Source organism: Parabacteroides sp. PF5-9, assembly GCF_029893105.1.
In the GTDB taxonomy this organism is placed as follows: Bacteria; Bacteroidota; Bacteroidia; order Bacteroidales; family Tannerellaceae; genus JARXWG01.
Map to the genome: position 1 here is coordinate 115,343 of NZ_JARXWG010000004.1, position 57,671 is coordinate 173,013.

At 41.4% G+C, this 57,671-nt stretch carries 40 protein-coding genes and 1 tRNA gene (2 of these 41 running past the window's edge); 17 read left to right on the top strand and 24 right to left on the bottom strand.

The features are described 5' to 3' along the window. Positions 1-116 carry the 5' end (the start) of a hypothetical protein gene (locus M2135_RS03715; protein WP_280747256.1) on the bottom strand. The gene continues 520 nt to the left of window position 1, outside the view, so 116 of the gene's 636 nt are visible here — the first part of the coding sequence; it begins with the start codon at positions 114-116; the stop codon falls past the left edge of the window. A 93-nt stretch (positions 117-209) separates the two neighbouring features. Between M2135_RS03715 and M2135_RS03720 the strand changes: the two genes are divergently transcribed. Both M2135_RS03720 and M2135_RS03725 read left to right on the top strand, forming a co-directional pair. Next, positions 210-1,628 (top strand): AAA family ATPase, encoded by a 1,419-nt coding sequence (locus M2135_RS03720; RefSeq protein ID WP_280747257.1) that lies wholly within the window; start codon positions 210-212, stop codon positions 1,626-1,628. Positions 1,629-1,672: 44 nt separating this feature from the next. Continuing rightward, positions 1,673-2,353 carry a hypothetical protein gene (locus M2135_RS03725; RefSeq protein ID WP_280747258.1) on the top strand — a complete coding sequence of 227 codons (681 nt, stop codon included), beginning with the start codon at positions 1,673-1,675 and terminating at the stop codon, positions 2,351-2,353. A gap of 770 nt (positions 2,354-3,123) precedes the next feature. On the opposite strand, the gene M2135_RS03730 is transcribed toward M2135_RS03725, so the two are convergent. From M2135_RS03730 to M2135_RS03770, 9 genes are all read right to left on the bottom strand, one after another. Next, positions 3,124-4,275: a cytochrome d ubiquinol oxidase subunit II gene (locus M2135_RS03730; protein WP_280747259.1), complete on the bottom strand. Its 1,152-nt coding sequence runs from the start codon at positions 4,273-4,275 to the stop codon at positions 3,124-3,126. 11 nt (positions 4,276-4,286) lie between these two features. Continuing rightward, complete coding sequence (locus M2135_RS03735; RefSeq protein ID WP_280747260.1) at positions 4,287-5,861, bottom strand: cytochrome ubiquinol oxidase subunit I; 1,575 nt, start codon at positions 5,859-5,861, stop codon at positions 4,287-4,289. Between the two features lie 13 nt (positions 5,862-5,874). Continuing rightward, on the bottom strand, positions 5,875-6,102 hold the full coding sequence (locus M2135_RS03740) for a DUF4492 domain-containing protein (RefSeq protein ID WP_280747261.1): 228 nt from the start codon (positions 6,100-6,102) through the stop codon (positions 5,875-5,877). A 195-nt stretch (positions 6,103-6,297) separates the two neighbouring features. Beyond that, on the bottom strand, positions 6,298-6,726 hold the full coding sequence (locus M2135_RS03745) for an RNA-binding S4 domain-containing protein (RefSeq protein WP_280747262.1): 429 nt from the start codon (positions 6,724-6,726) through the stop codon (positions 6,298-6,300). Positions 6,727-6,733: 7 nt separating this feature from the next. Continuing rightward, positions 6,734-7,300: an aminoacyl-tRNA hydrolase gene (pth, locus tag M2135_RS03750; protein WP_280747263.1), complete on the bottom strand. Its 567-nt coding sequence runs from the start codon at positions 7,298-7,300 to the stop codon at positions 6,734-6,736. Between the two features lie 90 nt (positions 7,301-7,390). After that, positions 7,391-7,987 (bottom strand): 50S ribosomal protein L25/general stress protein Ctc, encoded by a 597-nt coding sequence (locus M2135_RS03755; protein WP_280747264.1) that lies wholly within the window; start codon positions 7,985-7,987, stop codon positions 7,391-7,393. Positions 7,988-8,117: 130 nt separating this feature from the next. Next, complete coding sequence (yidC, locus tag M2135_RS03760; RefSeq protein WP_280747265.1) at positions 8,118-10,019, bottom strand: membrane protein insertase YidC; 1,902 nt, start codon at positions 10,017-10,019, stop codon at positions 8,118-8,120. Next, the gene (locus M2135_RS03765; protein WP_280747266.1) at positions 10,020-11,639 is read right to left on the bottom strand and encodes a CTP synthase; all 1,620 of its coding nucleotides are present in this window, start codon (positions 11,637-11,639) and stop codon (positions 10,020-10,022) included. Between the two features lie 126 nt (positions 11,640-11,765). Further along, on the bottom strand, positions 11,766-13,988 hold the full coding sequence (locus M2135_RS03770) for a TGS domain-containing protein (RefSeq protein WP_280747267.1): 2,223 nt from the start codon (positions 13,986-13,988) through the stop codon (positions 11,766-11,768). A gap of 168 nt (positions 13,989-14,156) precedes the next feature. Between M2135_RS03770 and M2135_RS03775 the strand changes: the two genes are divergently transcribed. Further along, positions 14,157-15,677, top strand: a complete 1,521-nt coding sequence (locus M2135_RS03775; protein ID WP_280747268.1) for a DUF4301 family protein — start codon at positions 14,157-14,159, stop codon at positions 15,675-15,677. Positions 15,678-15,981: 304 nt separating this feature from the next. Here M2135_RS03775 and M2135_RS03780 read toward each other — a convergent pair whose 3' ends face one another. Together M2135_RS03780 and M2135_RS03785 are read right to left on the bottom strand one after the other, a co-directional pair. Next, positions 15,982-16,449 (bottom strand): DUF456 domain-containing protein, encoded by a 468-nt coding sequence (locus M2135_RS03780; RefSeq protein ID WP_280747269.1) that lies wholly within the window; start codon positions 16,447-16,449, stop codon positions 15,982-15,984. Further along, a complete protein-coding gene (locus tag M2135_RS03785) occupies positions 16,449-17,351 on the bottom strand; it encodes a nucleotidyltransferase (RefSeq protein WP_280747270.1) in 903 nt (300 codons plus the stop codon). The genes M2135_RS03780 and M2135_RS03785 overlap by 1 nt, the downstream gene beginning before the upstream one ends. A 523-nt stretch (positions 17,352-17,874) precedes the next feature. Between M2135_RS03785 and M2135_RS03790 the strand changes: the two genes are divergently transcribed. Next, positions 17,875-19,332, top strand: coding sequence for an ATP-binding cassette domain-containing protein (locus M2135_RS03790; protein WP_280747271.1), 1,458 nt, complete (start codon positions 17,875-17,877; stop codon positions 19,330-19,332). Positions 19,333-19,376: 44 nt separating this feature from the next. On the opposite strand, the gene M2135_RS03795 is transcribed toward M2135_RS03790, so the two are convergent. Then, entirely contained in the window at positions 19,377-20,201 is an 825-nt protein-coding gene (locus M2135_RS03795; protein ID WP_280747272.1) for a DUF6261 family protein, read from the bottom strand. Positions 20,202-20,708: 507 nt separating this feature from the next. On the opposite strand from M2135_RS03795, the gene M2135_RS03800 reads away from it, so the two are divergent. The 3 genes from M2135_RS03800 to zupT are packed head-to-tail and all read left to right on the top strand — an operon-like array spanning position 20,709 to position 23,047. Further along, positions 20,709-21,608, top strand: coding sequence for a cation diffusion facilitator family transporter (locus tag M2135_RS03800; protein ID WP_280747273.1), 900 nt, complete (start codon positions 20,709-20,711; stop codon positions 21,606-21,608). Positions 21,609-21,622: 14 nt separating this feature from the next. Beyond that, on the top strand, positions 21,623-22,204 hold the full coding sequence (locus M2135_RS03805; RefSeq protein WP_280747274.1) for an epoxyqueuosine reductase QueH: 582 nt from the start codon (positions 21,623-21,625) through the stop codon (positions 22,202-22,204). 39 nt (positions 22,205-22,243) lie between these two features. After that, positions 22,244-23,047, top strand: a complete 804-nt coding sequence (gene zupT, locus M2135_RS03810) for a zinc transporter ZupT (RefSeq protein ID WP_280747275.1) — start codon at positions 22,244-22,246, stop codon at positions 23,045-23,047. Positions 23,048-23,062: 15 nt separating this feature from the next. On the opposite strand, the gene M2135_RS03815 is transcribed toward zupT, so the two are convergent. From M2135_RS03815 to M2135_RS03835, 5 genes are all read right to left on the bottom strand, one after another. Then, complete coding sequence (locus M2135_RS03815; RefSeq protein ID WP_280747276.1) at positions 23,063-25,864, bottom strand: TonB-dependent receptor; 2,802 nt, start codon at positions 25,862-25,864, stop codon at positions 23,063-23,065. 131 nt (positions 25,865-25,995) lie between these two features. After that, positions 25,996-33,426, bottom strand: a complete 7,431-nt coding sequence (gene sprA, locus M2135_RS03820; protein WP_280747277.1) for a cell surface protein SprA — start codon at positions 33,424-33,426, stop codon at positions 25,996-25,998. Positions 33,427-33,468: 42 nt separating this feature from the next. After that, a complete protein-coding gene (gene ruvA / locus M2135_RS03825) occupies positions 33,469-34,056 on the bottom strand; it encodes a Holliday junction branch migration protein RuvA (RefSeq protein WP_280747278.1) in 588 nt (195 codons plus the stop codon). 242 nt (positions 34,057-34,298) lie between these two features. Beyond that, complete coding sequence (locus tag M2135_RS03830) at positions 34,299-34,514, bottom strand: hypothetical protein (RefSeq protein WP_280747279.1); 216 nt, start codon at positions 34,512-34,514, stop codon at positions 34,299-34,301. Positions 34,515-34,561: 47 nt separating this feature from the next. Beyond that, positions 34,562-36,364: a T9SS type A sorting domain-containing protein gene (locus M2135_RS03835; RefSeq protein WP_280747280.1), complete on the bottom strand. Its 1,803-nt coding sequence runs from the start codon at positions 36,362-36,364 to the stop codon at positions 34,562-34,564. Positions 36,365-37,150: 786 nt separating this feature from the next. Here M2135_RS03835 and hflX point away from each other — a divergent pair. The 4 genes from hflX (at position 37,151) to M2135_RS03855 (ending at position 43,979) form a co-directional block, all read left to right on the top strand. Continuing rightward, positions 37,151-38,362, top strand: a complete 1,212-nt coding sequence (gene hflX, locus M2135_RS03840; protein ID WP_280747281.1) for a GTPase HflX — start codon at positions 37,151-37,153, stop codon at positions 38,360-38,362. A gap of 15 nt (positions 38,363-38,377) precedes the next feature. After that, positions 38,378-40,369, top strand: a complete 1,992-nt coding sequence (locus M2135_RS03845; RefSeq protein ID WP_280747282.1) for a DUF4954 family protein — start codon at positions 38,378-38,380, stop codon at positions 40,367-40,369. Positions 40,370-40,379: 10 nt separating this feature from the next. Then, entirely contained in the window at positions 40,380-40,922 is a 543-nt protein-coding gene (locus tag M2135_RS03850; protein ID WP_280747283.1) for an HDIG domain-containing metalloprotein, read from the top strand. 126 nt (positions 40,923-41,048) lie between these two features. Beyond that, complete coding sequence (locus M2135_RS03855; protein ID WP_280747284.1) at positions 41,049-43,979, top strand: putative LPS assembly protein LptD; 2,931 nt, start codon at positions 41,049-41,051, stop codon at positions 43,977-43,979. A gap of 2 nt (positions 43,980-43,981) precedes the next feature. Here the strand turns inward: M2135_RS03855 and ung are convergent, their stop codons facing one another. Further along, positions 43,982-44,644: a uracil-DNA glycosylase gene (gene ung, locus M2135_RS03860; protein ID WP_280747285.1), complete on the bottom strand. Its 663-nt coding sequence runs from the start codon at positions 44,642-44,644 to the stop codon at positions 43,982-43,984. Positions 44,645-44,718: 74 nt separating this feature from the next. Beyond that, the gene (asnA, locus tag M2135_RS03865; RefSeq protein WP_280747286.1) at positions 44,719-45,756 is read right to left on the bottom strand and encodes an aspartate--ammonia ligase; all 1,038 of its coding nucleotides are present in this window, start codon (positions 45,754-45,756) and stop codon (positions 44,719-44,721) included. 194 nt (positions 45,757-45,950) lie between these two features. On the opposite strand from asnA, the gene M2135_RS03870 reads away from it, so the two are divergent. Further along, positions 45,951-46,023, top strand: a tRNA-Arg gene (locus M2135_RS03870). A 388-nt stretch (positions 46,024-46,411) separates the two neighbouring features. Then, the gene (locus tag M2135_RS03875) at positions 46,412-46,846 is read left to right on the top strand and encodes a DoxX family protein (protein ID WP_280747287.1); all 435 of its coding nucleotides are present in this window, start codon (positions 46,412-46,414) and stop codon (positions 46,844-46,846) included. A 91-nt stretch (positions 46,847-46,937) separates the two neighbouring features. On the opposite strand, the gene M2135_RS03880 is transcribed toward M2135_RS03875, so the two are convergent. Then, positions 46,938-48,509, bottom strand: a complete 1,572-nt coding sequence (locus M2135_RS03880) for a hypothetical protein (RefSeq protein WP_280747288.1) — start codon at positions 48,507-48,509, stop codon at positions 46,938-46,940. Between the two features lie 352 nt (positions 48,510-48,861). Here M2135_RS03880 and M2135_RS03885 point away from each other — a divergent pair, with 352 nt between their 5' ends. Beyond that, a complete protein-coding gene (locus M2135_RS03885; RefSeq protein WP_280747289.1) occupies positions 48,862-49,152 on the top strand; it encodes a hypothetical protein in 291 nt (96 codons plus the stop codon). 101 nt (positions 49,153-49,253) lie between these two features. Here M2135_RS03885 and M2135_RS03890 read toward each other — a convergent pair whose 3' ends face one another. After that, positions 49,254-49,949: an NAD-dependent deacylase gene (locus M2135_RS03890; RefSeq protein WP_280747290.1), complete on the bottom strand. Its 696-nt coding sequence runs from the start codon at positions 49,947-49,949 to the stop codon at positions 49,254-49,256. 336 nt (positions 49,950-50,285) lie between these two features. Then, positions 50,286-50,999 carry a helix-hairpin-helix domain-containing protein gene (locus M2135_RS03895; protein ID WP_280747291.1) on the bottom strand — a complete coding sequence of 238 codons (714 nt, stop codon included), beginning with the start codon at positions 50,997-50,999 and terminating at the stop codon, positions 50,286-50,288. A gap of 69 nt (positions 51,000-51,068) precedes the next feature. On the opposite strand from M2135_RS03895, the gene M2135_RS03900 reads away from it, so the two are divergent. The 3 genes from M2135_RS03900 to M2135_RS03910 all read left to right on the top strand — a co-directional run bounded on the left by M2135_RS03900 (position 51,069) and on the right by M2135_RS03910 (position 56,974). Further along, positions 51,069-51,770 carry a DUF5020 family protein gene (locus M2135_RS03900; RefSeq protein ID WP_280747292.1) on the top strand — a complete coding sequence of 234 codons (702 nt, stop codon included), beginning with the start codon at positions 51,069-51,071 and terminating at the stop codon, positions 51,768-51,770. A gap of 742 nt (positions 51,771-52,512) precedes the next feature. Beyond that, a complete protein-coding gene (locus M2135_RS03905) occupies positions 52,513-55,536 on the top strand; it encodes a TonB-dependent receptor (protein WP_280747293.1) in 3,024 nt (1,007 codons plus the stop codon). Between the two features lie 34 nt (positions 55,537-55,570). Next, on the top strand, positions 55,571-56,974 hold the full coding sequence (locus M2135_RS03910) for a RagB/SusD family nutrient uptake outer membrane protein (RefSeq protein ID WP_280747294.1): 1,404 nt from the start codon (positions 55,571-55,573) through the stop codon (positions 56,972-56,974). Between the two features lie 231 nt (positions 56,975-57,205). Here M2135_RS03910 and M2135_RS03915 read toward each other — a convergent pair whose 3' ends face one another. Then, positions 57,206-57,671 carry the final stretch of a sugar phosphate isomerase/epimerase gene (locus M2135_RS03915; RefSeq protein WP_280747295.1) on the bottom strand. The gene runs 500 nt beyond the window's last position, so the window shows 466 of its 966 coding nt (coding positions 501-966); its start codon lies off the right edge, out of view; the stop codon is at positions 57,206-57,208.

Here is a 57,671-nt window from a genome sequence, read left to right on the forward strand (position 1 = left end):
TTATCCCGGGCGGTTTTTTCCTCATTGAACTCGATTGGACCCATAATGCTCCTGTAGCACATGTAAACAAGCAGAAAGACTGCAGCAACTAATAAGACTTTTAATGTAAGTTTCATGGTTTATATTGATTTTTAAATTTATTTCGTTCGGCAAATTTAAAAAAGAATCTTTAATACACTACTTTTATATCCAAAATTATTGCAAACAAAATGGGAAATAGTGATTTAATACGTCAAATATCTAAAAATTTTTCATATAAACCAACGCCTGACCAATCTGTCGCTCTCCATACGATCGCTGATTTCTTACTTACTCAGAGGAGCGAATCCTTACTTTTGTTGAAAGGATATGCCGGCACGGGCAAAACATCCCTTGTCGGTTCATTGGTCAAAACGCTGACTGAAATGAGGCAAAAAACCGTGTTGATGGCTCCGACAGGCAGGGCCGCTAAAGTTTTTGCCGGTTATGCCGGACATCAGGCGTTTACCATTCATAAGAAAATTTACAGGCAAAAGGCTTTCTCGAATGAATCAACCGGTTTTCAGCCGGCAGAAAATTTACATAAAGATACGCTTTTTATTGTCGATGAGGCCTCTATGATATCCAATGATGGGTTGGACTCTTTTCTTTTTGGGAGCGGACGTTTGTTGGATGATCTGATTCACTATGTCTATTCGGGTGAGAATTGCCGGTTGATACTGATGGGCGATGTCGCTCAATTGCCGCCGGTGCACCAAACGGAGAGTCCGGCGTTGAATATCGAGGTTTTGCGTGGTTATAATCTTCATGTAATAGAAATTACATTAACTCAGATTGTTCGTCAGGCAGAAAATTCGGGGATCTTATACCATGCCACATGTTTGCGCGAAGCACTACGTAATCAACAGGTAGAGAGTTATCCCGCGTTGTTTACAAGCCGATTTGAGGATATGCGTAAAGTCTCCGGTGAAGAACTGATCGAAGAGATCTCTACGATGTATAGCCGGGATGGGGTAGAAGAGACGATGGTTATAACCCGTTCGAATAAACGGGCAACAATATACAATAACGGTATACGTAACCGCATCTTATGGCGGGAGGAGGAACTCTCTTCCGGAGATCGTCTGATGATTGCTAAAAACAATTATTTCTGGACCGAAAAATCGAAAGAGATCGATTTTATGGCCAATGGTGAAATTGTAGAAGTGTTACGTGTCAAGCGAACCCAGGAATTGTATGGCTTTAAGTTTGCGGATGTGATCGTTCGTTTCCCGGATTATGAACTGGAGATGGATATTCAGATTCTTTTAGATGCCCTGCAGACAGATACACCCGCTTTACCGAAAGCGTTGAATGATCAACTATTTTATGCCATTTTTGAAGATTATGAAGATGTCCCGACCAAACGGGAGAAGATGCAAAAAATGAAAACAGACCCTTATTATAATGCCGTGCAGGTGAAGTATGCGTATGCCGTCACCTGCCACAAAGCACAAGGCGGACAATGGATGAATGTATTCTTGGATATTGGCTATATGACGGAAGAAATGCTGGGCGAAGATTTCTATCGGTGGTTGTACACCGCTTTTACCCGTGCAACTCATCGCTTATATTTAGTGAATCTTCCGGAGGCATTTGAAGCGAATTAACGCGCACACTTTGCTCTTACTCTTTCTTCACCACCAAAGAGAAGATGGAAGGCTATCCTGGAAAAAACCAGAATGATATGCAGCCATCGTTGATGTTTATGCATCTTTTATGGTATAAAGCATTAGAAGAACCAATGATTACCCACTTAGATAAATTCCCAATGAAAGTATTTCGTCTAGCCGTACTCTCCTTTGTATTGATTGGATTCACAAGTTGTGATAAAGAACGCATGCATATCTCTTCTGGTAGAGGAGAAATCGATGGAGAAAAATATAAATATCAATCAACTATTTTGAGCCAAATTATGGCGCCAGACCCTTATGAAGCCTATCTTTATAAAGCGGGTGATCTATTTGTATTCCAAACCGGAGATATCATTTTTACACCGGCAAATAAAAGGTCTGATAGCCCGAATTTTCTGATTTCATTAGCTTTATCCGGCACTCAGGAGTTTGTTGTCGGGGGAAAATATACTATTACAGGCAACGGAAAGACGGGAAAGGATTATAGGTCGGGTTGTTACGTTAATCGCTATTGGTGGGTCGATGGGATCTCTTGTAACGAATGGCATAGGTATGGGGTTGGATACATAGAATTTACCCGTGTAGACAAAGAAAATGGGTGGGTGGAATGTCTTTTTGAGTTTGAGATCCCGGCGACTGATCTATATGATAGATGGATCGCAAAAGGAAATTTTAAATTATATACGGAGATATTACTCTGAATGGTTTCGATTGTAGATAATAATCGTAAATAGAATCAATCAATAGAAAAACCAACACGATCCATCGGTTTTTCTGTCTCTTTTCGAACTCTTTTTTGTAACACCTACCATTGTTTTCTGTTACACCTACGTCTGTTTTCTGTTAGAGGTACGTCTAAATCGATTTAGAGGTAGGTGTAAATCCGTTTAGAGGTACGTCTAAAATAATTTAGAGGTACCTCTAACAGAAAAGTGCTGCAAACCGTATTAATAAACCAATGGGCGACTTGAACTATTGATGGGAATGAATCGTGCAAATCTAATCGTTTTTATGCGATGTTTTTGCTGTAATGAGATACTCTCCTGTTGCCTGTTTAGATATGTATATCGATTGAATTTCATAGGATGAGCTTGGATGTAAAATGGCGTTTTCTATTTGATATTTAAAGCTACAATCCGCTCTCAGCTTACGGTTTGACACGATTTGATCCAGGAGGGTTAAAAAGTGAAATGTGAAATTAGAAATGACTTTTTTATGCACAATATCACGTTTTTTACGTGATAGAATGAAAAATACTTTGAAAAATGCTTTGTAACTAAGACAAATTGCCTATCTTTGCTCGTCCATACAAGGACTAAATTTGATTTTAAAAATTTAATTCTATAGTATATTTATTTATAGAGACCACCTTAACTAACTTTTTCTTTTTGTTTAAAACGGTTAAATGTAGAAACGGCCAGGTGTGAACCTCGCCGTTTTCTTTTTATATGGATATGTTGTAAAAAAAGTCTTAATAGGTATGCTCGCTCTCTTTCATCTCTTTGCTGTTGATTTTTCTTAGATCCAACGCTCTCCAGACATAAAAAATATAGGCAAGAACGAATGGGATCAACAGAGATACCCATCCCATTGTTTGTAATGTAAACAGGCTGGAGGAACTGTTTTGTATCGTTAGTGAACTCTGCAGATCAACCACCGAAGGATAATAGGCTGTATTGTTCCATCCGGCACATAATAGGAGTGCCAATACCGTAAGAACCGTACCTGTTCCAGCAAACCAGATCCCTTTTTTCCAGGTTTTTATATAAATAGTACGTCCAATGCCAAAAAGCACACCGACGACACCGATCAATAACGTTGCCAATACAACAGGCATTTCAATGAGGTTGATCAGGTATTTATATTTCTGCATGAAGATCTCTCCTGTTTCCGGATGTACGGCAAAACCTTGAGCGAATAATAAATGAATCAGGAAGGTCAGGAAAAAGAGAAGAAACAAACCTGTTTCAATCAACAGCTGTTTTCTACTTCTGGCTTGAATCTCTTCGTCATCGATATTATTCATAAAATAGAGTAGAGCCAATACGCGTGCCAGGAAAAAGACGGCCAAGCCCAGGCATACGTTCCAAAAGACTAACACGGCTTCCAGTCCGTGCCAAGGGCTGGCCCAGGTCGAAATAACCGGCATGGCCAGCTCTGTTAACTGTGCTTTGTTGACGTAGAATTCTGCTCCGCTGAAAAAAGTCCCGACTGCAGTTCCCAGTAAAATAGGGCCAGCGATTCCATTTATTAAAAGGAATATCTGATAGGTTTTTTTGCCTAGGAGGTTTCCTTTTTTTGCTTGATATTCATAAGATACGGCCTGTATCACAAAACATAAAAGGATCAGAATCCAGACCCAGTATGCGCCTCCGAAACTGGTGGAGTAAAATAAAGGGAAGGAGGCAAAAAAGGCGCCTCCGAATGTCACCAGGGTGGTGAATGTAAATTCCCATTTGCGTCCGGTTGAATTTAGAAGCATCTTTTGTTGTAACTCTGTTTTGCCAATTGTAAACAATAATGATTGTCCTCCCTGCACAAAAAGCAGGAACACGAGAAGTGCTCCAAGTAACGAGACCAGAAACCACCAGTAATGTTGTAAAAATATATATGTAGTATCCATAACAAATGTATTTAATAAGGTTGATTTTCGACAGGCTCGTCTTCACTTGGCCCACTTTTGATTGCTTTGATCATAATGCCTACTTCTGCGATTAAGAGGATCGTAAATAAAATCAGAAACAGGAAAAATGTTAATTGGACAGCAGATGTCTCCAGTTTAGAGATGGAAGCGCTTGTCGGTAATATGTCCTGGATAGCCCACGGCTGGCGGCCTACTTCAGCGACAACCCATCCGGCTTGTCCGGCGATATAGGCGAACGGGATTGACCATAAGCAAATGTATTGCAGCCAACGCGCTTCTTTGAATTTCTGTTTATGGGTCCAGAGATAAGTGAGAAGAAACAATAGGATGAAGAATCCACCTAACAGAACCATAATGCGGAAGGCGTAAAATGTTAATGGGACGTTGGGTATCAACTCTACCGGATTTTTAATATATCCATAACCGAAATATGGAAAGTTTTCTTCCAATACAATACGGTGTTGTTGCGCAAGCGTTTCGTTTTTTTCATTTTTGGCTTTACGATAGTCTGCTAATGCTTTTATCGCCAGTTTTCCTCGCATTATTTTTTCATTGGCGGATAACGCTGTTTGCCCGTCATTGGTGGTATATCCTCCTGCGATAAGATTATTGATCCCTGGAACATAGGCCTGTAGATCGCGTTCTGCCAGATAGGACAATAGTTTAGGGATCTGGATATTGAATATGAAAGGATCGACTTTGTCATTCGCATTCGTTTTTGCAGGGTTTAACAAGCCGATGGCCACCAGTCCGGCCTCTTTTTCCCCTTCATATAATCCTTCCATGGCTGCCAGTTTCATCGGTTGTTTTTGAGCCACCTGATAAGCCGAGCCGTCACCGGTCCAAAGAAGAAGCAGCGAGGCCACTAAACCGAATATTGAGCTGATTTTGATACTGGCTAATGAGAACTCAATGTTTCTTTTCTTCAATAGATACCAACTGCTAACTCCGATCACAAACACTGCTCCTACAACCCATCCTGAAAGGACGCTATGAAAAAATTTGTTGATCGCTACCGGAGATAAAGCAACTGCCCAGAAATCGAACATTTCATTTCTTACGGTATCGGGATTGAATGCCATACCGACCGGATATTGCATCCAGGCATTTGCAACCAGTATCCAATATGCCGAGAGCGTAGCTCCGACTATTGTCAGCCAGGTTGCGGTCAGGTGGAAACCTTTGCTCACTTTATTCCATCCAAAGAACATAACGGCAATAAATGTAGCTTCCATAAAAAAAGCCAGAATACCTTCTATGGCTAACGGAGCGCCAAAGATGTCTCCTACAAACCAGCTGTAGTTCGACCAGTTTGTGCCGAATTCAAATTCGAGAATCAAGCCTGTCGCTACTCCGATGGCAAAATTAATCCCGAATAGTTTCATCCAGAATTGAGCGCTGGTTTTCCAGAACTCTTTTCCGGTTTTGTAATAAATCGTTTCCATAATGGCTTGGATTACACCAAGTCCTAAGGTGAGTGGAACAAATAACCAATGGTACATTGCTGTCAGCGCAAATTGCGCCCTCGACCAGTCAATTAATGAGGTTTCGATACTTTCAATCATAATATAGTGTGTTTTAAGGTGTAATAGCACGTTGAACCAGTTCGCTGGAGACATACTCTTCTTTTTCCGACCGGTTGTCGAACTGACCTAAGAAGTTAGGGAAGAAAAATAAGCGGAGGATAAAAAACATAATAAACAACTTGATCAAAATAATGATCCATAGTGTTTTACCTAAAGTCATCTCTTTAAAACCGTCGAGATAAAAATGATAAACACGTATTAAAAAAGAGCCCTTTTTCATGTGTTGTCTTTTTATAATAATAACAGTAGCTTATGGCGAATAGTTTGTTCTTAAAAAGACAAACTTAGCCAATTATACACAAGCATAATTATCTTGCCTATAAATATTCTTTATAGAGATATAGAAAAAATCTATGAAAGGGGATAATACTTTTGCTCTAAGGTTTTGATCTCTTTTTAAAGTGTAGGGGAGGGGTTAATCTTCTTCGGAGTCGAAGTCGAAGTCAAAATCAAAGCCATCGTCAAAAAAATCGGGACCGGTAAACTGTTCCAGATCTCTGCGGTCTTTTTTTGTGGGTCGACCCATCCCTTTGTTGCGGTTGACAAAACCGGAGATCCGATTCATCTCCAGAATTTCATATTGATCTGCTGTAGTGACGTTTTCCAGATATTCGGCAACCAACTTTGCTCCCATGCGACGTTCGGTCAACGCCAATACTTTAAATGAAAAAGTGATCGGTGGTTTGCGTACCTGAATGATTTCACCCACTTTAATCATGCGTGAAGCTTTCGCTGTCACGCCTCCGATCATGATGCGTCCTTTTTTGCAGGCTTCAACTGCAATCGTGCGGCTTTTAAATACACGGGTGGCCCACAACCATTTATCGATACGAACTTCGTTCATTTCAAATTCAGTCTTTATTGTTATATTGATTCATGGTAAACTGAATACCTGAAAGGCAAAAACTTTTGATGATCTCCACAGCACGGTCTACTTTTTCAGGCATAACTGCCAACTCTTCCGGGTCAAATTGCCCCAATACATATTCTACTTGTCCGCCTCTTGGAAAGTAATCACCGACTCCGAATCTTAAACGGGTGTATTCCTGTGTGCCGAGAATCTGTTGAATGTTTTTCAGCCCGTTATGCCCGGCATCACTCCCTTTGGGTTTTAACCGTAAAACACCAAACGGTAAGGCGATATCATCTACAATAACCAGTAAATTTTCGACAGGGATATTTTCTTTCTGCAACCAGTACCGAACAGCATTTCCGCTTAAATTCATAAAGGTGTTCGGTTTCAATACCACCAATTCTTTATTTTTAACACGCATACGTGCAACAGCACCGTATCGTTCTTCGGAAAAAAAGTGCCCACTATCTTCCACCAGTTTGTTGACGACACGAAAACCGATATTATGACGTGTCCCCCAGTATTGTGAGCCTATGTTGCCTAGCCCTGTTATCAGATATTTCATCCTGTTATCAGATAAAGAAAGGGGACTATTCGTAATGAATAGAGCCCCTTTATAGATACATTATAATGTATATTTTTAATCCAATGAAACTTATTTACCAGCAGCAGCAGCGGCAGCAGCTCCACGAGCAGCACGTGTCAACTGAACGGTACAAACGACTGCATTCTTTGCGTTCATCAGTTCAAGTCCTTCAAAAGTCAATTCGCCAACCTGCATAGACTTTCCTAATCCGAGGTTATCTACATTGATAATCAATTTCTCTGGCAGATTGTTATACAGAGCTTTCACTCTTAGTTTACGCATACGCAGTGTCAATTTACCCCCGGCTTTTACCCCTTCGGCATATCCTTGTAGAGCAACAGGCACTTCAATAACTACCGGTTTGTCTGCAGAGATTTCCTGGAAGTCCATATGCAACAACTCGTCTGTTACCGGTTGGAATTGCATATCTTTGACGATCGCCATTCTTTTTTTGCCATCGATTTCAAGATCTACCAGATGGACTTCCGGAGTGTAAATAAGACCACGAACAGCATCGCTGGTGATACTGAAATGAACGACCTCATTTCCTCCGTAAAGTACGGCAGGTAATTCTTTGTTTTTACGCAGAGATTTGAGCGATCTTTTCTGAGCAGAAGAACGTGCTTCGATGGCTCTTGATTTTCCTTTTAATTCAAATACTTTCATTTTTCTTTCTTTTGTGTTACTAAAAATTAGATGCTTCCTAATTTCCCATCACACGGTACGGGGCTAAAAAGCGGTGCAAAGATATTGCATTTATTTCTAACAGCAAAAAGTTGATTGCGGATTTCCCGTTTTATCTTTTGCCTTTTCGCTGATTTTGTTGTTTTTGTAATTGCTCTTGCTGCATCTTCTGCGCATCTTCCAACCGTTTCATGAAACCTGATTTCTTCATCGGTTTCTTCTTGTTGGCTTCTAACTTAGCCAGTAATTTATCCTCATTGATAAAGAAACGGAAAGAGAGCGTTTGAATAATCGTTATTAATGTCGAGATGAAATAATAAAACGTCAATCCCGAAGCATACTGATTAAAGAAGATCAGGAACATCAAGGGCATCATATACATCATCATCTTCATACCCGGCATCTGTTGTTGTCCGGTATTTGTCATCTCCATATTATACTTCGTGTAGAAGATGTTGGTGATGGTCATAAGCAGACAGAACAGACTGATGTGATTCCCGAAATAGGGCGTGATGATCGGTATATACGCATCCCAGCTAAAGATGGCATCGTATGTTGAAAGGTCTTTCGCCCAAAGGAAACTCTCATGACGAAGTTCTATCGCAGAGGGGAAAAACATGAAAAGAGCGATCAAAATTGGCATCTGTAATAACATCGGCAAACATCCGCTCATCGGACTGGCTCCGGCTCTGCTATAAAGTTCCATGGTCGCTTTTTGGCGTTCCATCGCCTTCTCCTGACCCGGATATTTCTCATTGATCTCTTCTACCTGTGGACGAAGTACGCGCATTTTGGCCGAAGAGATATACGATTTATAAGTCATAGGGAAAATGACGATCTTAACGATTATAGTCAATAAGAAGATAATCAGTCCGTAATTATTGAGATAACGGCCGAGGAAATCAAATATCGGGAGAACGAAATATTGGTTGATCCAACGGAAAAGACTTGCTCCCAATGAAATCATTCGTTCAAGGTCGAGTTGCTGATCAGAAGAGACCCCTTTATCATAGGATCTTAATAACGCATAATGGTTAGGGCCGAAATAGAAACGAAGATCGCTCGTGTTACGTCCCTGGATATCGAATGGAATGGAAGTCGTAGCCTTATACCTTTTCAGATAACCGTCAGCTGTCAGTAGTTTGGAATCCAATGTCGTTGCTTCAAATTCACTCTCAGCAATCAGTACCGTAGAGAAAAACATATCTTTAAAACCGATCCATTTAAGACGGTTTGAAATCTGTTTGCTATCATTTTTTCCTTCACTCAGGTTATCGACATCGTCTGCTACATATTTATAATATAATGCGGCATAACGATCTTCGAATTTACGTCCTTTTTCCTGTTGGCGGATATCTTGTTCCCAGACAAGGTCAAGGGCATTGGTACTGGGCGCAAGCACACCGTTCATGCCGACACTTTTAATGGAGAATGCCATCATATAATCTTCCGGCTGCAGGTGGTATGTAAAATCGATGTAAGTTTTGTCGTCTGTATTCAACCGCATGGTCACCGAATGAGGGTCATCCCCTTTAATCGGAATAAAATAAAGATCTTTGGTGTTTAGTACACGGTTGTTGGCAGTCACTAATGTGAAATCAAAAACCATCTCTTTTTCATCAAAAAGAACCAACGGACTGCCGTCGTATGTATCATATTCTTTCAGACGGGCATAAGAAACGTGCCCTCCTTTATTACTGATACGCACCTCTACCAACTCATTCTCCAGCACGGTATAGCCGTCTGTTCCCGACATCGCATGGGCAAATACGCCGAAATTTGTTTGCAGCTGTGCCAACTGAGTGGAGTCGGATAATGCGGGATCATGCTCTGCAAAAGAATCTCTCTTTTCTTTATTTTGAACCTCTGTCTGTTGCAGATATTCGATTCGTGCGATAGAGTCTTGATAACGATGTTGAGCCTCTAATTGCTCAGGTGTGGGTTGATTGAACCAGCTAAACGCAAATAAAACGATTCCAATAAGCAAAAAGCCTAAAATTGTATTTTTATCCATTTACTGCACTTTGTTTTTTTTGTTTTCGATGGCCGCTTTGATGAAACTAAGAAATAGTGGATTGGGGTTGACGACCGTACTGTTGTATTCCGGATGGTATTGTACGCCTACAAACCATTTTAAAGTCGGGATTTCAACCACTTCAACCAAGTCGGTATCCGGATTCACACCCGTACATTTCATGCCGGCTTCTTCGTATTTGTTTTTGTATTCATTATTAAACTCAAACCGGTGACGGTGACGCTCCTGTATCAACTCTTTGTCATACGCTTCGTATGTTTTAGAGCCTTTTTTTAAGAGGCAGTCATAAGCGCCCAGTCGCATGGAACCGCCCATATATGTGACATTCTTTTGTTCTTCCATCAGATCGATCACTTTATAGGGTGTTTGAAGTTCCATCTCCGTGGAGTTGGCCTCAGCTAATCCAAGCACATTACGGGCAAATTCGATCACCATGCATTGCATACCCAGACAGATCCCTAAACAAGGAACATCATTCTCGCGGGCATATTTAATCGCTGCAAATTTTCCATCGATCCCCCGTTGTCCAAACCCCGGAGCAATCAGTATTGCGTCCATGCCTTTAAGCATTTCAGCAGCATTTTCATTGTTCAATTTCTCAGAATGAATGGAGTGTAAATCCAATTTATGATGATTGTAAATGGCCGCTTGCAATAGCGATTCATCGATCGATTTATAAGCATCCTGCAACTCGACATATTTTCCGACTAACCCGATCTTGACACTATCTTTAGCGGATAATTTCAGATCAAGAAACTCTCGCCATTGTTTCATGTCAGAGTTGGTGTTTGTATCCAAACCGACTTTGCGTAGAATAATCTCATCCATCTTTTGACGTTGAAGAACAAGCGGAACTTCGTAAATCGTCGGCATATCAATCGATTGCATTACCGAATCTTCCGCAACATTACAGAACAGAGCTACTTTGCGAAGCAGGTCTGAACGCAGTTCCCGTTCGGTGCGCAATACTAATACATCCGGTTGAATACCCAACTCCTGTAATTGTTTAACAGAATGTTGTGTCGGTTTGGTCTTATATTCTTTAGCGGCAGAGATGTAAGGCACATAAGTCAGGTGTACACACAGGCAATTTTTCCCCAGTTCCCATTTCAGCTGACGAACACTCTCTATATAAGGGAGCGATTCAATATCGCCTACTGTTCCTCCGATTTCGGTAATGACAAAATCAAACTTATACTTACTTCCTAATAATTTGACATTCCGTTTTATCTCGTCGGTGATATGCGGAATAACCTGTACGGTTTTTCCTAAATAATCTCCTTTGCGTTCTTTGTTGATAACGTTTTGGTAAATGCGTCCTGTTGTAATGTTGTTGTCGCGTGTTGTCTGGACGTTTAGGAAACGTTCGTAGTGTCCTAAATCCAGATCGGCTTCATGACCATCGACAGTGACATAACATTCCCCATGTTCATAGGGGTTTAATGTACCCGGGTCGACGTTGATGTATGGATCGAATTTTTGAATGGTCACCTTGTATCCCCTTGCCTGAAGGAGTTTTCCCAGTGAGGCTGAAACGATTCCTTTTCCTAATGAAGAGACAACTCCGCCTGTTACGAAAATATATTTAGTATCTGCCACGTTAATAATATTTTAACATTCTTTCAATAAGCTTATTTGAATCAAAACTGCAAAGTTAATTATTTTCGTTCAGACCACATAATGCCATAACGTTATTTAAGGGAGTAAAAATGTTGAATGTGAAGATTAAGCATTTAACCGGTCAACCGTTTTGACTCCTTTTACCGCCTGAATTTTTTTTATTAGAGTTGACAGCGCCTTTGTATCATCAATGATCACCGTGAGTGTTCCCTGAAACACTCCATCCATGGAATCGACCGACATGGAGCGAAGTTTAGTTTTTGCCTCTTTGCCGATAACCGATGTGATATTTGTCACAATACCAATATCATCCCGTCCGGTGACCCGCAATGTTACCACATATCCGCTATCCCCTTTTCCGCTCCATTTAGCTTCGATGATACGATAACCGAACCGGCTGCGCATTTCGGCTGCATTCGGACAATTCATCCGGTGTATCTTAATGACTTGCGAAGTCACAAAACCGAATATCTCATCGCCAAAGATCGGATTACAACATTTGGCCAGTTTATAATCGATACCGGTCACATTCCTGTCGATTACCAACACATCTTTTCCTGCCGACAGTTCTTCGATTTCCGTGGTGGTCATAAATTCCCCGGCACTTCGTGTTTCCGAGTGATCGTTTGCTTCCGATTCTTTCCGGATCAATTCCAGATATTCATCTATGACCTGGTTGGGTTCCAGTTTCTCTTCTCCCAGATCCACATAGAAGTCGGTAATCGTTTTATATCCTTTTCTCTTGATATAGCGCATCAAAGATGCTTCTTCCATTTCAATCTTCCTGTTTTTCAACCGGCGTTGAAGCATCTCTTTGGCAATATCGGCCACTTTGGTGTCCTCTTCCCGTAAAGCCTGTCTGATTTTAGTGCGTGCTTTAGAGGTGATTGCAATATTCAACCAGTCGCGTTTGGGCGATTGATTCGGAGCAGTGACAACGGAGACGGTGTCTCCGTTATTTAACACATATTTTATCGGTACATTTTTCCCGTTTACCTTGGCTGAAACACATTTACTTCCCAAACCGGTATGTATCAAAAAGGCAAAATCGAGGATAGTAGCACCAGCCGGTAGTTTTTTTACTTCACCGTTGGGTGTAAAGACATAGATCTCATCCTTAAACAGATCCATTTTGAATTGCTTCATAAGATCCATCGGATCGGTCTCTTTAGATTCCAGTGTGGCTCTGACATTTGTCAGGAAATCGTCCAGTCCCGCATCCTCTTTTACCCCTTTGTATTTCCAGTGTGCCGCCAACCCTTTCTCGGCAATTTCATCCATCCGTTGTGTTCTGATCTGAACTTCCACCCAACGATTCTGAGGCCCCATCACTGTGATATGCAAACTTTCATATCCATTGGTTTTTGGTATGGAAATCCAATCCTTCATCCGGTTCGGATTCGGTTGATACATATCGGTAATAATGGAATAGACATGCCAACACTCTGCACGTTCTTTTTCACGTTCCGGTGGCGAGTCTAGGATGACACGAATCGCAAAAAGATCGTAGATATTCTCGAAGTCGATTTTTTGCTTTTTCAGTTTATTATTGATCGAATGGATCGATTTTGTACGCCCTTTAATATCGAAGCGAAGACCTGTCTTTTTTAATTTTTCCTCAATCGGGGCGATGAACTGAGCGATGTAAATATCGCGTGAACTCTTTGTCTCGTTCAGCTTCTTCTTGATAAATGCAAACTGATCGGGATCGAGGTATTTCAGTGAAAGGTCTTCCAGCTCACTTTTTATTTTATACAGCCCTAACCGATGTGCCAGAGGAGCATATAGGTAGGAGGCTTCTGTGGCCAACCGGATCCGGTCTTCTTCTTGTTTCAGATTTTTACCCAGTCGCATCAGGCAGGTACGATCGGCAATCATCAACAGGATCACCCGCACATCCTCGGCGAAAGAAAAGAGCAGATGATGAAAATTCTCCGAATCAATAGCCGTATTGCGTGCATAAAGATCAGACGTCTTAAGCAAACGTTGCAGGATAAGAACCACATCTTCATCGAACACCTTTTTGACCTCTTCCAGGGAGATCATTTTTTTCATGACCGGACGATAGAGTAGAAGCGCTATAATCGGAGTCCTTTTCAAGCCAATTTCACCCGATGCGATCAATGCGGTGTCTATATTTCGAAGCAGTCCGTTGATCCCGTTCCGATCCCGGCCATAACAATCCAACGATACGGCTTTGCGCATCATCGTTTTCATTTTGTTGACATCTTCTTTTTCAAGAAAAAAATCAAGCTGGTGTAATAATTGGCGGTATTTAGAGAAAAACGCTTTTTTTTCTTCTGTTGTAAAGAATGCCTCTGTTGCCATAGTCCTAATTTTTACAGTTACACAGGGGATGTCGCTTTGTAAAACATGCTGTAAAATTACGTTTTTTCATGGAGATTTGGACGGATTATAGGGTATTTTTATACATTTGTATGATTCATGAAACTTTAGCCTTATTGAAAAACAAATTATTACTTAAAATCACAAACTATGTTGACTGTAAATGATTCAAAACAATTGGCAGATAAAGGGATTTCAACCGAGCAGATAGAGCGCCAACTGGCTTCTTTCCGCGTAGGTTTTCCCTACCTCGATGTGATAGCGTCTGCTTCGACAGAAAAAGGGATTATGACTGTCCCCCAAACAGATCGGGCTGTTTATATGGAAGCATGGGATCACTATTTGGAGAAAAACCGGAAGATTGTCAAATTTGTTCCGGCCTCAGGAGCCGCCAGCAGAATGTTTAAGGATCTGTATGCGTTTCTGGCTGCTGATTACGACTTGCCTGAAACCACTTTCGAACGGACTTTTTTTGATCATATCACCCACTTTGCTTTTTATAATGCGTTAAATATTAAATGTCGTGAGAATGAAAAAAAAGATATCCCGGCATTAATCGCAGCTGGCCGACATAAAGCCATTATTCAAAACCTATTGGAGCCGAAAGGACTGAACTACGGCCAACTACCGAAAGGGCTATTGTTGTTTCATACATACCCTGAAAGAGTACGCACAGCCATGGAAGAACATCTGTCGGAAGGGGCGATGTATGCCAAGAACCAGCTGGGCGAAGTGAATATTCATTTTACGGTATCTCCTGAACACCAACCACTCTTTGAAAGTCTGATGGAAAAGAAGAAAGAGGGGTACGAATATAAATTTTCCGTTGCTTATAATGTATCGTTTAGTGTGCAGAAACCGAATACCGATACCATTGCAGTAGATACGCAAAATGAACCCTTTCGTGAAGCCGACGGGAGTTTACTGTTCCGTCCCGGCGGACATGGTGCGCTGATTGAAAACCTGAATGACATAGATGCGGATGTGATCTTTATTAAGAACATTGACAATGTTGTTCCTGACAGTTTTAAGTCGTCAACGGTTATTTATAAAAAACTGATCGCTGGTATCTTAGTCTCTTTACAGCAGAGAATATTTGCTTATCTGGAACTGATCGAGAGTGGAAAGTATTCACATACACAGATTGAAGAAATGATTCATTTTCTACAGCAGGAGTTGTGTGTGCGGAATCCGGAAATCAAATACCTGGAAGATGCCGAACTGATCTTGTATATCAAACGTAAATTACAACGTCCCTTGCGCGTGTGCGGAATGGTAAAGAATGTAGGCGAACCGGGAGGAGGCCCTTTTCTGGCTGTCAATGCCGACAATACCATCTCACTCCAGATTCTTGAAAGTTCGCAGATCGATATGAATGTCCCTGAAAAGAAAATCTTGTTCGAGCAAGGCACACATTTTAATCCGGTCGACTTAGTCTGTGCCGTCAAGGATCATAAAGGGAACAAATACCATCTGCCGGACTACGTGGACAAAAATACCGGTTTTATTTCTTTGAAAAGCAAGGACGGACGCGAACTGAAAGCGTTAGAACTGCCCGGTCTGTGGAATGGGGCGATGAGCGACTGGAATACAGTTTTTGTGGAAGTGCCGATCGAAACCTTTAATCCGGTCAAAACTGTCAATGATTTGCTGAGGCGCGAGCATCAATAACAAACAGAGCCTTTCGAACGATTTTGACATTTTAGTCCTTTCTTTGAATAACTTTTGTCTCAAAACGAAAAACCAAACACAATTTGATTTTGATTTGGAATAAATAGATTTTCGATCTGAAAGTCTGTCAAATTTCATCAAAAACTCCCTTTAAAAAGGCGGTCTATGTGCAACTTAACACAGAGATTCTCTGTTATTTTGTATTACTGCTTAGAAAAGCTATTGCTTTTTCTAAAATGAACATTCATAAGGAATACCCGGGCATGGGAATGTCTGGGTATTTATTTGTCCGAACCTTTGCGTATTAAAAAATAAGGCGGTATAAGATATAAAAACAGAAAAGCAGTTTTAAACCTGTGCCGAGCAAAAATCCGGTAAAGGCTCCAAAGGCCGCTTTAAGTGCACTGCCGGCCGACTGACGGGCAAAGATCCATTCACCGACGAATGCGCCAAGCAACATACCGAACAACATACCGATAGGAGTCAGAAAAATACCGGCAATCATACCGATAACGGATCCTGCGGTGGCATAATTTGAGCCTCCGGTTTTCTTGGTTATCATAGGCGGCAGAATATGATCCAGCAAGCTGACAACAAGCATAAAAAGACCACTCCATATCAAGAAAGAGGGTGAATACTCCTTGTAGCTGCTCCAATGAGCCAGCCATACAGCCAGGTAAGCCAATGGGGGGCCGGGAATAGCGGGTAATATCGACCCGCCTATTCCAACGACGACCAGTATAAATGCGACGATATATAATAAAATATCCATTAAAACAGTTTTTCCGGATATTCACCGGCTTCCACCAATGCCTTGATTTTGTCGACAACGCTCTGACGGTCTTCAGCATAAGTTACTCCGAACCATTTGGAGGTGGTATCCAATACTTTAACTTTGGCTTTTCCCGTAGTGATCAATTCGTTTACCATCAGCGGAATATAATACTCACTTTTCAGATTGTGCATCTGCTGTTTCAGGAATGTTTTGAAAAAATCTTCCGAGTAGTCGAAATATTCAGGCGTAAATCCCCACATATTCATAGAGACCGGTCTGTTTTCATCCAAGATAACGGTCTGTCCATGTTCATCTGTAAATTGTATTTTATCGTTGATTCGCTGAATAGCTGTTCGTTCGACAACTTCTGTCAGATAACCTTCACTATTTGTCTCACAAACGCCCCTGGCAACCGAGCCACTTTCACTCAGCGTATTCCCCACACGATAGCCCACCATGCAATACGTATTCTTTGTGCCGGCCATTTCTTTTAGCTGCCGTCCTAAAACGGCAAAACTGTCACGACCATAAAAATCATCCGCATTGATAACAGCAAACGGCTCGTGGATTACCGACTTGCCCATCAGTACGGCATGATTGGTGCCCCACGGTTTTTCGCGTCCTTCCGGTAAAGAAAATCCTTCCGGTAACGCATCCAGTTCCTGGAAGACCACTTCTACAGGAAGAAGATTTTCATATTTTGAAATTATTTTTTCACGGAAATCTTTTTCAAACGACTGACGGATCACAAAAACCAACTTCCCGAATCCGCCACGGATCGCATCAAAAATGGAATAATCCATAATCGTCTCCCCGTTAGGGCCAAGTCCGTCTAACTGTTTTAATCCTCCGTAGCGGCTTCCCATACCGGCAGCCAACATAAATAATGTAGGTTTCATAGGTCTTATAAATTAGCGTATACATTTTAACGTGGGCAAAAGTAATAAATAGTTGACGCTTTAACCGCTTCTGGTGAATAAATGATGAAAATCAGGAGTTAAAATAGGGTGAGTCGAGTTGGGTTTAACTACAGAAGAGGATATTGTTTTAAAAATAAGCCAAACAAAAACCATCACGCCGCTATCGGTTTATTTGAGCCATCCTGTCCACTTTTTTGTTAGAGGTACCTCTAAATGATTTTAGACGTACCTCTAAACAGATTTAGACGTACCTCTAAATTGTTTTAGACGTACCTCTAACAGAAAACGGAGGTAGGTGTAACAAAAAAACAGACAGCATAATGTTGTTATATCCTTAGGATGAGGGAGAAAAGAGGATGTATGCTTTTGGAAACCAAGTGGAAGAATAGCGAGTGCACAAGAATTCGATTTTGAAAATAGGGTGTTTTTTACACATGTTGAAGCTTGTTCGTTATATTGGACTCGCATTAAAATTGTACTTTTGTATCTATTAGAATAGGTCATGTGCTCTGAAAAAAGAACAATAACACTCACAAACGTTGTGCCTCGATTCGCTGAAATGCGTTTTAAAGAAGCACCGAGTTGGACGATCAAAGAAGGCGAACAATGGGCTGTTGTAGGACCCAATGGTGCTGGGAAAACACTTTTAGCCGACATTTTACAAAAAAAACTCGCATTAAAAGAGGGAAGTGTTTGTTTGGGATCCGAAGGTAAAATCAGTGAACAGATAAAAAATATCACCTTTAAAGATATTTATTCGTTAACAGATTGCCGGAATGCCTATTATCAGCAACGCTGGCATTCAACGGAAATCGATCAGATCCCTACTGTTGAAGAACTGCTTTCGGAAGAACTGTCCGGAAAAGAGCAAAAAGAGCTTCTAACGCTTTTTCATGTAACGGATCTTTTACCTAAAAAGGTGATCTTCTTATCTAGTGGCGAATTGAGAAAGTTTTTCATCGTGCGTACATTATTATATAAGCCGAAGATCTTAATACTCGACAATCCGTTTATCGGACTCGACAGTGCCTCAAGGATTGTTTTGAAGGCGTTATTGCAACAGATCGTTTTATTGAAAGAACTACAACTGATCCTTTTGGTATCTGATCCGCAAGATATTCCTGAGATGATAACGGATGTTCTGCCGGTTATCGAAAGGCGATGTATGGCTCCGATGAAACGGGATGATTTTTTGGCAGATAAAAGACTGATTTCAACATTATTCCCTTTTGACTCCACTGCGGTAGATGAACTTCCACTTCCTGTCAGCCCTCTCAAAGAGGTTTCCACGCATCAAGTGACATTTCGTATGGAAAATGTATCCATCAGATATGGCGATAGAACCATTCTGGATCGACTCAGCTGGGAAGTTCGCAACGGTGAGAAATGGGCTTTATCGGGTCCGAACGGCTCGGGCAAGTCGACACTGTTAAGCCTGATTTATGCCGACAATCCGCAAGCATATGCTAATACTTTATCTCTTTTTGATCGGAAAAGAGGTACGGGAGAAAGTATCTGGGAAATCAAAAAACGAATAGGATATATCTCTCCGGAAATGCATCTTTACTACAAAGAAAATGTGCCGGCGATTCGGATTGTCGGCTCCGGTTTTTTCGACTCGATCGGTTTACATCGAAAATGCAGTAAGGAGCAGGAGTTTATTGCCTTGCAATGGATGGATCTCTTTGGCATAACTCACCTGAAAGAGCGTCTGTTTCTTACACTCTCTTCCGGAGAACAGCGATTGGTATTACTGGCCAGGGTTTTTGTTAAAAACCCCGACCTGATCATTCTCGATGAACCGCTTCACGGATTAGATCTTAGTAATAAGAAAAAAGTAACCGCTATCATTGAACAGTTTTGCAACCGCCCGGGCAAAACGTTGATTTACGTCACCCATTATCCGCAGGAATTATCGGCTTGTGTCAACAATTCTTTTGAATTAAAAGGCTCTTCGTAACAACGATTGCTAAGAACACTTTATTTTTTTATGCATTTCAATAGTTAAAATTGAAGATCCGAATCTTCACTGTCGAGATCTTCGAAGCTGTCGAGATCTTCGACCGAATGGTCGGGACTCGCTATTTTTCCTTTTTGTTTAGACGCATGTAATTTCCCGGCACGAATGGCTAAATTCTTCTTCACGCGATAGATCTGTGCGTTCATGGCATGAATAAAAGGTAAAAAGTCTTCTGCGCCACCTTCAGAAACACTTGCCACCAAGGCTTGCGCATTTACCATATCAATAATTTGCCGATAAACTTCATCCATCTCCTTTCGCACCAGACGTGAGTTCTCTTTTTTATTATTACTGCGGTCTGTAATACGCTCCTGCATCAGTGTAATCACTTTCCTGTTCTCTTCACTTAATGCATTTAATTGATCTCCCAATCCCAGGCTAGTTATATATCCGATATAAGGTGCTTCTAATAAGTCATTGACCATATTTGTGATATATGTGCTTTTTTTATCTAAACTCATGATGGTTACATTACCATAATTGTCTAATAGCGTTCTGACTAATTTGGCTTTTGACTTCTTCTGTTCATCATTATTATATAATAAACCATTTATGACAGTACTTAATCCTTTGAATAGATTAGTTCTGTTTATATTAGCTTGATTGATCTTATCTGTTAAGCCACTCTTGCGGTGTACAATAATAGCATGATCTAATCGTATAAGAATCTGTTCGAATTTTTGAAACAACGGTACGATTTTAAGTTTTTCTGGAGTTTCTAGTTTAATTCGGTTATATACATTTGTCATGAACTGGAAGTATTCTCCATTTGACATACTGGGTAATTTAAAAATCTTAATCTGTTCCATATACCTGTAGTTGTTCTATAAAAATTGTTGTGGATGCTCTATTATAGAATAAAATGTTTACAAACATAAATACTATTATATAGATGTGGTAATGTTTATCGTTAAGATATCTTAATATTTATATTAAATAGAAAAATTTATATAGATACACTTAAGCGTATTTATATATGTATATCGAAAATTAAAAACCTTTAAAGCAATTTATAGCATTATGTATAAAATAGTCAATCACTACTCAGGTGTATATTTATTGGATTAAAGAAATGACATATGAATATTACAGTATAACTCTATTGAAAAATAAATTTTCAAAACCCTATAAGGAATAATTCTTTTAAGTGAATGAACCAATAATACCTTTAGTATACAATATGTTTTTATTTTTCATAGAAAATCTCCTAAAGGAGAAGCTGTTCATCCACAAATACCTATCTATAGTGATGTTCTTCTATCGTAAAAAGCGCTACATTTGTTCTTAAAATCAGGTTTAACGTTAAAACGATAAATATGGAACACCATCATGATCATCATCACGAAATCAGTTCCTTGAACAAAGCGTTTATCATAGGGATCAGTCTAAATTTACTTTTCGTTTTTGCTGAGTTCGGAGCCGGATTTTGGTTTAACTCTTTAGGTTTACTTTCTGATGCGGGGCACAATCTGGGTGATGTAGCCAGTTTGGTTCTGGCCATGTTGGCTTTCCGATTAGCCAAAGTTCATCCCACCTCAAAATTCACCTATGGGTATAAAAAGAGCACCGTGTTGGTCTCTTTACTGAATGCCATTATCCTCTTAGTGGCGGTTGGAATTATTATTGGTGAGAGTATAGACAAACTCCTCCATCCCCAGCCGATCGAAGGAGAGGCCGTCGCATGGGTCGCAGGTATTGGGGTTGTTATTAACGCTTTTACAGCTTGGCTTTTCCTAAAAGACAAAGACAAGGATTTGAATGTAAAAGGCGCTTATCTGCATATGGCTGCCGATGCGTTGGTGTCAATCGGGGTTGTTTTTTCGGGAATCATCATTATGTATACAGGATGGTATATTATCGATCCGATTATTGGCATTGTCATTGCGGTGGTCATTGTGGTGTCGACATGGGGATTGCTTCGCGACAGCATACGCCTATCTCTGGATGGAGTACCAATAGGAACGGATATCGAAAAGATTGAAGCTGAAATTGCCCGGGTCTCCGGAGTAAAAAACGTACACCATTTGCACATCTGGGCGCTTAGTACGACAGAAACTGCATTGACAGCACATATAAGAATAGAAGATACTTCGCAAATGGAGAAGATCAAACAAGAGATCAAAAACCGTTTGTTAAATGTCGGAATACAACACGCCACGCTGGAATTTGAAACAAGTTATGTTGTTTGTGAGCAGCTGCATTGTGAGAACGATTAGATAACACCCGTTATATGAAACCTCGATTGCTAATTGATGTACCTGAAGGGCAGACGGACGTACTGCTTCATACCTGTTGTGCGCCCTGCTCCGCTGCAATTATTGAATGTCTGTTGGAAAACGGGATTCGTCCGGTTATTTTTTATTTCAACCCGAACATATTCCCTTTGGAGGAATATGAGATTCGGAAGGCAGAATGTACACGTTATGCGCAATCATTCGGATTAACCATTATCGACAGAGATTATGATCATTCAGCCTGGAGCAATCAGATACAAGGGCTGGAGCAAGAGCCGGAAAGAGGAAGACGTTGCCAGCAATGTTTCAATATGCGCTTAATGGAGACCGCCCGTTATGGTGCAGAAAACAATATTGCTGTATTTACGACTACCCTGGCTTCTTCGCGTTGGAAAAACCTGGAACAGATCAATCAAGCCGGCAATCGAGCTGCCAAACATTATCCTTCGACAATCTTCTGGGAGCAAAACTGGCGAAAAGGGGGATTAAGCGAAAGGCGAAAAGAACTGTTACAGGAATATGGTTTTTACAATCAACGTTATTGCGGCTGTGAGTTCAGCCTACGCAACAGCAAATGAAACAATCTATTCCCTCATCTTGTTCTTTATATAAAACTTATGGAACAAAATATATTCATCCCATTATTACTCACGCTCTTTGCCGGTTTGGCTACCGGGATTGGCAGTTTAATCGCTTTTTTTGCCCAAAGAACGAATAAGCGTTTTCTCTCCTTCTCACTCGGACTGTCTGCCGGTGTGATGATTTATGTCTCTTTTGTGGAGTTATTCAGTCAGTCGCAAGAGATATTGACTGCCGCATTGGGACTGAAAGAAGGGATGGGTGTAACCGTCTTTTTTTTCTTTTTGGGTATCTTATTAATAGGTATTATCGACCGCCTCGTGCCATCGTTCGAGAATCCGCATGAGATCCGGTCGGTCGAAAGCATGAAAAATCCGCCTCCCCAGAAGACCAAGCTGATGCGGATGGGAGTCATGACAGCTTTAGCAATTGGCATTCATAATTTCCCGGAGGGAATTGCCACGTTTGTTGCGGCCGTAGAGAGTCCGACACTGGGTATTGCCATCGCTACGGCAATTGCCATACATAATATCCCTGAAGGGATAGCTGTATCTGTCCCCATCTATTATGCGACAGGTGATCGAAAAAAAGCCTTTAAGCTCTCTCTGCTTTCCGGACTGGCGGAGCCGATAGGAGCGCTCTTGGCTTATCTGGTATTAATGCCTTTCATGTCGCCTATTGTGATGGGATGTGTCTTTGCTGCTGTTGCCGGCATCATGGTCTTTATCTCTCTGGATGAATTACTTCCCGCTGCACGCGAATACGGCGAGCATCATATCTCCATATACGGCCTTGTTGCGGGTATGGCGATCATGGCTATTAGCCTTATTTTGCTGGCATAAGTGTTCCTTATATTGTCAAAAACTCGCTGCGATCTGAAAGATAAATGTTCGTGGAGGTGCCACATCCATTGGGCGAAGAGTGTATTCAGTATTCAATACATTATTAATCATTGCCTGAAAGGTGAGTTGTTTGGAGAGTTTGAATCCCATACGCAGATCCATTGTGAAATACCCGTCATTGTTTTTTGTCCAGTAGTTGTGTAGATCGCCAAAAAGCATGCTACGCATGTAATCCATCAAATCCTGCTGTGGTTTGTCGCGTTCGTCTACCATAAAATAATCCACAGCGAGGGTTTTACTTTTCCAGGTCATATTTGCACCGACACTAAATCGTTTCCATTCAAAATCAACTATCCCTTTGATGGTATGTTTCTGGCGGTATTTAAGGTATTTATTGTTATTCGATTTCGATTTCATAGCCAATAGATCGTTATTGGCATCTTCCTTTGCATTCAGTTCGTCAATATCCATATCCCGGGGTTCGGTATAGACATAACCGAGATTGAACGTAAACCGAGTGTCGGGATTAAAGTCGTATATCCCATTCGCCGAGAGATCTACACCATAAATCTCTGCCCGTCCGACATTGGTGAACTGCGCTCCGATCCCTATCCCATTTCCGCTTGTAATCATCCGGATGAGATCCGGCAAACTTTCCATATAGTCAAAGGTCTGCTTATCAAACAAACCGAAACGAAATTCGATCATATCTTTATACCGTGTATAGAAAACAGCACCGTCCAGAAAACCTTTCAGGTTTCCGATTTGATATCCTTGTTTGATACCGAGTTCGGCATTATACCCTCTTTCTGCTTTTAGATTGTGATTCGGAAAAGCGCCGACTCCTCCGATATCTTTGAGGATATATTTTTCGGTGACAGACGGGTAGCGGTATCCTTGTCCGATAGAGGCGCGGAGGTAGCTGTATTCGGCCAGTTCATAATTGAGCCCACCCCGAAAAACAGGCTTGAATGGTGCATCAATGCCAAAAATCGATGTTTCCGCTTCCCGGTAATTATCATTGATACGGTAATACTCCAAGCGCATCCCGGCAGAGACATTCAACTTATCAAAGAATTTATGATCGTATTGTGCAAACAGGGCGATATTATCACTGTTGTGCACACCGGTCACATTCGAATTGGCATGAATATGTTCATACGTTGCTCCGGTGGTGATCCGGGAGTGGTCAAAGTTTTTTGTAAACTGATAATCCAGATAATAGGAGGTCGTCTTATCCGTACCCGGATTTTCTTTCTCTTTAGGAGTCATTGAATTGATTAGCCAGGGGAGAACATCATCGCTACTCGTCGGCAGAGGTGTATTTCCCATAACCCAGGATATCAGATCCATATAATCGGCAGAGGTGGCTGAAGGAAAGAAACGGTTGCCCAATTGTTTGACCTCATTCATCAATCCATTGACATCTCCATTCAATACTTCAGGCAAATGGGGGACGACTAAAGGCAATAATTCACTTTGCCAGTTTGTGACAAGATCGGTTATTTCCGGGATGGAGTTGTAATCGAATCCCATATTGTTGGCTATATCGACAATGGATTTATTGGTAGGGGTGGATACAATCTGATTTCCCTGATGGTAAATCCGGCTTTTAAACCGGTGTGTTGTTCTTTTCTCCTCATTGGTGTAGTTGAGAAAAGGGTCGATAAAAAAGTTATTGGCCTGACGACCCATATTAGCCAATGGCGATTGTTTATAGGGTTCATCTGCCGATCGCCAGATGAAAAAACCGGCATAATCATTCGATAGGAAATTGGCGTTCAACCCATAGTTCAACCCATGTACCCTGGGGTCGTGGTAAGTGATATTGCCATTGATCCGAAAACGTTTGGTGTAATTCCCAGACCTGTACCCTTCGTCCGTAAAATAGTTAATCCCGGCAGAGACATCGAGATCGTTGATGCGTCGTGTATGTGATAACTCTACATTATTATATATAGGATTACGGATACCGGATAATATGTTTCGACGGAACAGGCCTTCAACCGGGTATTTCCCATCTTTCCAGAAGCTGCGATCCCACCAGATATAATCGCTATTCTCCGGATTGCCATAGATGCCCAGAGAGGTGGTGATGCGCGTCACCGGTTCAAGTCCCGGACGTTTGGTTCTGACATTGATCAACCCGTTCAATGCGGAAGAGCCATAGAGCACGGAAGAGGCGCCTTTGATCACTTCAATCTGTTCAGCATTTTCCATCGGAACAACATTCCAGTTAATTTCGCCGGAGCCGGGAGTGAGTACCGACATACCGTCGACCATAATCAGACTACGGCTTCCTACCCCATACGTCCAGCCGCTTCCTCCGCGTATAGAGGGTTGACGGTCGGTGATATCTACACCTGAAACCTTTGCCAGTGCCCCACTGAGGTCTGTCACCATCTGTTTGTTGATATCGCTTGGTTTCAACAGTTCCATAGAAACCGTGATATCGCTCAGTTTCTGTTCGTAACGCCCTACGCTGACCACTACCTCATCCATCAGGTTGGTCTGCTGTTTTAAGTAGATATTGAATGATCGATGTTGATTTTGTGCCACCGCAAATGGGATGGTCTGGGTTTGGTAGCCGAGAAAACTGAAGGTGAGTGTCACCTCTTCGTTGGGAACGGCTAATTCATAAAACCCGTTTGCGTCGGAGACTGTGCCGTGCATACCGGATGGATTCTTGTAATAGACATTTACGCCGGGAAGTATTTCTTGAGTTGATTCATCGTAAATGTAGCCTGTGATGTTTTGCCCCGACAAATGAGTTGTCAATAAAAGGAACAAACCGATTATCCTGTAAACGCTCCTCATATACGGTTGTTTTTAGTTACTAAAACAAATGATATTAAAGACTTAAACCTTAACAAATATAGAATATTCCTGAATACATTCAAGGATCAGTTTTTAAATAAACCAATTACGGATATAAACAGACCAGTTGATTATTGTGCCAAAGAGAAACGGATACTAACACCATAACTGGAGTTGGTCGTAGGGAAAGTGGTTGCCGAAATCAATGGCTCATTGATCTGAAGATCATAAAACGCCCGTAAGGTCAATGCCCGGCTGACCCCGTAATCGGCAGAGAATTGCAATGTTTTTGCTATGTTCCCACTTGTGGCATTGGTGAGTTGGTCTTCTATCTTACGAATAAGTGATTGCATTTTGCGGTAAGAGAGATCAAACCGGATGGTCAGGTCGTTACTGAAATTCTGCGTCGGCTTCATTCCCAACATCTTATTGAATTCCGCCACCTTGTATCCAACCCCCAGAATCACTTCATTCGAAAGGGCTTCGACTATCTGATACGAGGTAACATTCAGACTCAGATTGCGGCTTTTTCTGTATTCTACCCGGGCTGTCATATTATTGAGCAGTGTGGCATCTACTCCGAACAACGGTGTAAACGACTCATTTAGATTGACAGAAGTGATATTATAAGGAGAAGAGGCCACCGGATTACCGTTTAACACATCTCTGATAAAGCCTAAATCATCTTCTCCATCAATGCCGGTCCAATTGGAATAGGCAGAGTAAGACCCAACATTATAGGTACACCGATACTGGTGTGATAACATAAAACTCTTGAAGTATTTTTTAATTGGCTCCAGCTTCATCAACCCATCGTAAGTGATTCGCCAGTTAGGCAATAAACTTGTGATGGAAGGGAAAGGAGAGAGGCTTATTCCATCAGCGCTTTTCCCCGTATATGCCGCAAGGAAAGCCGGGATTAACACATCGGCCGAATTTGCACTTACCGCATCTCCTTTGGTGGGATCAAAAAAGCCGCCTCCATCAGGGAGTGCTTTTCCTGTATATTGACTTTCAACTCTTTTGGCAATTGTATTTCTATATTCGACGAATTTTTCAAACGGTTTTGATTTGTATCCATTATTGGCATTACCGGAAGAGGAGAATGCTGTTCTGATGGCAACCGTAGTCATGGTAAAATTACCTCCTCTTCGTTCCGGCATATCCTCATACATGAAATCGACTTCCGTATTCTGTGTCTCTACCCGGTTGGCATCCAGATCGATTTTTAATCCGGCTATCGGTTCCAGATTGGCTCGGATATTCAGATTAGTGGCATGGTTGATCATTGCCGGGGTAATATTATTCTCACTGATAACAAGCCATTGGCGCTCTTTGGCTCTGTCGATATAATCGCGGTCTACAGCCCCAAAGGCAAAACCGAGTCCGGGTGCCATATTACCTCCGTTGCGTTGGCCGAATACATCACCGATTTCAGGTCGGAAATTGGGAAGCATCATACCGTCGCTTACCGAATATTGCACACTTATCCGACGAAGCATCATCAAGAAGCGGCTACTATATTCAGCAACGCTTAACAAAGTGCCTTCCAAAGCCGGAGGTCCTGGTACCAAGGTCAATTTCAGTTTGACGGAATCCTGGTTCAACACCCGGATTTCATTGTAATTGATCGCCTTAAACTTAACCGGATACGACTTTCCTTCTTCAGTACGTGCCGTTACACGAAGTTTTTTGGTAAGCATATCGTGACGGATGACGGTTCCGCTATCCGGATTAAGCTGAATATCTTTTTCGATCTTAATATTTTTGGTCTGCTGCCTCCTGTTGGTCGCTTGTCGACTGGTAGACGAATACTTCTGATTGACATTTTTTAGAAATTTATTTTTATTGTACAGCCCTTGCATATTAAAAACACCTTGTACGTCAATCAGACGTTGATTGGTGATCGTATTTCCGATTTCATATTCTTCCGTTCCGGTATAGGAACCTCTATCCCAGTTGTACATCGCATTGTAAGCCACCGAACTATTGACCCAATCCAATATCGGGATATATTGTAATGGAAGATTCAGTGTCGCCAAGAAAGTCTGATCGTATTTCATAGGTGTACCCAGATCACGGATACTCTGTTTGACGGAATCTTTCCATAACTGGTAACCATCGGCATTCAACTTCTTATTGACCTGCGTATACGGTTCTTCGATACGGGCATTTGTCCCTGAAGTGAAACTCATACTCAGGTTATTTGTCAGATTCCAGTTCAATTTGAATGCACGATCCCAGGTCCAATTCTGGGTGAATGTCGCAGGAATATTATTTTCGCCGGTGACATTGGTGAGGTCGCGCAACTGCTGTTCGGAATAGTTTCTGTCCATTGCCGTCTGAAAGCTGATATTTGTCGGGACATAATTCAGGTTGAACTGACGGATGTATCTGGTATATCCATTATTTGTTTTGATGTTGGCAAACGGAGCGAATGGTTTGACATAAGGGGTATAACTATACCCGAAGTTCGCCTGGTAATTCTTTGTCGTTTCATATTCGGTCTCCGGATTACGTCGGGTATCCATTCTGTATGCATAACCGAATGAGAAGTTCGCCGGATCATAGGGCATCGGATTTTTGCTCTTGATGTTTACCCTGACGTTGCTTAAAGCGATGCTTTTCGACACCGTATGATCTTGTGCATGCTTTTTAATAGAATCTTTTTCCGCTTTTGTCTCCACCGCATCTAAGGCGTCCGACAATTTAATATCCTGATCCAACGGATTGTATTTAGGATCGACAATCTCTTTCGAATAGGAATAATGCAATGGGATACTGACTTGTGCCTTTTCCGGGAAGAATTTACCCAACTCAATACTGGTTGCCACATTGTACTGCTTGTAATCCTCCATACGACGCTCGGTCAATGACTGATCGAGTCCTCCGAAGCCGGATGTTTCCATACGTCCTGAGAAATTGACTGTTCCCAGATCGGAGAGTGCGATATTCAAATTGGCGTTAGCCGCCCAGCCACCCTCTTCATTGAAATCGGTCAATCGCAATTCGTTCACCCATACTTCTACGGTCTTAATCTCTTTGGAGTTGTTACGTATGCCGATCATAATTGTTTTGACCTCCGACAGTGTCGGGTTCCCTATGATACTGATTTTATTACGTGTATTACCGGGATCATACTCCGAATACACTTTCTGATAATCGACTCCTACCTCTCCGTTTCTTTTGGCTTTATTACGGCTTAGTTTCAAATTGGTCAACACCTCTAATTTGAAATCCAATAGATTGCTGTCCGGCCATACCGTGCGTTGGTCTTCTATCCGATCAGAATCATACTGAACAGAGGCTGTTTTGAGGTGTGGTGTCATAATCAACGGCACCTCATATTCGTAATAATTGTTTTTATAATCGGATCCTAACCGCAGGAAAACGGAGAAATCACCATCGGCGACACTCGACTCTTCACCGATAGGAGCCTCGGCGTGTGTGAACAGTTGTAACTGTTTATATTGACGTAAGTCGTAACTGGTGTTTTTATAAACCGCTCTTGCATCCTGAGGAGAGAGGTCGATCACTTTCAATGATAAAGCCTGTTCGTTTTCCTGACGCAATTGTGGCTGACTGGGATCCAACATCCGGGAGATGCCCGGGGGGAGGATGTAGTTCACAGGACGGCGATCGCCATTCTCTTCGATATTTACGGTAGAGACATTAAATGTTGGCGTACTTTTTGGAGGAACCGACGGGTTATAAAGTGCTTGCTCATAAGTTCTCCACTCCCCGCGAACGAGTTCAAAGGAGCCAAAACGCAAAACAGCAGGCTCTTTAAAGTCGGTCATATACATCCGGATAAAACTAATTGTTTTAAAATCACGGATCTTACCTACGGCTCGATCATATTTTTTGATCGGGATTTTAAATAGGTACCAATGAACCGAATCGGAAGTGTCGTCCATTAGTCTTGGTTTTGCTCCGCGGATATCGACAATATGGTTTTTACCGATTTCCATATCCTGTTTCCGTAGAGAGACCTTATATTCAAAATATTTTTCCGTTTCGTTTAAGGTGTTATCCTGATTGAGGTCTTCGACGTCGGGAACTGTTTTTGCCGCGCTATTGTACCGTCCGGTAGATTCGCGGGAGTTACCTTCCGTTCCGTTGTAATGTTTGTAACGTGTCAGGATATCTGCTTCAATGGCATCATAATAATCACTCCGGAAGTACATATAGTTGTCTCCCGCCGGGTCATTGATCGGAGAGAAAGGGTTGTTTTGCATTTGCGCTTGTACTTCTCCGGATATTTTGGAGATTAAATTATCAACATACTCTTTATAGGTAGAGAATCTTTTTTCCTGATCGCTCGAAAGTCCGTTCAGCCCAACATCCTGTATTTCCCGGGCACCGGTACTATTGTCAAAAGCATAGACCGTACTGGCCTCTTTTGGCACGTAGCCCCATACGGTAGAATCTATTTTCGACAGCTCCCCATCTATAGGTAATCCATTTTCAAAAAATTTCTTTTCGTCCTTCAAGATATCTTCAGAGATCTCTCCCAGATTGAAATACAAATCACCTCCTTGCAGATCAGGATTGACAAGGAAAGGATCCATCATCCAGAATTCGATAAACTCGATATTAGCCGTTTCAAAATCACTCTGGTCGATTTTGCGCATCATTCCTCCCCACCGTTTTTCCGGATTCTGTAAAGTTCCGTCCGGGTTGACACCCTCTGCATCGAGGTTGTAAGGTCCTCGCTCATTCGGATAGTAAGCCACATTTAATATCGGCAACATGGAAGATTCATTCATGCCCTGATCTCTGTAGGGATAGAGTTCCTGTACCTGAACAGCACGGACGGCATGTTTCGACAGATCTTCTTTAGTAATATGTCCCGGCTTCTGATTGGAATTCCGGCGTGTAAAAATACCGTCGATATAATACCATGCGAGTAATGCACGATTCATACCATACGTGATATCATTGGTTCGGGTTGCTTCTTCAAAGAGTGGGCGTTCATCATGGGAAGGAGTACTGGCCAATGTCCATGAGTAAGGCAATTGAAGATTAAAACCACTTTGGCTTGACTCGAAATCGTCCAAGTAAGAATACCCTCCGGTGTTTTTATTTTCATAATGTCCGGCAATCAAATGTGCAAATTCGGCATTGAATGCGACCTGACTGGGACGTGTTAATGTTAATAATGGGATTTTATCCAACATATTAGTCAGCCATTGACTTTCGGTTTTATAGGCCACATTTAATCCCCAGAGTGTATTTTTGATCGACTCGTCGCCCATCGTGGTTTTTACAGTGAGCGGCATTTCAGACATATGCATAATGGTTGCTCCTAAACTGAAATCCTTAGAGAAGTCGTAGTTCAGATCGAGTCCCATCATCGTCTTTCGCTGCATGCTATACATCGACTGGTTTTCCAGGGAGACTTGTACCGATTGGCCACCGGCAATCACGCTCTCATTTAAAATGGTCACTATACCGGAAGTGTAATCAACCGTATAATCGACATTCTCCGTCAATGTCACTCCACCGGCAGTCACCACCACCGACCCCCGGGCGACATTCATTGCTCCCAGCTGTATTTCCGAGCCGGAAGATGCTTTATACTCTCCACGCAGGATAAACTTATTTTTCTCAGCGATCTGTCGGGCAATAGTAAGGGTCGAGTCATATAACTCCTGAAAAACAAATTTGTCGGCAATACTCTTATTCCCTATTTTATCTGCCAGGTGCGAACCGAAAGGTTCTACAACAGGAAAAATAACTTTTCCATTCTCTGTCAGAATCGTGAATCCCTCTACAAAGTCGTAAACCCCGTCCGGATAAGGTTCATTATTCGTATTGAGACGATCGAGGTTCATCACACGCAACAACAATTGATTCTCTTTTTCGTCAATGGTCACATTAGGTAGATAGTTTAAATAAACACCTGTCGTATCACTCTGATAAAGAATATTCAGGCGGAATTTATCTTTTTGTACCGAATAGGCACCTAAGGAGTATACGTTTTTCATCATTAAATCCCAGAAAGGCATACCGGGTGATAATGATTTCCCTTTCAATAGCTTTACAAACAGGCTATTAGTGGTTTTGTCTGAAACATTATCCGTAGAGAACTCACCCACCTGGAAGACTTCGCCGCTACTCCCGTATTTATATTCGAACGCAACAGCCAACACCTCATCGGGCTGTAGTTGTGTGCGTAAGGAGATATATCCCAACTGGCTGTTTAGGGTATACTCTGAATCGTCCAATCGGCGAGCGCTTTCAATTTTCTCGTATTCACGTCCGCCTTCAAGAACTCCTCCTATGGTTTGCGTCACCTGGTTGATATCCCGAATCGCGCTGTAGTTGGTCGCTAACGTGTTGTATAATGTATTAGCTCCGTTACTGGGGATCGTTTTATTGGTAGGCGTCGCCATTCCCGAATTGCTGATATGACTTCTATTCTCTTCGCCTAAATCGGTAAAAGCGACAATATTCCGAGCCTGATCGAAGCTACTGCGTTTATTGGTAATCCATACTTCAACGCGGTTGATGGTGATCGAGGATTTGATATAGGGCAGACTTCCCAAAGCATTATCATAGTTGTCACGGAAATAATGCGACAGGAAGAAATGGCGATTTTCGTCGTACTGGTCGGCGGTAATTTCAAATGATTTTGTTTGAACGCCTCCCTTGGAATTTACGGTTTGCGACTGTGATTCTTGTTGGGCAAACAAGGTATTCACCCGGAGTTTACCAAACTGCAGATCGGCTTTAATACCAAACAACGCTGCTCCACCCCGGATCAGGGAATTACGTGTTGTCATGCTGACATTTCCCGCTTCGATCGATTTGATAATTTCATCTTCATCTCCCCGGTAGGCCAGTTTCAGTTTTTTCGAGTCAAAATCAAAAGTCGTTTGCGTATTGTAGTTCATATCGAAATTGACTTTCGAACCGACAGTTGCCTGCACATTCAACTGCACATTTTCGTCAAAATTGAAAAAAGTTCGGCTTCGCATACGTTCCGGCAGTGCCGGATCTTTGGTGGTGTTGCGTTTGAGTCCCATCGTTATTTCGGCCGAGCCCTGTGTACGTACCCGTACCCCTCCCGGACCAAAAATACGTTCTGCGGCACCAATGCCAAACTGCATATCCAATAGATTGAAGCCGTCTTCGGCCGAACGTTGGAACTCCTCTTCGTTTTTCTGCCGGAAATAGGAACGTAGTGATTCTTGTAGGCTATAATCCTGATATTCTTCAGGGGTCAATGATATAGGTGTGCCAAACTCCATATCGCCGATTTTTGTGCGTATGATATATGTTCCGGTGTTCAGATCATATTCGATATTTCTTTTGAGGTTTTCAGGATCACGTAGGTCGGCTGGCAATTGGGATTGTCTGAGAAAATCTTCATAGTTCTCCGGAACCGTTTTAGCAACAGGGTAACGGGAAGGAATGGTATCCTGTGGAGGAAGAGTCAGGCTGGTTTCCGGTGCAGAGACTATCTGTAATAGATAACCGGCATGAAGTGAATAGATGCCAGTCCCTAACAAAAACAAACATGTCCAGACAATATATTTTCGTCTTCTTACCTTCATTTAATACTCAATTGCCTATTTTGCGGATTTGATTTTCAATCATTAAAGAATTCTAAGCGCCGATTTTATCACCTGCTCCACCGCCAGATTGGGTGTATTCTTCTGAATAGAAGCTACCGCCTTTTGGGAGGCTGCTTTAGGGAATCCTAACATCACAAGCGCCGCGACAGCCTCTTCCGATACAGCCGTGCTTCCGCCTGAAACAGATGATGTGGCAGCCATAGCCTCCATGGGTTTGACCTTATTCCGAAGATCGACCAATATGCGTTGTGCTGTTTTTAAACCGATACCTTTAACTGTGGTCAGTGCAATCTCATCCTTTGTTGCAATCACCTGAATAAGTTCCTCAGGAGGAAGGGAGGATAGGATCATTCTTGCCGTATTCGGTCCTACTCCGGAGACAGAGGTTAATAATAGAAAAAGTTCACGTTCGGCTTTCTCTGCAAAACCAAACAATAGATGAGCATCTTCGCGGATCACCTCATACACATAGATTTTACCGGATTGTTTTCCCTGAAAAGCACTATAGGTATTCAGTGAAATATGGAGTGCATAGCCGATGCCACCACATTCCATAATCATTTGTGCAGGTGTTAATTCAGCGATTTCACCCTTGATGTATTCAATCATTTATCACTAAAATTAGTAATTCGTACCTATTATAACGTAGAATTAGGCAAAAGCGTATATCCAAACGAAAGAAAGTTGTTTATTCTGCTGCTTCTATCCACGAATAAGCTGATAGCCGAAGAATAATCTGTCTCCTCCCTCCGGTTGTTTGGGAAAGTCAGTAGATCTATTTCTATACCATCCAATAGAAATCTCTGTTTTTGTGATGCAAATCCCACAAAAAGGTGTTATAAACGATGGACTTATTTGCTCTGATCGTTTTCGTCTTTCCATTTATTCCGCATTTTCATCCGTTTGATTTGAAGAAAGCGCAAAAGGATGATTACGACCAACGTAACGCCAATTACCAGAAAATAGTTTGTAAAACTGCGATTCGGGTCATTCCCCGGCCAACCAATCACACTCATCACAATTAAGTAGAGCGATAAAGCGAGCGTTGTAATATTTACCTTTTTCATATTATTGATTGCTAATATGATGCAAAGATATAGCTTTCGTCTGATCTTTATTGGGTTTGAATCAGTTTGTGTTGTGCCCGATAAAGACCTGCTTCTATATGTATCAGATAAATCCCGGGTAAATAATTCAAAGAGATTGTAGAGACTCCTGCCGGAACAAACTGATCCAGCCATTTCCGACCATTCATATCAGTCATAGAAACACGACCTGCTGATACGAGATTCAGATAGAGAATCTTTCCTTCGATATAACTTTCCCGGTCTTTTTCTGCAGGAATTAGCGTAGAGATGTCTGTTGACCGAGGTTCTGCCATCAAAGTATGTAAAGGAGGGAAGGATGGAAGTAGTTGGTGAGTTGCAGCTAATGGAGTTGAGTTTAGAATAAGTGTTGTTGCTTTTGAGGTTTTTATAAAAAAAGGGGCGAAAGGAGGAAGCGCATATGAACTTCCGATAGGATATCCGATATATTCGGATCCATTATAGATATAAATGTGTCCATCCAAATCCATATTTGGTGTGATCTGATCCAGCAGCAGAGGAGCAGATAAAGGGTTTCCGCATAAATACCAACCGTCGTGCTCTCCGTCTCCTCCGTGATCGACAGTTATAGGCAGAGAGACCGCTTTACCAAAATCAACAGGAATCTGTTCGGCGGGAATGGCTAAACGCAAACTATTGTAGTCGGCCTGACGATCCAAAGCCAGAAGATATCCTTTGTGTTTTTCAAACAGCGGTTTGTTGTCTTGCTTCATTGAAGTAGAGATTACTCCCCAGTTGCCGGTTGCACGTCGTCGGACAGCACGTCTCTCTCCATTATATGTTTGCATATAAAAAAAGTTTCCACTTGTTGTTGTTTGGTTGTCTCCTAATTCAAAACGTTGGTCGATCGCTTCAGGATACACATCAAAAGGAAAAGAGAGAAAATACCATTTTCCTTTTTCGGGGATAGGTATATTTACGATAAGACTATCTTTTATATGTAAATCACCTTGTGCGATTAATGAAATATCCGGGTTGCAGATATACAATCGGTTAACTGTTAAATCGTTCTCTTTATGAACAACTATTTCTCCATTCCCCAGATAAAGTTCGTGACTGTGAATATCCATATCGACCTCTACGCGACCTTTTACCAATGAAGTGCCATTTGGGTGAGGTAATGTTTCTTGCCAGAATGTCTCTTCATCCCATTGGTGGTCTTTGTCAAACAGTAAAAACAGAGGAACTTCACGGGTGGCGTATATGCTGTCAAAGGCATAAAAGCCGGAGGTTTCGCTCTTGGTACCTTGAATATTTAATTGGATGTTTTGGGGATTAATAAAAGACGGGCGATCTTCCTCAATATAAATATAAGGAGTAGAATATAACTCGTCTTCCTTCTGTTCTTTATAATGAGCGGTATACCCATTTTTTTCCGGTATCAACCAAGGCTTTTTAACTATCGGTTTATTTTTTCGATAAGCAGACACCAATAAATTCTCTCCTTTTTTCAATTGGTAGGCGGCATAAGGTGCATAAATACGAATTTTTGTAAAATTATTATCAGGTATATCAGTCATGATCAGTTCACTTCCCGGATAGAGTTTCAACGATAGCCCTTCAGAAGCGTTCTTTATCCCTGCTGTTGTAGCGTCAAAAACGGCTGTTGACCCTTTTGTCGTATACGGCCAGGAGTCAGTTGATGTGTTATTAAACGTTTGCAATAAAAAGGTATCACGAAAAGTTCGTCCGCTGTTTTCATGGATAAAATCATTCCATAGTGAAGTATCAAAAGACTGTCCCTGGATAGGCAAATCACAACAAAACAATATAGACAGGAGGGTAATCGCCATTCGATTTATTCTTTTCATAGTCAATATGGTTAAAGTGTTATTCTATGTTCAAATATACATAAATAGTTGATATAACCTATCTTAAAGGTGTAAATTTTGCCCAAAAGTGACTAAATAACGTGAGTTCATATAAAGATTTATCTTTATATCGCGTTCACATCGCCTGAAGTCTGTTATTTTATTGCTAAAAACAGTATATTTATGACAGAAATAAACAAAAGTACACGTTCTATTGACTCGTACTTTGATGATTTTTGCTCAAACAGGAGGCTTTTTCCTCTATTTTTATCAAAATGGTGCTGATGTTTGCCAATTTCTTCTGCATCTCTCGCTGAGTTTATCTAAATGATTTAAAAAATGGTGCAGATCATTTTGGAGAAACATCTAAATAGTTCTACTCAGTCATGCAGATGATTTTTTAAGGGCTTGGAAATAGCCGTAAAAACAGCCGATTTTCCGGTTTTTTTTCTCCAGAATGGTGATTTTTACAGACCCGTAAAAATAGATAAGAGGAAATGATAATCAACCGTTCTTGCGAAAATAAACCTCGGATCCGTGCGTTTTTTTCGAACAAACCTGTAGTTGCCTCCAAATAGTAAACTCTCGAAGGGGGTAAAATAACAATTTGTTAAAACTGACAGATTGTAAATTCAACTCGAACTCTTCGGCCAATACACGCCAAATCGGAATTCAATCGATAAATGTATTGAATCGCTGTTTTTTAGATCCCCATTTTCATTTAAAATGGCGTATTCTTTTATGCGACTCGCTTATAAATCACATATTTTTATCTAAGTTTGTAGTATGAAAGATTTCGTTATATCGCAAACACAAACAGAAAAAGCGGTTCTTGTTGGACTCATTACGCCCCAACAAAACGAGCAACGTATCGAAGAATATTTGGATGAACTGGACTTCCTGGCAGAAACAGCAGGTGTACAGTCTATTAAACGTTTTACGCAGAAATTGGATTATCCTCATCCGGTTACATTTGTCGGATCGGGTAAACTGCAACAGATCAAAGAATATGTTGTTGAAAATGAGGTTGGTCTGGTTATTTTCGATGATGAATTATCGCCTAAACAGATCCGGAACATAGAAAAAGAGTTACAAGTTCGTATCATGGATCGTACCAGCCTGATTCTGGACATCTTTGCCTTACGCGCACAGACGGCTCATGCCAAAACACAGGTGGAGTTAGCTCAATACAAATATATGCTTCCGCGCCTGACCCGCCTATGGACGCACCTTGAACGTCAACGAGGAGGGGTCATGATGCGTGGGCCGGGTGAAACACAGTTGGAGACCGATAAACGTATCATTCAGGATAAAATAGCCAAGCTGAAACAAGATCTGGTGGAGATCGACAAACAAAAAAGCGTACAACGCAAGAACAGAGGTAAAATGGTTCGGGTGGCGTTGGTGGGATATACCAATGTCGGAAAATCGACCCTGATGAATCTGTTAAGTAAAAGTGAAGTATTCGCGGAGAACAAGTTGTTTGCCACGTTGGATACCACTGTTCGCAAGGTGATTGTCGATAATCTCCCTTTTTTATTATCCGACACCGTCGGTTTTATCCGTAAACTCCCGACCGAATTGGTCGAGTCGTTCAAGTCTACTTTGGACGAGGTGCGTGAAGCAGACCTCTTGGTACATATCGTCGATATATCTCATCCGGCTTTTGAAGAGCAAATAGAAGTAGTCAATAAAACTTTAGCAGATATAGACAAAACAGAGAAGCCGATGATCATGGTCTTCAATAAAATCGATGCATTTACGTTTATTCCTAAAGAGGAGGATGATCTGACTCCGCGCACACGGGAGAATATCGATCTGGACGAATTGAAGCAGACCTGGATGAACCGATTGCAGGAAAATGTGATCTTTATCTCAGCAAAAGAACGTACAAATGTCGAGGCCTTGAAATCACTCTTATACGAGCGTGTGAAGCAGATCCATATCACCCGTTTTCCTTACAATGATTTTCTCTTTCAACGGTACGATGAAGAATAACTAAAAATTAACATGATGAATAATGTCAGAAATCTGCGTCCACAAGAAATTGAAGTATTAAAGGCGCAATTTTGTCATGCAGATTATTGGGAGAATGTTTGGGTTCCTGAACAGTTTGAAACAGCGCACGTACACCATGTTCGTTTTTCAGGAAATGTCACATTAGGTGTTTTCGAAAAAGAATTTACATTACAAGGCGGCTTAAAAAAACATAGTGGATTAAGACATGTTACACTCCACAACTGTGTTGTCGGTCATAATGTGTTGATTGAGAACGTTCAAAATTACATCGCGAATTACACCATTGGACAAGACGCCTTTATCCAGAATATCAACAGTCTGCTGGTTGATGGCCAATCGTCGTTCGGCAATAATACATCCGTATCGGTACTGAATGAGACCGGAGGGCGGGAGGTACCAATCTATAATGGTTTATCTGCCTCATTGGCCTACATTATCGCTTTGTACCGCCATCGCCCCGAGTTGATTAAACGGCTGCAACATCTTATTGCTGATTATGCGGCCACGCTGACATCCGACCAAGGAGTCATTGGAGAAGGGGTGAAAATCATTAATGCAGGAACTATCCGAAATGTACATATCGGTTCTTTTACTACGATAGAAAATAGCACCCGCCTGGAAAATGGTACCATTAACAGCAATAAGGAAGCACCTGTCTATATTGGCGATAGTGTGATTGCACAAGATTTTATTCTCTCTTCAGGAGCAGTTGTTGCTGATGCCGCAAAAATAATCCGCTGTTTTGTGGGGCAGGCTTGCCATATTACCCATAACTTCTCTGCGCACGATTCGTTGTTATTCAGCAATTGTGCCTTTGAAAACGGCGAAGCATGTGCCATTTTTGCCGGTCCCTTTACGGTTTCCATGCATAAAAGCAGCCTATTGATCTCCGGGATGTTCTCTTTTCTCAATGCCGGTAGCGGTTCGAATCAGAGCAACCATATGTATAAACTGGGACCTATTCATCAAGGAATTGTGGAACGCGGGTCGAAAACGACCAGTGACTCTTACATCTTATGGCCGGCCCGGATAGGAGCTTTCTCTCTGGTGATGGGACGCCATTATCATCATAGTGATACCTCTGATATTCCCTTTTCATACCTGATTGAAAATAATGACGAAACATGCCTGGTTCCCGGAGTAAATCTCCGTAGCGTCGGAACGATCCGTGATGCCCAGAAATGGCCTAAACGTGATAAACGAACCGACTCTAATCGTTTGGATTGTATCAATTACAATCTGTTAAGCCCCTATACAATACGCAAGATGATAAAGGCTACGGATATCCTCCGGAATTTGCAAGAACTGGCGGGAAAAACCTCAGAGGTCTATTATTATCAAAATGCACGTATCAAAAGTTCTTCTTTACAAAAAGGGTTGTGTTTGTACGAAAAGGCTATCAATAAATTCTTGGGAAATTCACTCATTAAGCGACTCGAGGAGACTGCTTTTCGTTCGATCGACGAAGTCAGACAACAACTTCTTCCGACAGTTCCGGAAGGTGAAGGCGAATGGCTTGATTTGTCCGGATTAATAGTCCCTAAGCAAAGCTTGGATCGACTGCTTACCGCTATTGAAAACGGAGATATAACTTCGCTGGCCGAAATTGACAATTTTTTCCATACGATGCACTCTCAGTACTATCAGCAGGAATGGACCTGGGCCTACCGACAGATTGAATCCTGGTATAAAATCGACCTTCAAAACATTGAGAAAGAAAAAATCATTGAATTAGTCAATATCTGGAAAGAGTCGGTCATAACCTTAGACGAACTTCTGTATGAAGATGCCAGTAAAGAATTCTCCCTGACATCAATGACAGGCTTCGGCGTCGATGGATCCAATCAGGAAAAACGACAAGACTTTGAAGGTGTCCGTGGTGATTTTGAGAATAACACATTTGTCACTGCTGTAAAAGAACATATCGTCAACAAACGGGCATTAGGTGATGAACTGATCGGACGTTTGCAAAAGATCACAAACTGAATAGATACAGATGGATCCAATAGCGTTGATTTCCAAATATTACCAGCCTGATTCGGAGACATACCGGATACTGGTCGCACATAGTCGGAGTGTCGCTGAAAAGGCATTAGCCATAGCCCGGCTTCACCCTGAAATGGGGATGGATCTATCCTTTATTGAAGAAGCGGCTATGTTGCACGATATAGGGATTTATCGGTGTCATGCCCCTTCTATCGGTTGCTTTGGCAGTTATGCGTATATCTGTCATGGCTATTTGGGTGCTGACCTGTTGCGTCAGGAAGGATTTTCGCAGCATGCTTTAGTCTGTGAACGACATACGGGTACAGGCATTTCATTACAAATGATAGAAGAACAGCAATTGCCTTTGCCTTGTCGGGATATGCAGCCGATCTCTTTGGAAGAGCAATTAATCTGTTTTGCTGATAAATTTTATAGTAAAACAAAATTAGATAAAGAGAAATCAATAGATAAAGTAATCCGGGGGCTTGCCAGGTATGGCGATGAAACTGTCGACCGCTTCAATGGGTGGTGTAAACTCTTTTTAGGGGAATAAAGGCGTGAGGGCTCACAGATTTATTATACATTTGCGACAAATTAATTGACAATGAGTTGTTGATAACGAATTTTTCGGTACTAAAACCGTTTTTAGGAACATTATTGCCAATTGACGATTGATGAAATGAGTAGCAGAATCCTGATTATAATCCTATTACTGATTGCATTCCTCGCGGGATGTTCAAGTATCTCTAAGCAAACGACATCTACCCCTGTGCAAGAGGTGGTTATTGCCGATTCTCCGCCTGTGACTGTCATTGAACAATATTTTCCCGAGGATGAACAGCCTATTGTGATTGATTCTATCCACTCAACAGATTCTTTACTTCTGACAGAGATCGATTCTATCTCAGAATCGGAACGAATAAATAATCTGCTTATAGAAAGTCTGGCTACTCCGGCAAGACATGTAGCTACCGCTGATAGTTTAGCTGTTGCTGATTCAATACCACGTAGCCCCAATGCTTTGGATGCTCCGGTTGTTTATCAGGCTAACGACTCTATTGTTATGACTGCCGGTAATTGGGCCTATTTATATGGAGAAGGAGATGTCAAGTACCAACACATTCAATTACAATCTGAACGGATTGAGATGAATATGGACAGTAGTATTGTTTATGCGACATTTGCATTGGACTCGGTTGGACAAGAGTTTGGTTATCCTCTGTTTAACGAAGGCGACCAGCAATATGAGTCGAAAACCATGCGTTACAACTTCAAAACAAAAAAAGGATTTATCACCAGTGTGATCACCCAACAAGGAGAAGGGTATGTCACAGCAGGGCAAACAAAAAAAATGGATGATAATTCCCTGTTTATGGTCGGAGGGAAATATACCACCTGTGATCATCACGAAAACCCTCATTTCTATATCCAGATGACTAAAGCCAAAGTCCGCCCGGGTAAAGATATTGTTACCGGCCCGGTTTATCTGGTTATTGAGGATGTGCCTCTTCCTTTGGCGCTACCTTTTGCTTTTTTCCCTTTCACCAGTTCTTATTCTTCCGGGATTCTGATGCCTTCTTTCGGGGAAGAATCGATCTACGGTTATTATCTGAAAGAGGGGGGGTACTATTTTGCTTTAAGCGATTATGCCGATTTAGCATTAACGGGTGATATCTACAGCAAAGGGTCATGGCGTTTGAATGCCAAATCTATTTATAAGAAACGATATAAATATTCCGGTAATTTCAATGCGTCTTATCAGGTGATGCAAAAAGGGGATAAAATCTCCGATATACGTACAGATGAGAATGGGAAACCATTACCGACAGACTATACTCAAAGTAAAGACTTTCAGCTGACCTGGTCGCATACACAAGATCCGAAATCGAATCCTTTCCGGACATTTTCGGCCAGTGTGAATTTTGCTACCAGCAGTTATAATCAGAATAATCAAAACAGCTATTATAACTCTCAGGCTACTCAGAATCAGAAAGGATCTACGGTCAGTATTTCACAACGTTTCCCGAACAGTCCGTTCTCATTGTCTGCAACGATGAGTGTCAATCAAAGAACAAGTGACTCCTCCATTGCTGTGACTCTGCCCAATGTGAACATAACGATGAGCCGCATCTACCCGTTCAAACGTAAAAGCGGTATTGGAAAAGAACGGTGGTATGAGAAAATATCCCTTAATTACGGAGGACAAATAAGAAACAGTATTCAAACAAAAGAAGATCAGCTTTTTAAATCAAGTTTAATCAAAGACTGGACCAATTCTATAGAACATAAATTACAAACGACTGCGACATTCTCTTTATTCAATTATCTGAATATTTCTCCTTCCATCAATTACAGCGAAAACTGGTATACCAGTAAGATGGAACAAACTTATGATCCGGAAAAAAATGCAATGGCTGCCAGAGATACGACATATGGCTTTTACAGATTATATCAATATGATGCATCGATCTCGGCATCGACCACCTTATATGGTTTCTTTAAACCGCTCCCGTTCCTGGGCAATAAAGTGGAAATGATCCGGCATCGGTTTGAACCAAGTGTCTCATTGAGCACACGACCCGATTTTGGTCGTCCGAAATATGGCTATTGGCACTCATACGATTATTTCGACAACAATGGAATCTATCATGAAGGCTCCTACTCTCCCTATAGCGGTAATGGGCGTTCAGTGCCTTCACAAGGTAAATCGGGATCGATCAATTTTGATTTTAAGAATAATATCGAAATGAAAATACGTTCTGACCGGGATTCAACAGGTTTTCGAAAAGTTAGTCTAATCGATAATCTCTCTACCGGTTTTTCATACAATATGGTGGCCGACTCCATGAAATGGAGTGAAAATTTACCGGTTAATTTAAGAATCAAATTTTCAAAAGCCTATACCCTTAATCTGAATCTGAATTTCGATACGTATCTATATGATGAGAACGGTCGTCATATAGATAAACTACGTATTGCCAACGGCAAAGGGATAGGTCGTCTGCGAAGTACTCAAACTTCTTTTGCTTATACCTTTAATAATGAAACATTAAAAAAATGGTTTGGAGGAAGAGATGATCAGACTTCTTCTTCGGTGAACGAATCAGTAACCAATCCGGGAATCGATGGTACCCAAGGAGGAGTCAATGAGTTTTATCAAGACGAAGAAAGACCGGAAAATCAAAGTGGAAACCGCTTGTTAAGCAAAAAAGAAGAATCCGGAGAATATGACTCCAATGGATATATGACGAATACTGTGCCTTGGAGTATCTCTTTAAATTATAGTATGAATCTGGGCTATGGAACGTTTGACAAAGAAAAAAGAGAATATCGGTATAAAATTACTCATGCTGCCAATTTCAACGGTAGTATTCAGCCAACAAAGAACTGGCGGATTACCTTTAACGGTACATTTGACTTCGATACCAAAAAGATTTCTTACATGACGATGAGTATTACCCGTGATCTACACTGTTTCCAGATGAACGCCAGTGTCGTTCCTGTCGGCCCATATAAATCATATATGTTTGCTGTAGCCGTAAACTCTTCTTTATTACAAGATCTGAAATATAATAAGAGTAGCAGTAGATATGATGGACAAACCTGGTAATATTACCACGTTATGGGTGTCTGTCCTGTTGTAATCAAATAGTCGTTGGCTTTGCTGAAGTGTTTATTTCCGAAAAATCCACGATAAGCCGACAAGGGTGACGGATGAGCTGATTTGAGTATCAGATTGCGTGAAGCATCTATAAAAGCCCCCTTTTTCTGCGCATACGATCCCCAAAGGATATAAACGATATGATCTCGTTTTTCTGCCAGCCGGTGAATCACAGCATCGGTAAATGTTTCCCATCCTTTGCGTTGATGCGAGCCCGCCTGATGTGCTCGTACAGTTAAAGTGGCATTCAATAATAATACACCTTGATCTGCCCAACGCATCAGATTCCCGGTGGTAGGAACCGGTTTCCCTAAATCGTCTTGAATTTCCTTGAAAATATTGACTAAAGAAGGAGGGAATGGGATCCCGTCTTGTACGGAAAAGCATAATCCATGCGCTTGCCGTGGTTCATGATAGGGATCCTGTCCCAATATAACCACTTTTACCTGATCAAACGGGCAATGTGCAAATGCGTTAAAAATGCAGGAGCCGGGAGGATATACAGTGCCTAGTTGATATTCCTGGCGCACAAAATCGGTCAGTTCTTTAAAATAGTTTTTTTCAAATTCGTCGGTTAACTGCTCTTTCCAGCTTTGTTCAATCTTCACATCCATAGCTTTACTGTGCTTAATGAATTGGCAAAGATAATCTTTTCTCCTAATTGTCAATGCTCATTACCAATGGTCGGTTATATCAGATGCATGCCAGCTTCTAAAGCTTCTTTACGCATATCATCCGGCCAGATACTGGCCTGTATCTCTCCGATATGCCCTTTGCGGAGGAAAAACATACATAACCGGCTTTGTCCGATGCCACCTCCTATACTCAATGGAAGTTCATTATTTAATAGACGTTTATGGAAATACAACTCTTTTTTCTCCTCGGCATGGCTCAATCTAAGTTGCCGGAGAAGCGCCTCTTTGTCAACACGAATTCCCATAGATGAAATTTCCAGGGATCGGTTAAGCACATCATTCCAGATCAATAGGTCTCCATTCAGTCCCGGTAGACCGTTGTCGCCGATAGTTGTCCAGTCATCATAATCGGGTGCACGTCCGTCATGTTTTTCTCCATTGCTTAACACTCCACCTATGCCAATAATAAAAACCGCACCATACTCTTTTGTAATCTGATCTTCCCGTTCTTTCGGTGTTGAAGTGGGATATCTTTTTAAAAGTTCCTCAGCATGGATAAAATAGATTTCCTGAGGCAGGATCGGCTTGATTTTCGGAAACATCTCATACACCAGGTATTCGGTACGTACCATTGCGGCGTAAATACGTTGCACCACCTGTTTTAAAAAACCAATTGTGCGCTCTTCTTTATTCATCACACGCTCCCAATCCCATTGATCCACATACAACGAATGCAGATTACCCAACTCCTCATCCGAACGGATCGCATTCATATCCGTATAAATACCAAAACCTTCTTCCACTTCATAATCGGCAAGCGTCAATCTTTTCCATTTGGCTAAGGAATGAACAATCTCAGCCTTGGCGTCGTCAAGGTCTTTGATCGGAAATGTCACCGCACGTTCCACCCCATTCAAATCATCATTGATACCCATTCCTTTGAGAACAAACAAAGGGGCTGTAACACGGCGTAAACGCAATTCCGATGAAAGATTCTGTTGAAAAAAATCTTTGATCTTTTTTATCCCGAGTTCAGTTTGGGCAAGATTAAGCAAAGCCTTATAACCTGAAGGTTTAATTAAATAACTCATAGAATGTTGTGCTTTGTGTATTTCGATTATGACCGGCAAAGATAAAGAATTATGTAAAAACATCAATCAAAAAAGCAATTATCTTCGCAAAATGGAAGCACTTTATCCTTTGAAGCATGCAAAATATCAAAAAACAACAAATTCAGCAGCCTGTTTGTTAAACTCCGGGATTATATGTAATTTTGCACCTGTTTGGCTCGGTAGCTTAGTGAATAGAGCGTCAGATTCCGGTTCTGAAGGTCGTGGGTTTGACTCCCACCCGGGTCACAGAAATGGCTGGTTCAGTTTATACTGAGTCGGCTTTTTTTGTATCAACAAACCCCTGAAACCACTTACTGCGCTGACTCCGATTACTTTTCTTACAAACAAACGTCCGGACCTTCACAAGCCCGGACGTCATAAAAAATGTCTTTCAAACATTTTTCAAACAATTAATATACAAAGAAACGCAAGTTTTGAATTTCAAGCAAAATAAATCTTGCCGATTTTTTCATATTTATGGCTTCTTGTTCTTCTTTTTATTTTGTCTATGAAATAGAAAGAAGCGAAGAATGCCACTTAATCGTGTTTTTCTAAAACATTTTACCTGCTTCATTTGTTATATATAATTAGGACCTACTATACGATAAACACAATGTTATAAAACAAAATGATTATGTCAGCTATCTTTAGATTTCTATTTCCGATGAAACCGGATGGGAATGCTATTTCCCTTTTTCTTTTAGCCTTACGAATACTCTTTGGCGTTCTACTGTTGACACATGGTATGCAGAAATTTGTCAATTTTGCCGAGTTGTCTACCTCTTTTCCTGATCCTTTGGGAGTGGGAAGTAAAATGTCTTTGAGTCTTGCAGTCTTCGGAGAAGTCGTCTGTTCGTTGGGTTTTATTTTTGGGGCACTTTATCGCTTAGCATTAATACCCATGATATTTACAATGGGAATGGCTTTTTTTGTCATTCATGGTGCCGATCCTTTTTCGGTTCGTGAACTTTCGTTTATTTACTTAATCGTATTTATACTGATGTATATCACAGGCCCAGGGAAATTTGCCGTTGACAGGTTGATTGCTGTTCCTTTATCCAAGAAATAAGCGAAACAAATAAGAACATACAAAAAGAGCTCCTCGGAAAAGGAGCTCTTTTTGTTAGAATATGTTTCGACTATCCGCCGAATCGTTCTTTTCAGATTTTATGCTTTCTATAATTTTCATAGGAGTCAGCTTTTGGCTCAATACTCCAGCCGGAGATAATCCCACCGTAAAAATAGAACTTCGCATCAAAAACGATACCGCTGTGTTCTTCTTTTACTTCATAACATTTAGTGGCGCCATATTCATCGACCAACTTGTATTCGCCCAGCTGAACAGGCTCAAACGGTTGACTGGCCAATGCCTCTGCAATCGGTTTCAATTCGGGGGCACGTCGCGGAGCCATTTGAAGACGACTGATATACTCTTCTTTTGTATTCGCTTGCAAACCGGTAGCAGCAACTTGTTCGATTACATCCCAAGTGGTATTTTTCAATGCCGGATTTTTTGTCACTTTAGGTATGGCAGCATAAGCTGAGACACGCATCTGAAGCGCCTCCATAATAACCGGTTTTTCAAACGGATTGGTATTGACTGTTGTTATGCCGGTAGCCGCCTGATTCACTTTGGATTGTGCACGTAAAGCCCTTACACTATCGGTGTATGCTCTGAATTGCGCCCGTGTTTCCGGAGAACGCAAACTCCCGATGGTAAAAATAGCAATACCTTCCGCTCCATTATTAAGAGCCGCATCCATACATTCAAACATCTGAGGACCATCTGTCCCGGTCATACCACAGAATAGTGTCGTGTTCGGATTCTTTTGTTTAACATTGTCAATCGTACAGTCGGAAATAAAGCTGACATCGCCTGTATAGAAGTTGTGATAAACCATAGGGAATACAATATCCAGGTTCCATTTTCCCCAGTCCTGGCGAACCATCTTCTTGGACATTTCCGGTGTCGGGAATGGTGAAGCCGCCATCACTTTGCCATATGAATGAACCACCTCAGCAATTTCATTGGCTACTTCGGTGATCTGATCACAACGGAACTGCAGCCATAACTCGTCGGTAGACGGATCTTCCTGCTCACGGGGATCATACCCATGTTTTTCTTGAAACAATTTAATCATAGCCGGATGATATCCATAATCCCATTCCGGATACTCTTTGTCCTGCACGATGCCGTAACGCGGCCACAATGTTGTCGGAAGAATTACATCAACAAAGCGATGATAATCAATAGCGATACCATTCAAACCTTCCACTTCGCAATAGGCACGGATTTTCTCTTTAATATGTGCTCTCACTTCTGGTAAAGCAGGACACATGAATTTGTAATAATCCACATAGGCTTTTGTGTCGACCAGACTTTCGCCTTTACGATTCACACTGAACCAATCCGGATGGTCTCTGATAATTGCTTCGCGATCGTGCTCCAGGTTCATGGTCCATAACCAGGCATACACATGCAAACCATGTTTATGCGCTACCGGAATCGCAATACGATAATCATCCGGAGAAGGGGCGTTCAGAATAACACCATCCAATCCGGCATCTTTCATAACCACACAGACTGAGTCGAAATTCATACCAGGCCGATAGTTGAGCCAAGTCCAGAACATAGGAAATTCTTCATTTCCTGTCGTTTGCTTACCGTTGCCGGTACAAGAAACGAGACTTGCAAACGCAAGCAGAATAACAAAAAAATTGAGCTTTTTCATGTATTTAAAATTTAAAAAAAATGAGTTCTTTCATATTATGCTGGTCAAAAGTAGAAAAAAGTTGTGATGCAGCAAAAATATACATTTATAATATGATGAAATACGCAAAAACAACTCGCCTCGTATCGGTTTATGTTGTATTTTAGAAAAATGCCATCTCTTTATATTTCTTAAAAAAAGAAGCTCAACCTGCTCGGTTTTGTCAAAATGTTATAAAAATAACCTATATTCTTAAAATTCCACAGATGCAGAGGTGTTGTTTGTAGGTTTTCGACCCAGTAAATATGTGAAATTGACTTCTCGCCATTGAAACTATTCGCTACATTTGAATTGAAATTTAAATGACACAGTGATGAGGATAGCATTAGTATTGAGGAAAAAGAAACAGCAGCAAAGCGATGAGGTCGGACAGGCTGTTGTGTTTGAAGTGGAAGAAAATAAAGTAGTAGGAGTAGAAAATGACATCTTGCAAACAGCAGATCCAGATTCACTCTCCATTTGGGCCCTTACCAAAAAGGTAAAAGAGATTTATATCCCGGAAGCAGACGAAAAGATCAAAACGTTTTTCGGGAATTTAGGTATTCGGATGAAAAGATATGATGAGTTGGGTAATGACGAACTTTTCCAAACGTTCATTATTTAGCATTTAACTTTCTACTTTCTGTCGGGAGGATGTATCAAAAAGGTACATCCTCTTTGTTTTCTGCACAGCCGCACCAATAGTCAAATTCAGGTCACTCCGAATTATCTCAACTCCATTAATAACTCTGTCAATATTTTCACACCTCTTGAAGCACCCATTTGAATATGATGCATATCGTGCCGGGTCGCCGAGACCTCTTTCGGATCAATCAGAAAAATCGGAGTCCCTTTGGGGACATAATGCAATAACCCGGCTGCCGGGTAGACATTTAAAGAGGTACCGATCACCACAAACAGGTTAGCCTCACTGACCCATTTGATTGCCGGTTCAATCATCGGGACAGCCTCTCCGAACCAGACGACAAAAGGCCGCAACTGAACCCCTTTCGGGTCTTTATCACCCAAATGGATATCCGGGTTTTCCGCAGAAAGTTCATAAGTGGTATGAAAATCATTTACCGGACAAACTTTCATTAATTCGCCATGCAGATGTAATACCGAACTGCTTCCAGCCTTTTCGTGTAAATTATCGATATTCTGAGTAATAATCCGGACATCAAAATCTTTTTCCAGATCGGCCAAACCGGTATGACCAACATTGGGCATCACTTTCAGCAATTCGCGACGGCGGTAATTGTAAAAGTCCAACACTAATTCCGGATTCGCAGCAAAACCTTCCGGGGTTGCCACTTCTTCAACTTTATAATTATTCCATAAACCATCTGAATCCCGGAAAGTGGCAATCCCGCTTTCGGCACTCATCCCTGCACCAGTCAGGATGATCAGTCTCTTTTTCATGATGATATCGTGTTTACTGTAGACGCGCAAACCTAATGAATAAAAAACAAAAACCGACTCGGCACAAGTGCCGAGCTGGCTTTTTGCTTCTCAAAGAAACAGTCTCACGACTACCTCTCCGCTAAGACTCGTTAACCTTAGATCTAAAATACTATGAAAAAAACTCTGTGCAAATATAAAATGATTTAATCAAAAAACATATACAAATTGTCACAATAAAGTATATTATCAGTTCTTTAAGTCTGAATTGCGACAATTAAAAACTCTTTTTTAAGTTTATTTATATTTTTCGACTCCCTTTTCTTGATTATCAATCCCTCCTTCTATTTTTGAAATCTATTCAAACGAAAGATACGGTTTTATTCTGGTCAGATCGCTTTCGGTAAATTCTTCCAATAAATGTAGGTTATCCCAGCCGGTCAGTTTCCCTTTCTGTCGACGCAGATTCAAAATGGCCTTTGCCTGGCGTGCATTGATGTAGGGGTGACGATAGAGCGAATCGGGAGTCATTGAATTGATCGATCGCTTACGAATAGATTGTGGATTCACTGTAAACCATTTTTCAAGCGCTTTATAACGATCCTCGTCTATTCCATACACTTCACCCAGTTGAGATACGGTATAAAATCCACCAAGCAATTGGCGGTATTTAACAATCCGATTAGAAAAAGAACTGCCGATTCCGGGCACTTTCTTCAACATGGTGGTGTCGGCACTATTCAGTTCCACAAGCGTGCCGTCCGGATATTTTTCCACACGGGGATAGGTCGCTTTTTTTCTCGGACTAACCATTTCTTTTCTTAATACAACCTCGCCGACTTTTTTCAAAACGGATTGGGTCGAAGCGGTAGACGAGTCGGGTTCTAAGGTTAAGGAGTCGTTTTGCCTGACCAACAGGGTGTCTGCGACAATAATCTCCGATGAAGTTGTTCGCTCCTTTTGTTTATCGGTCAAAATCAAAAGTAGCCAAGCTATGACAATCAAGATTGCTAAAAGCGTTAATGCCCGGCGTTCGCCGCTGGAGAAATAAAGAAAATCACGCCAATTCATAGTTTCAGGTTTATTTTATACAAATTTATTCTTTTTTATCTACTTTTGCCACCTTCAATAAAAAAACATATGAAACGATCTGTATTACTCCTGTTTTTTATCTTCGTAGCAATGGCCGCTAAAACTCAGAATATTCAACTCCACTACGACCTGGGTAGTCATCTGTACGATAAAGACCTGAAAGGTAGACCTCAATTAACATCTACGGTTGAAATGTTTAAAACGGACAAATGGGGGAGTACCTTCTTTTTTGTCGATATGGATTATACTGGAGATGGTATCACTTCAGCGTATTGGGAAATCAGCCGTGAACTGCAATTCTGGGAATCGCCCTTCTCTGTGCACGTAGAATACAATGGCGGATTGGCAAAAGGGTTTTCGTTCAGTAACGCATATCTGGGAGGGGTTACCTATTCGTATCTAAGCCCAGATTTTTCGCGGAATATCACGTTCACCCCTTCCTATAAATATATTCACGGACTTTCCAGTCCACATAATTTTCAGTTGACTGCCACCTGGTTCATCCATTTTGGAGCCAATAAGGTCTGTACTTTTTCAGGTTTTGCCGACTGGTGGCGTGAGAAAAATCCACATGGCGATTTTATTTTCCTGGCAGAACCGCAGTTCTGGGTTAATCTGAATAAATTCAAGTGTATAGACGATAAGTTCAACCTGAGTATCGGCTCCGAAGTGGAACTGAGTCATCATTTCGGCGGACTAAAAGGATTTTATGCCATTCCAACTCTGGCAATCAAGTGGGCTTTTGATTAACTTGTCTTTAAGTCGGGTATAGCGCGTACAATAATGAGGATAAATCGAAAGATTACAATTTGTCAGCGAGCGATTTAATTTAGCAATTTGTCATTTTATCTCTTCGAGATTTGCCTATTTGGAGTAAACTACAGGCTTGTTTGAGAAAATCGCAAGGATCTGAGGTTTATTTTCACGAGATATGTTGATAATCATATTCTCTTGCCTGTTTTTACGGGTCTGTGAAAATTGCCATTCTGGAGAAAAATGGCCTTGAAATCGGCTGTTTTTCCGGCTGTTTCCGACCCCTTAAAAAATCATCTGCATGACTGAGTAGAACTATTTAGATGTTTTACCAAAATGATCTGCATCATTAAAAAAATCATTTAGAAAAACTCAGCGAGAGATGCAGAAGAAATGGGTAGGAAATGCCTATTGGGCGTCTAAAATGGTTGAAACAACCGTCTATTTGCTCAGAAACAGATGAAGTGTGTGTTAGCTGAAAGTGTGTTTTGTTTAAATTATGTTGTGGTTTGGCTGTTTTTAGCTTCAAAATGACAAAATTGAGGTGTTGTGTACTATTGCTTTGACCTTGGATGGAGCGTTTCTTTTATTGCGTAAAGCGACGTTCTCTTTTTTTTACGATTTTTCATTTATCTCTTTATATATTCACACTTTTATCTTATCTTTACCCCCATTTTTGATTAATTTAATCATAAATTGCATAAATTAGTTATCCAAATGTAAACAAAAAAGTATGTCTATGAAAAAGATCATTTATCTTTTATGTTGCCTGATCCTGGGTATAGGTTTGCTATCAGCCCAAACCACACAGGTGACTGGTCTTATTACTTCTGCTGATGACGGAGAGCCGATTATTGGTGCTTCTGTTGTGGCAAAAGGAACGTCTGTGGGTACTGTTACTGATCTCGACGGGAGATTCACGTTGAATGTACCTTCCACAGCCAACACGCTTGTAATCTCTTATGTAGGTATGATTACTCAGGAGGCAAAGGTTGCACCAACAATGAATATTCGTCTGAAATCAGATACTCAGCTGATCGATGAGGTGGTGGTAACCGGTTATGGTGTCATCAAAAAGGGTGCATTTACCGGAGCAGCACAGGTTGTTTCCAATGAAAGCCTGACTCGCCGGACAGATGACAACATTATGAAGTCGTTACAGGGTACGGTAGCCGGTCTGCAGGTGAGCAGTTTTACCGGACAGCCGGGAGCCTATTCGGCAACGACCATTCGTGGTACCGGTTCCTTTAATTCAGGGACAGAGCCATTGTATGTGATCGACGGAGTTGCGGTCTATACCGAAAAAATGGGTACGTACAATGCTGCCGGTAGTGGTGATATGGCTGCCAGCCCGATGGCCAATATCAATCCGAACGATATTGAATCGATTACTGTATTGAAAGATGCGACGGCTACAGCTATTTATGGAGCGCGTGCTGCAAATGGTGTGATTGTTGTAACGACCAAAAAAGGGAAAACAGGTAAACCACGCGTGAATTTCAATGCGAAGGTGGGTTCCAGCTTTGTGGGTAAGTTAGACCACAATTACCGGACAGTTAATCTGGATAAATATAAAGAGATCTGGCAGGAAGGGTATATCAATGCAGGTTGGGTTGAAAATCCTCAGGATGCAGCAGCCGAACTGGCAGGAGATATTGAGTACTACTATGGCGTGGATATCAATGCGGTAGAAAGTGTAGACTGGTTGGATGCTGTATTAGATAATGGCTTTACGCAGGAGTACGACTTGAATGTACAAGGCGGTAATGAATCATTGAACTACTATGCCAGTGGAAGTTATTACGATACAAAAGGGGTGATGATCGGTACCGGTATGAAGCGGTATACCGGACGTTTCAGTCTGGATGCCAAAGCCGACCGATTGACTTATGGATTGTCAGCCTCCGGAGGTCTGGCCGATATCGACAACAGTATGACTGAAAGTCAGTATATCAATCCGATTGTAGCGGTGTACGACTTACGTCCCTTTGAGCAGATCTATAACCCAGATGGAACGTACAATTTGGATGCGTATTACAATCCGGTAGCGATCAACGATAAACACAAAGGTGATATTCGTAATCAAAAACAGATCACGATGTTGGTGAATCCTTATTTCACCTATCGTATCATTGATGGATTAACTTGGAAAACAAATGCCGGTTTACACATCATCGACCTGGAAGAGTTTTTCTATAACTCTAAATATAATCCTCAGTATTCTGACAGCGGTCTGCTTGGACAACGTAATAACGAACGGGCAACCACTTATCAGATTACAAACACATTGAATTTTAACCGGACATTCAATACGATTCATAATGTGAATGTGTTATTGGGACAAGAGGCACAAAAGGTCGCTTACAAACGTCTTTATGCATCGGCCAGTGGATATCCGAGTGATGCAGTTGTTGAACTGGAAACAGCATCTACCCCTACAGGCGCCGAATCTATGTCGAAAGCCAGTACATTGGCTTCTTTCTTTGTGAATGGCGAATATGACTATAAAAACAGGTATTATGCCTCTGCTTCTTTCCGTTACGACGGATCTTCTCGTTTCGGTACCAATAACAAATGGGCTCCTTTCTGGTCTGTCGGATTGCGCTATCGTATCTCTGAAGAGGCGTTTATGGAAAATACCAAAAGTTGGTTGACCGACTTGGCTGCACGTGCCAGCTTCGGTACGGTAGGTAATCAGGATATCGGTTATTTCGAACATATGGGCTTGTACCAATATGGGTATTCATATAATTCGAAACCAGGGGATATTCCTTATCAGGTAGGAAACAAGGATTTGAAATGGGAACGCGTTGAGAAATTCGATGTGGGTGTTAGTGGTGTGTTGTTCGAACGTCTCTCTTTCGAACTTGACTATTACAATGAGAATACCAAAGATATGCTTTTCGAAGTGCCACTCTCTTACACCACAGGTTTCCCGACAATGACTCAGAATGTCGGTACAATGCGTAACCGTGGATTTGAGTTTATGTTGAATATGAATGTGATGAATACCAGAGACTTCGCATGGGATGTTCGTTTGACAGGAACAGCCAATAAGAACAAGATTACCAAGATGTCTACCGAACTGCCGATCGAAGGAACACGCACGATCCGTAAAGTAGGAGAAGCTTATCATACGTTCTATTTGCCGGAGTGGGCTGGCGTTGATCCTGAAACAGGTGATCCGTTATGGTATAAAGGCAAAGAAGGAAAAGAAACGACCAACAATATTAATGAAGCCGAACAGCGCATCGTCGGATCTGCCGATCCTAAATTCTATGGTGGTATTGGTATGACTTTCCGTTATAAAGGATTTGATCTCTCTTGGGATGCCAGCTATACATTAGGAAATAAGGTATACAACAGTGGTTTTGGTTATGATATGCAGGTGGGACACTATTATTTAGGCCCGGTATCTAATTACATCTATGATAATCGCTGGCAGAAACCAGGTGATATCACAGACGTTCCTAAATTTACAGCAGGTTCCAGAGCAAATGCAAATGCCGAATCAACACGTTTCTTAATGAGTGGTTCTCATCTGCGGATGAAATCAATTGTATTGGGATATACACTTCCCAAAAGCTTGTTACGACCTGCCGGAATAGATAATCTGCGGGTATATGTTTCTGCTGATAATTTGTTTACAATTACGGCAAGCGATTACATCGGATTTGATCCGCAAACACGGGCAAACGGCGTTCAATCGTGGGCTTATCCTGTACCGCGGAATGTGATGTTCGGTTTGAATGTCAGTTTCTAAGACGTAATTATCTATTATTCTAAATATTAAGGATATGAAAAAAATATTTTCCATTATATGCTTGAGTTGTTTACTGGCCTCAGTAACCTCTTGTGATGATTTTCTGACTGAAACTCCGACAGTGGCGATTCCAACTGAAGACGCTTTTGTGTCGGCCAATGACTATACGATTGCTCTGAATGGGGTATACTATACATTGGGAACTTACCGCTTTTTGGGTAGGGATATACAGGCCTTAGGTGAAGTCGCTTCTGATAATTCCGACCACTCTGCGGCGACATCTCATTTCTATAATATTTTCTCTTATCAGATTCTGAATACGAATGCTTACCTGGAAGAGATCTGGCGTTATGGATATGCAGCAATCGACCGGGCTACACGTATTATTGTAGCGGGTGAGAGTGCAACGGATATGGAAGGAGACGATATGACAACTATTAACTATTGTGTTGCTCAGGCCTATGGCGCGAGAGCATTGTCGATGTTCTATCTGACCAATATCTTTGGTTTGCCGTATTCGGATGCGAACAAATCATCATTAGGTGTAGTCAATGTGACGAAAACGATCGCTCCATTTGAGAAAGTAGAACGGACAACGGTTGAAGAAAATTATCGCCAAATTCTGGCAGATATTGCTAAATCGAAAGAGTTTTATGGCAAAGAAGGCGTAGAAGATGCCCAATATATTCATATGAATCAAGCGGCCGTTGCAGCTTTGGAAGCACGTGTCAAATTGTATATGCAAGATTATGCAGGAGCCATCAATGCTGCTCATACAGCGATTGAACTGCGTGATGGTATGATTGTTTCAACTGCAGGTGAATATTGGCAGATGTTCAAAGAGTTGTTGATCTCTTCTGAGGATATTTTTGTTATTGCAAAATCAGAAACCGATTATCTATCAGCGAACTCTTTAAATACGTTGTGGAATAAGTATGGTGTATCGCTTAACAAAAAGACCATTGACGAGTTTGCGGATACGGATATCCGTAAATCGCTGTTGATCGCTGCAAGTTGGGATGGTGGTAAATTAGGTGGTATCGCTACAAATAATCAGATACAGAATTTACCTGTATTGCGTTTGCCTGAGCTTTATCTTACTTTAGCTGAAGCGTATGCAGCAACAGGCAACTACGGCGAAGCAAAGAAAAACCTATTGGAAGTGGCTGTTAAGCGGGATGCTTCGTATGCTGCCGAGGGGGTAAAAGAAGATGCTTCTATCATGGCGGTAATTCGTCAGGAACGTAAGCTGGAGCTGGCTCAGGAAGGTCACCGTTTCTTTGATGCCAGAAGATGGAATGAAGTAATTGACGTTGCTAACGGAACATTGAAAAACTTTGATGTTGCGAAATTCCAATTCCCTATACCGGCTAAAGAAGTGAATGCAGGTGCAGGTGTGGTACAGACCCCGAGCTGGGATGCCAATCTGCCGAAATAATTATTCCGGTTTATATCAATAAACATACGAACAGTAATCCAGTAGTCGACTTGACTACTGGATTATTTTTTTGGAACCTGTCGTTACCCTCTTTTTCTATTTAGCACTTCAACCTGGATTTAGTAGCTTTACAAAAAAAATTAACCCAAGATTCCAACAGGGGAACCTTGGGTTAAAAAATATTTCTATAGGATTTCTAAATAATCCTTTGAATGGATCAATGCCTGAAAATTATTTCACAAAACTAGATTTGTTCAAGAAGTCTGCACATCCTTTTACGCCTTCAAATTGAGTACCTGTTCCTTCGGCCATTCTTTCCAGTTCAACGAAGAAGTTGGTGATACCATTCGCATTTGCCTGAGCAAAGATTCTTTCAAAGTTCATCATACCTGACTGACCAAGCACATATTTATCTTTGATGTGAAGAGCTTTGATACGATCTTTGTATTTCTTGATATACGCAACAGGATCTTGTTGGCCCATCACAGTCCAGTATACATCCAGTTCAAAGAATACCAATGACGGATCAGTATTTTTGAGCATAAGATCATAAATAATTTCTACGCCTTGTTGATCGCGGCCATAGGCACGACGTCCGAATTTAGATTCCGATCCGCCGGGTATTACCTGGGCGAATTCCATCTCGTGATTGTGGTATCCGAATGATAAACCTGCTGCTTTTGCAATCTTTCCGGCT

Bases quoted from the DNA above. Each gene is read 5' to 3' on its own strand.
- M2135_RS03720 (WP_280747257.1), top strand. From the start codon at position 210: ATGGGAAATAGTGATTTAATACGTCAAATATCTAAAAATTTTTCATAT.
- M2135_RS03725 (WP_280747258.1), top strand. From the start codon at position 1,673: ATGGAAGGCTATCCTGGAAAAAACCAGAATGATATGCAGCCATCGTTG.
- M2135_RS03730 (WP_280747259.1), bottom strand. From the start codon at position 4,275: ATGGATACTACATATATATTTTTACAACATTACTGGTGGTTTCTGGTC.
- M2135_RS03735 (WP_280747260.1), bottom strand. From the start codon at position 5,861: ATGATTGAAAGTATCGAAACCTCATTAATTGACTGGTCGAGGGCGCAA.
- M2135_RS03740 (WP_280747261.1), bottom strand. From the start codon at position 6,102: ATGAAAAAGGGCTCTTTTTTAATACGTGTTTATCATTTTTATCTCGAC.
- M2135_RS03745 (WP_280747262.1), bottom strand. From the start codon at position 6,726: ATGAACGAAGTTCGTATCGATAAATGGTTGTGGGCCACCCGTGTATTT.
- pth (WP_280747263.1), bottom strand. From the start codon at position 7,300: ATGAAATATCTGATAACAGGGCTAGGCAACATAGGCTCACAATACTGG.
- M2135_RS03755 (WP_280747264.1), bottom strand. From the start codon at position 7,987: ATGAAAGTATTTGAATTAAAAGGAAAATCAAGAGCCATCGAAGCACGT.
- yidC (WP_280747265.1), bottom strand. From the start codon at position 10,019: ATGGATAAAAATACAATTTTAGGCTTTTTGCTTATTGGAATCGTTTTA.
- M2135_RS03770 (WP_280747267.1), bottom strand. From the start codon at position 13,988: ATGGCAACAGAGGCATTCTTTACAACAGAAGAAAAAAAAGCGTTTTTC.
- M2135_RS03775 (WP_280747268.1), top strand. From the start codon at position 14,157: ATGTTGACTGTAAATGATTCAAAACAATTGGCAGATAAAGGGATTTCA.
- M2135_RS03780 (WP_280747269.1), bottom strand. From the start codon at position 16,449: ATGGATATTTTATTATATATCGTCGCATTTATACTGGTCGTCGTTGGA.
- M2135_RS03785 (WP_280747270.1), bottom strand. From the start codon at position 17,351: ATGAAACCTACATTATTTATGTTGGCTGCCGGTATGGGAAGCCGCTAC.
- M2135_RS03790 (WP_280747271.1), top strand. From the start codon at position 17,875: ATGTGCTCTGAAAAAAGAACAATAACACTCACAAACGTTGTGCCTCGA.
- M2135_RS03795 (WP_280747272.1), bottom strand. From the start codon at position 20,201: ATGGAACAGATTAAGATTTTTAAATTACCCAGTATGTCAAATGGAGAA.
- M2135_RS03800 (WP_280747273.1), top strand. From the start codon at position 20,709: ATGGAACACCATCATGATCATCATCACGAAATCAGTTCCTTGAACAAA.
- M2135_RS03805 (WP_280747274.1), top strand. From the start codon at position 21,623: ATGAAACCTCGATTGCTAATTGATGTACCTGAAGGGCAGACGGACGTA.
- zupT (WP_280747275.1), top strand. From the start codon at position 22,244: ATGGAACAAAATATATTCATCCCATTATTACTCACGCTCTTTGCCGGT.
- M2135_RS03815 (WP_280747276.1), bottom strand. From the start codon at position 25,864: ATGAGGAGCGTTTACAGGATAATCGGTTTGTTCCTTTTATTGACAACT.
- sprA (WP_280747277.1), bottom strand. From the start codon at position 33,426: ATGAAGGTAAGAAGACGAAAATATATTGTCTGGACATGTTTGTTTTTG.
- ruvA (WP_280747278.1), bottom strand. From the start codon at position 34,056: ATGATTGAATACATCAAGGGTGAAATCGCTGAATTAACACCTGCACAA.
- M2135_RS03830 (WP_280747279.1), bottom strand. From the start codon at position 34,514: ATGAAAAAGGTAAATATTACAACGCTCGCTTTATCGCTCTACTTAATT.
- M2135_RS03835 (WP_280747280.1), bottom strand. From the start codon at position 36,364: ATGAAAAGAATAAATCGAATGGCGATTACCCTCCTGTCTATATTGTTT.
- hflX (WP_280747281.1), top strand. From the start codon at position 37,151: ATGAAAGATTTCGTTATATCGCAAACACAAACAGAAAAAGCGGTTCTT.
- M2135_RS03845 (WP_280747282.1), top strand. From the start codon at position 38,378: ATGAATAATGTCAGAAATCTGCGTCCACAAGAAATTGAAGTATTAAAG.
- M2135_RS03850 (WP_280747283.1), top strand. From the start codon at position 40,380: ATGGATCCAATAGCGTTGATTTCCAAATATTACCAGCCTGATTCGGAG.
- M2135_RS03855 (WP_280747284.1), top strand. From the start codon at position 41,049: ATGAGTAGCAGAATCCTGATTATAATCCTATTACTGATTGCATTCCTC.
- ung (WP_280747285.1), bottom strand. From the start codon at position 44,644: ATGGATGTGAAGATTGAACAAAGCTGGAAAGAGCAGTTAACCGACGAA.
- asnA (WP_280747286.1), bottom strand. From the start codon at position 45,756: ATGAGTTATTTAATTAAACCTTCAGGTTATAAGGCTTTGCTTAATCTT.
- M2135_RS03875 (WP_280747287.1), top strand. From the start codon at position 46,412: ATGTCAGCTATCTTTAGATTTCTATTTCCGATGAAACCGGATGGGAAT.
- M2135_RS03880 (WP_280747288.1), bottom strand. From the start codon at position 48,509: ATGAAAAAGCTCAATTTTTTTGTTATTCTGCTTGCGTTTGCAAGTCTC.
- M2135_RS03885 (WP_280747289.1), top strand. From the start codon at position 48,862: ATGAGGATAGCATTAGTATTGAGGAAAAAGAAACAGCAGCAAAGCGAT.
- M2135_RS03890 (WP_280747290.1), bottom strand. From the start codon at position 49,949: ATGAAAAAGAGACTGATCATCCTGACTGGTGCAGGGATGAGTGCCGAA.
- M2135_RS03895 (WP_280747291.1), bottom strand. From the start codon at position 50,999: ATGAATTGGCGTGATTTTCTTTATTTCTCCAGCGGCGAACGCCGGGCA.
- M2135_RS03900 (WP_280747292.1), top strand. From the start codon at position 51,069: ATGAAACGATCTGTATTACTCCTGTTTTTTATCTTCGTAGCAATGGCC.
- M2135_RS03905 (WP_280747293.1), top strand. From the start codon at position 52,513: ATGAAAAAGATCATTTATCTTTTATGTTGCCTGATCCTGGGTATAGGT.
- M2135_RS03910 (WP_280747294.1), top strand. From the start codon at position 55,571: ATGAAAAAAATATTTTCCATTATATGCTTGAGTTGTTTACTGGCCTCA.